The organism is Vibrio sp. Vb2131, assembly GCF_033338535.1.
GTDB lineage: Bacteria > Pseudomonadota > Gammaproteobacteria > Enterobacterales > Vibrionaceae > Vibrio > Vibrio alginolyticus.
This window is the reverse complement of record NZ_JAWOSW010000022.1, coordinates 1-57,671: the sequence shown is the minus strand read 5'-3', so window position 1 is coordinate 57,671 and position 57,671 is coordinate 1. Positions and strand designations below refer to the sequence as shown.

Annotated in this window: 55 protein-coding genes and 1 pseudogene (1 of these 56 running past the window's edge); 29 read left to right on the top strand and 27 right to left on the bottom strand. The window is 42.6% G+C overall.

From position 1 onward, the window contains the following. From waaF to R7E38_RS19735, 8 genes are all read right to left on the bottom strand, one after another. Window positions 1–955 carry the 5' portion of a lipopolysaccharide heptosyltransferase II gene (waaF, locus tag R7E38_RS19770; RefSeq protein ID WP_318082029.1) on the bottom strand. Its footprint begins 101 nt before the window's first position, so only the first 955 of its 1,056 coding nucleotides appear in the window; its start codon is at window positions 953–955; its stop codon lies off the left edge, out of view. After that, window positions 952–1,674 carry a glycosyltransferase family 25 protein gene (locus tag R7E38_RS19765; protein WP_186584527.1) on the bottom strand — a complete coding sequence of 241 codons (723 nt, stop codon included), beginning with the start codon at window positions 1,672–1,674 and terminating at the stop codon, window positions 952–954. The genes waaF and R7E38_RS19765 overlap by 4 nt, the downstream gene beginning before the upstream one ends. After that, on the bottom strand, window positions 1,671–2,657 hold the full coding sequence (lpxM, locus tag R7E38_RS19760) for a lauroyl-Kdo(2)-lipid IV(A) myristoyltransferase (RefSeq protein ID WP_318082027.1): 987 nt from the start codon (window positions 2,655–2,657) through the stop codon (window positions 1,671–1,673). Before lpxM ends, R7E38_RS19765 begins: the two co-directional genes overlap by 4 nt. A gap of 126 nt (window positions 2,658–2,783) precedes the next feature. Beyond that, complete coding sequence (gene rfaD, locus R7E38_RS19755; protein WP_318082025.1) at window positions 2,784–3,725, bottom strand: ADP-glyceromanno-heptose 6-epimerase; 942 nt, start codon at window positions 3,723–3,725, stop codon at window positions 2,784–2,786. Between the two features lie 136 nt (window positions 3,726–3,861). Next, complete coding sequence (locus tag R7E38_RS19750; protein WP_318082024.1) at window positions 3,862–6,069, bottom strand: YjbH domain-containing protein; 2,208 nt, start codon at window positions 6,067–6,069, stop codon at window positions 3,862–3,864. 2 nt (window positions 6,070–6,071) lie between these two features. After that, on the bottom strand, window positions 6,072–6,833 hold the full coding sequence (locus R7E38_RS19745) for a YjbG polysaccharide synthesis-related protein (protein ID WP_318070309.1): 762 nt from the start codon (window positions 6,831–6,833) through the stop codon (window positions 6,072–6,074). After that, a complete protein-coding gene (locus R7E38_RS19740; RefSeq protein WP_318082040.1) occupies window positions 6,830–7,504 on the bottom strand; it encodes a YjbF family lipoprotein in 675 nt (224 codons plus the stop codon). Before R7E38_RS19740 ends, R7E38_RS19745 begins: the two co-directional genes overlap by 4 nt. A gap of 67 nt (window positions 7,505–7,571) precedes the next feature. After that, complete coding sequence (locus tag R7E38_RS19735) at window positions 7,572–7,781, bottom strand: hypothetical protein (protein ID WP_140094649.1); 210 nt, start codon at window positions 7,779–7,781, stop codon at window positions 7,572–7,574. A 641-nt stretch (window positions 7,782–8,422) separates the two neighbouring features. On the opposite strand from R7E38_RS19735, the gene R7E38_RS19730 reads away from it, so the two are divergent. The 22 genes from R7E38_RS19730 (at window position 8,423) to galU (ending at window position 33,425) form a co-directional block, all read left to right on the top strand. Beyond that, window positions 8,423–8,938 carry a porin family protein gene (locus R7E38_RS19730; protein WP_318082023.1) on the top strand — a complete coding sequence of 172 codons (516 nt, stop codon included), beginning with the start codon at window positions 8,423–8,425 and terminating at the stop codon, window positions 8,936–8,938. A 66-nt stretch (window positions 8,939–9,004) separates the two neighbouring features. After that, window positions 9,005–11,689 (top strand): SLBB domain-containing protein, encoded by a 2,685-nt coding sequence (locus tag R7E38_RS19725; RefSeq protein WP_318082022.1) that lies wholly within the window; start codon window positions 9,005–9,007, stop codon window positions 11,687–11,689. A gap of 57 nt (window positions 11,690–11,746) precedes the next feature. After that, window positions 11,747–12,127 carry a four helix bundle protein gene (locus R7E38_RS19720; RefSeq protein ID WP_282150363.1) on the top strand — a complete coding sequence of 127 codons (381 nt, stop codon included), beginning with the start codon at window positions 11,747–11,749 and terminating at the stop codon, window positions 12,125–12,127. Window positions 12,128–12,251: 124 nt separating this feature from the next. Then, the gene (locus R7E38_RS19715) at window positions 12,252–13,250 is read left to right on the top strand and encodes a Wzz/FepE/Etk N-terminal domain-containing protein (RefSeq protein ID WP_282150318.1); all 999 of its coding nucleotides are present in this window, start codon (window positions 12,252–12,254) and stop codon (window positions 13,248–13,250) included. A 183-nt stretch (window positions 13,251–13,433) separates the two neighbouring features. Next, the gene (rfbB, locus tag R7E38_RS19710; RefSeq protein WP_318082020.1) at window positions 13,434–14,525 is read left to right on the top strand and encodes a dTDP-glucose 4,6-dehydratase; all 1,092 of its coding nucleotides are present in this window, start codon (window positions 13,434–13,436) and stop codon (window positions 14,523–14,525) included. After that, on the top strand, window positions 14,522–15,391 hold the full coding sequence (gene rfbA, locus R7E38_RS19705; RefSeq protein ID WP_318082019.1) for a glucose-1-phosphate thymidylyltransferase RfbA: 870 nt from the start codon (window positions 14,522–14,524) through the stop codon (window positions 15,389–15,391). The genes rfbB and rfbA overlap by 4 nt, the downstream gene beginning before the upstream one ends. Next, window positions 15,391–16,464, top strand: coding sequence for a DegT/DnrJ/EryC1/StrS family aminotransferase (locus R7E38_RS19700; protein WP_318082018.1), 1,074 nt, complete (start codon window positions 15,391–15,393; stop codon window positions 16,462–16,464). Before rfbA ends, R7E38_RS19700 begins: the two co-directional genes overlap by 1 nt. After that, the gene (locus tag R7E38_RS19695) at window positions 16,461–17,177 is read left to right on the top strand and encodes a dTDP-4-amino-4,6-dideoxyglucose formyltransferase (RefSeq protein WP_318082016.1); all 717 of its coding nucleotides are present in this window, start codon (window positions 16,461–16,463) and stop codon (window positions 17,175–17,177) included. Before R7E38_RS19700 ends, R7E38_RS19695 begins: the two co-directional genes overlap by 4 nt. Then, window positions 17,177–18,274 (top strand): TDP-N-acetylfucosamine:lipid II N-acetylfucosaminyltransferase, encoded by a 1,098-nt coding sequence (locus R7E38_RS19690; RefSeq protein ID WP_318082014.1) that lies wholly within the window; start codon window positions 17,177–17,179, stop codon window positions 18,272–18,274. The genes R7E38_RS19695 and R7E38_RS19690 overlap by 1 nt, the downstream gene beginning before the upstream one ends. Next, entirely contained in the window at window positions 18,240–19,664 is a 1,425-nt protein-coding gene (locus R7E38_RS19685) for an oligosaccharide flippase family protein (protein ID WP_318082013.1), read from the top strand. The genes R7E38_RS19690 and R7E38_RS19685 overlap by 35 nt, the downstream gene beginning before the upstream one ends. Before the next feature lie 6 nt (window positions 19,665–19,670). Then, window positions 19,671–21,251, top strand: a complete 1,581-nt coding sequence (locus tag R7E38_RS19680; RefSeq protein ID WP_318082012.1) for an asparagine synthase-related protein — start codon at window positions 19,671–19,673, stop codon at window positions 21,249–21,251. Next, on the top strand, window positions 21,251–22,123 hold the full coding sequence (locus R7E38_RS19675; RefSeq protein WP_318082010.1) for a glycosyltransferase family 2 protein: 873 nt from the start codon (window positions 21,251–21,253) through the stop codon (window positions 22,121–22,123). Before R7E38_RS19680 ends, R7E38_RS19675 begins: the two co-directional genes overlap by 1 nt. Next, the gene (locus R7E38_RS19670) at window positions 22,123–23,280 is read left to right on the top strand and encodes an O-antigen polymerase (RefSeq protein WP_318082009.1); all 1,158 of its coding nucleotides are present in this window, start codon (window positions 22,123–22,125) and stop codon (window positions 23,278–23,280) included. Before R7E38_RS19675 ends, R7E38_RS19670 begins: the two co-directional genes overlap by 1 nt. Window positions 23,281–23,286: 6 nt before the next feature. Further along, window positions 23,287–24,231, top strand: coding sequence for a glycosyltransferase family A protein (locus tag R7E38_RS19665; protein WP_318082007.1), 945 nt, complete (start codon window positions 23,287–23,289; stop codon window positions 24,229–24,231). A gap of 97 nt (window positions 24,232–24,328) precedes the next feature. Next, window positions 24,329–25,594 carry a glycosyl transferase gene (locus R7E38_RS19660; protein ID WP_318082006.1) on the top strand — a complete coding sequence of 422 codons (1,266 nt, stop codon included), beginning with the start codon at window positions 24,329–24,331 and terminating at the stop codon, window positions 25,592–25,594. Between the two features lie 66 nt (window positions 25,595–25,660). Next, window positions 25,661–26,476, top strand: a complete 816-nt coding sequence (locus tag R7E38_RS19655; protein WP_318082005.1) for a glycosyltransferase — start codon at window positions 25,661–25,663, stop codon at window positions 26,474–26,476. A gap of 47 nt (window positions 26,477–26,523) precedes the next feature. Then, a complete protein-coding gene (locus tag R7E38_RS19650; protein ID WP_318082004.1) occupies window positions 26,524–27,531 on the top strand; it encodes an NAD-dependent epimerase in 1,008 nt (335 codons plus the stop codon). 39 nt (window positions 27,532–27,570) lie between these two features. Continuing rightward, entirely contained in the window at window positions 27,571–28,488 is a 918-nt protein-coding gene (locus tag R7E38_RS19645; protein WP_318082002.1) for an NAD-dependent epimerase/dehydratase family protein, read from the top strand. Further along, entirely contained in the window at window positions 28,485–29,033 is a 549-nt protein-coding gene (locus tag R7E38_RS19640) for a sugar transferase (protein WP_318082001.1), read from the top strand. Before R7E38_RS19645 ends, R7E38_RS19640 begins: the two co-directional genes overlap by 4 nt. A gap of 230 nt (window positions 29,034–29,263) precedes the next feature. Next, window positions 29,264–31,222 carry a nucleoside-diphosphate sugar epimerase/dehydratase gene (locus R7E38_RS19635; RefSeq protein WP_318082000.1) on the top strand — a complete coding sequence of 653 codons (1,959 nt, stop codon included), beginning with the start codon at window positions 29,264–29,266 and terminating at the stop codon, window positions 31,220–31,222. Window positions 31,223–31,326: 104 nt separating this feature from the next. Then, window positions 31,327–32,493 (top strand): nucleotide sugar dehydrogenase, encoded by a 1,167-nt coding sequence (locus tag R7E38_RS19630; protein WP_318081999.1) that lies wholly within the window; start codon window positions 31,327–31,329, stop codon window positions 32,491–32,493. 62 nt (window positions 32,494–32,555) lie between these two features. Then, window positions 32,556–33,425 (top strand): UTP--glucose-1-phosphate uridylyltransferase GalU, encoded by an 870-nt coding sequence (gene galU / locus R7E38_RS19625; protein WP_318081998.1) that lies wholly within the window; start codon window positions 32,556–32,558, stop codon window positions 33,423–33,425. A gap of 49 nt (window positions 33,426–33,474) precedes the next feature. Here the strand turns inward: galU and R7E38_RS19620 are convergent, their stop codons facing one another. From R7E38_RS19620 to istA, 3 genes and pseudogenes are all read right to left on the bottom strand, one after another. Further along, complete coding sequence (locus tag R7E38_RS19620; protein WP_318081997.1) at window positions 33,475–34,824, bottom strand: MBL fold metallo-hydrolase; 1,350 nt, start codon at window positions 34,822–34,824, stop codon at window positions 33,475–33,477. 555 nt (window positions 34,825–35,379) lie between these two features. Further along, window positions 35,380–36,162: an IS21-like element helper ATPase IstB gene (gene istB / locus R7E38_RS19615; RefSeq protein WP_318081996.1), complete on the bottom strand. Its 783-nt coding sequence runs from the start codon at window positions 36,160–36,162 to the stop codon at window positions 35,380–35,382. Continuing rightward, window positions 36,159–37,178 (bottom strand): annotated as a pseudogene (gene istA / locus R7E38_RS19610) (IS21 family transposase). The gene istB and the pseudogene istA overlap by 4 nt, the downstream one beginning before the upstream one ends. A 266-nt stretch (window positions 37,179–37,444) precedes the next feature. On the opposite strand from istA, the gene R7E38_RS19605 reads away from it, so the two are divergent. Beyond that, entirely contained in the window at window positions 37,445–37,831 is a 387-nt protein-coding gene (locus tag R7E38_RS19605; protein ID WP_318081995.1) for a YrbL family protein, read from the top strand. Window positions 37,832–37,987: 156 nt separating this feature from the next. Here the strand turns inward: R7E38_RS19605 and tpiA are convergent, their stop codons facing one another. Further along, on the bottom strand, window positions 37,988–38,758 hold the full coding sequence (tpiA, locus tag R7E38_RS19600; RefSeq protein ID WP_014230647.1) for a triose-phosphate isomerase: 771 nt from the start codon (window positions 38,756–38,758) through the stop codon (window positions 37,988–37,990). Between the two features lie 273 nt (window positions 38,759–39,031). On the opposite strand from tpiA, the gene R7E38_RS19595 reads away from it, so the two are divergent. After that, window positions 39,032–39,379 (top strand): 5-carboxymethyl-2-hydroxymuconate isomerase, encoded by a 348-nt coding sequence (locus tag R7E38_RS19595; protein WP_318081994.1) that lies wholly within the window; start codon window positions 39,032–39,034, stop codon window positions 39,377–39,379. A gap of 101 nt (window positions 39,380–39,480) precedes the next feature. Beyond that, window positions 39,481–39,906 carry a DUF805 domain-containing protein gene (locus R7E38_RS19590; protein ID WP_318081993.1) on the top strand — a complete coding sequence of 142 codons (426 nt, stop codon included), beginning with the start codon at window positions 39,481–39,483 and terminating at the stop codon, window positions 39,904–39,906. 74 nt (window positions 39,907–39,980) lie between these two features. Here the strand turns inward: R7E38_RS19590 and R7E38_RS19585 are convergent, their stop codons facing one another. The 3 genes from R7E38_RS19585 to glpX form a co-directional block, all read right to left on the bottom strand. After that, entirely contained in the window at window positions 39,981–40,331 is a 351-nt protein-coding gene (locus tag R7E38_RS19585; RefSeq protein ID WP_318081992.1) for a DUF3135 domain-containing protein, read from the bottom strand. A 157-nt stretch (window positions 40,332–40,488) separates the two neighbouring features. Further along, complete coding sequence (locus R7E38_RS19580; protein WP_318081991.1) at window positions 40,489–41,103, bottom strand: metalloregulator ArsR/SmtB family transcription factor; 615 nt, start codon at window positions 41,101–41,103, stop codon at window positions 40,489–40,491. Window positions 41,104–41,318: 215 nt separating this feature from the next. Next, entirely contained in the window at window positions 41,319–42,326 is a 1,008-nt protein-coding gene (gene glpX, locus R7E38_RS19575; RefSeq protein ID WP_265571231.1) for a class II fructose-bisphosphatase, read from the bottom strand. Window positions 42,327–42,674: 348 nt separating this feature from the next. On the opposite strand from glpX, the gene zapB reads away from it, so the two are divergent. Then, on the top strand, window positions 42,675–42,917 hold the full coding sequence (gene zapB / locus R7E38_RS19570) for a cell division protein ZapB (protein WP_005379536.1): 243 nt from the start codon (window positions 42,675–42,677) through the stop codon (window positions 42,915–42,917). Between the two features lie 135 nt (window positions 42,918–43,052). On the opposite strand, the gene rraA is transcribed toward zapB, so the two are convergent. From rraA to R7E38_RS19555, 3 genes are all read right to left on the bottom strand, one after another. Then, entirely contained in the window at window positions 43,053–43,559 is a 507-nt protein-coding gene (gene rraA / locus R7E38_RS19565; protein ID WP_318081990.1) for a ribonuclease E activity regulator RraA, read from the bottom strand. Window positions 43,560–43,635: 76 nt separating this feature from the next. Next, window positions 43,636–44,553: a 1,4-dihydroxy-2-naphthoate polyprenyltransferase gene (locus R7E38_RS19560; protein ID WP_213869763.1), complete on the bottom strand. Its 918-nt coding sequence runs from the start codon at window positions 44,551–44,553 to the stop codon at window positions 43,636–43,638. A 128-nt stretch (window positions 44,554–44,681) separates the two neighbouring features. Further along, window positions 44,682–45,485, bottom strand: coding sequence for a hypothetical protein (locus R7E38_RS19555; protein ID WP_318081989.1), 804 nt, complete (start codon window positions 45,483–45,485; stop codon window positions 44,682–44,684). A gap of 398 nt (window positions 45,486–45,883) precedes the next feature. On the opposite strand from R7E38_RS19555, the gene R7E38_RS19550 reads away from it, so the two are divergent. After that, entirely contained in the window at window positions 45,884–46,540 is a 657-nt protein-coding gene (locus tag R7E38_RS19550) for an inovirus Gp2 family protein (protein WP_198039096.1), read from the top strand. Between the two features lie 375 nt (window positions 46,541–46,915). Here the strand turns inward: R7E38_RS19550 and R7E38_RS19545 are convergent, their stop codons facing one another. The 4 genes from R7E38_RS19545 to radC form a co-directional block, all read right to left on the bottom strand. Beyond that, the gene (locus R7E38_RS19545) at window positions 46,916–48,073 is read right to left on the bottom strand and encodes a hypothetical protein (protein ID WP_140367213.1); all 1,158 of its coding nucleotides are present in this window, start codon (window positions 48,071–48,073) and stop codon (window positions 46,916–46,918) included. Continuing rightward, window positions 48,070–48,894: a helix-turn-helix transcriptional regulator gene (locus R7E38_RS19540; protein WP_025998521.1), complete on the bottom strand. Its 825-nt coding sequence runs from the start codon at window positions 48,892–48,894 to the stop codon at window positions 48,070–48,072. The genes R7E38_RS19545 and R7E38_RS19540 overlap by 4 nt, the downstream gene beginning before the upstream one ends. Before the next feature lie 114 nt (window positions 48,895–49,008). Beyond that, a complete protein-coding gene (locus R7E38_RS19535) occupies window positions 49,009–49,440 on the bottom strand; it encodes a DUF2787 family protein (protein ID WP_024703421.1) in 432 nt (143 codons plus the stop codon). Then, complete coding sequence (gene radC / locus R7E38_RS19530; protein ID WP_064353570.1) at window positions 49,437–49,910, bottom strand: RadC family protein; 474 nt, start codon at window positions 49,908–49,910, stop codon at window positions 49,437–49,439. Before radC ends, R7E38_RS19535 begins: the two co-directional genes overlap by 4 nt. Before the next feature lie 403 nt (window positions 49,911–50,313). On the opposite strand from radC, the gene R7E38_RS19525 reads away from it, so the two are divergent. Next, window positions 50,314–50,538: a hypothetical protein gene (locus tag R7E38_RS19525; protein WP_064353571.1), complete on the top strand. Its 225-nt coding sequence runs from the start codon at window positions 50,314–50,316 to the stop codon at window positions 50,536–50,538. Window positions 50,539–50,701: 163 nt separating this feature from the next. Here the strand turns inward: R7E38_RS19525 and hslU are convergent, their stop codons facing one another. The 5 genes from hslU to priA all read right to left on the bottom strand — a co-directional run bounded on the left by hslU (window position 50,702) and on the right by priA (window position 57,030). Continuing rightward, on the bottom strand, window positions 50,702–52,033 hold the full coding sequence (hslU, locus tag R7E38_RS19520) for an HslU--HslV peptidase ATPase subunit (RefSeq protein ID WP_017633435.1): 1,332 nt from the start codon (window positions 52,031–52,033) through the stop codon (window positions 50,702–50,704). Between the two features lie 23 nt (window positions 52,034–52,056). Continuing rightward, window positions 52,057–52,608, bottom strand: a complete 552-nt coding sequence (gene hslV / locus R7E38_RS19515; protein WP_005383176.1) for an ATP-dependent protease subunit HslV — start codon at window positions 52,606–52,608, stop codon at window positions 52,057–52,059. A gap of 115 nt (window positions 52,609–52,723) precedes the next feature. Further along, window positions 52,724–53,272, bottom strand: coding sequence for a cell division protein FtsN (ftsN, locus tag R7E38_RS19510; protein WP_025998522.1), 549 nt, complete (start codon window positions 53,270–53,272; stop codon window positions 52,724–52,726). Between the two features lie 222 nt (window positions 53,273–53,494). Further along, window positions 53,495–54,523 carry a DNA-binding transcriptional regulator CytR gene (cytR, locus tag R7E38_RS19505; RefSeq protein ID WP_257978021.1) on the bottom strand — a complete coding sequence of 343 codons (1,029 nt, stop codon included), beginning with the start codon at window positions 54,521–54,523 and terminating at the stop codon, window positions 53,495–53,497. Window positions 54,524–54,825: 302 nt separating this feature from the next. Further along, window positions 54,826–57,030: a primosomal protein N' gene (priA, locus tag R7E38_RS19500; protein WP_140362776.1), complete on the bottom strand. Its 2,205-nt coding sequence runs from the start codon at window positions 57,028–57,030 to the stop codon at window positions 54,826–54,828. Between the two features lie 296 nt (window positions 57,031–57,326). On the opposite strand from priA, the gene rpmE reads away from it, so the two are divergent. Then, window positions 57,327–57,548, top strand: coding sequence for a 50S ribosomal protein L31 (gene rpmE / locus R7E38_RS19495; protein WP_005379546.1), 222 nt, complete (start codon window positions 57,327–57,329; stop codon window positions 57,546–57,548). Window positions 57,549–57,671 lie beyond the last annotated feature (123 nt).

Below are 57,671 nucleotides of genomic sequence, written 5' to 3'. Positions count from 1 at the left end.
CACGCTGGAAACAAGGGCGACAATCAATATCGGTATGAACAATCTCCACTTTTTCTGCGAGTGGGGGGGTGTACTTCGGTGAAGTTGAGCCATAAACGGCAACAACATTACGACCAACCGCAGCTGCCACATGCATTAAGCCTGAGTCATTCGCGACAACAGTCTTACATGCAGCAAGGAGATCGACTGCTTCAATTAAGCTGGTTTGGCCTGCCAGAACATGAATGTGCTCATGGAATTGCGTCGGAACAAGTGCGCGAATATTGTTACAAGTCTCTAAGTCCTTTTGAGAACCAAACAACCAGATTTGATGTCCAGAATGAGCCATTTGCGTCGCAACTTCAGCGTAGTGTGTTTCGGGCCATTTTTTGGCAGGACCAAACTCTGCTCCTGGGCACAGTCCAATAATTGGTTGGTCTTGGGCTAAGTTGAACTTTTTGATCGTGGCTTGTTGCTCTGCTTCGTTGATTGCAAGGCGTGGGCGAGGTAAAGTTTCAAGCCCGCCAAGAGAGTTAGAATCCACCATTTCTGCTTTTGGATAAGCTAACGCTACATAGCGCTCTACCATGTACTGAAAAGACTTCATGTTAGGGCGTAAGTCGTTCAATAAACCATAGCGCATTTCTCCCTTCCAGCCAGTACGAAGAGGAATGTTGGCAAACCATGGGATCAGTGCCGATTTCGCTGATTTAGGCAAGATATAGGCGTGGTCATATTGCTTTTCACGTAACGATTTGCCAATTTCCCTGCGGCCTAATAAGTTAAACTCACCATGACCGATAGGCATTTCAATCGCTTGATGGATTTCTGGCATACGCTCAAGAATCGGTTTACACCATCCTGGAGCGATAACGTCAATTTGGCTATCTGGATGGCGTTGCTTTAATACGATATATAACGATTGCGACATTACCATATCGCCGACCCATGCAGGGCCAATGACTAAAATCTTCATGCTTTGTTTTTCCAGTATAGGAATTTCAAAATTGACTCATAAGTTCTAAAAAGTTCAGCGTATATTTTATTCGCAAGAGTCATTTTGGATTTATCTTTTCTTTTACCACCAATCGTCGAAGCAATCTCTGCTCTAGTAAAGAGATCTGGAGACACGCTGTAAACTTGAACACCATGTCTCCATGGTTTTTCCATGTAGTCATCGACTGGTTCAATAAACTTTTGAGCATGCATAACAAACTTTGATGCTGCTTTAGGTGTGACGATATAAGCGGTGGTACCACAAGTGCCTGCTGAGTATCCCCCTAGCATATGATTATCATCAATAGGTACGATTGGGGTGAATACACGCTTCTGAGTGGCAGACAATTTGATGTAGTCATAATTAGAAGTCAATGGAAGGGTATGTTCGAGTACTTGCTTCAGCCCTTCTACGGGGTCGACGTTGTCTTCTAAGATGACGATCGGTTCATCAAGCTCAACACATCGAACCCACAACTCGTAATGGCTTGCAAAACAGGCGACTTCACTGGTTTTTAATTGATACCCTTTGCGGCGCAGAGTAATGGTTGGACGACTTTTTTCTGAATGAAGAAAACGGTCAACAGAGCCATCTACTGCATCAAAAAATTCAAACGTAATGCCTTGTTGTTTTAACTTTTCTTCAATACGTTCTCGGCGATCTAGTGATCGAGCCAAGCTTACGACAAATACTTTCACTGCACTTTCCAGTCGCTGTTATATCTTGGTTTAAACAAATTGTAATAGTTATTGCCGTCTTCTTGAGAGTGCAGCAACTGCAGTACCCACATATATTGTTCGGGTTTATCACCGACAAAATATTCAATTGCTTCATTACAGGTACGAGCGTCTTGCTCTTCGCCTTTATCCAGCTCAAACGCCGGTAAAATCTCAATATCAAACGTACCATCTTCAGTGTTCATCGACGCAAATAGAGGCAGTACTTTTGAGCGTGATAGTTTCGCAATTTTGCCTAAACCAGGTAGCGTTGCTTTACGTGTTGCAAAAAAATCTACAAACACACTATGCTCTGGGCCGTGATCTTGATCGGGTAGATAATACCCTACATAGCCATCTCGAATGGATTTCAGAAAAGGCTTAATGCCACCTGAGCGTTCATAAACACGGCCACTGTATTGGACTCTTTGCTTGTGCATTAGCCAGTCAGCAACATCATTCTTTTGTTTCTTCGCCATTGCAGAAACTGGCATTCCCATTGACGCGAGCAAGATAGCAGGCACATCAATGGCCCAAGAATGGGGAACCATTAAAATCACATTTTCGTTGTTATCAATGTGCTGTCGTAAAATGTCTAGGCCGCGAATTTGGCAACGGTTCTGAAGCCACTTTGGTGAGCGTAAACTTAGTAACCCGAAGCGAAAAAAGAACATGGCTGCTGTGTAGAGTGTTTTTTCTATCAAAGTTTCACGTTCTTGGAACGACTTTTCCGGAAAACACAGCTCAAAGTTAACCCTCGCTCGGTGAGCTGGACCTTTGTGGGATTTACACAGTTTTTTGGCTATGGTTTTCGCTAACCACTTTTGTAAACCCAGAGGCATTAATGATAACGGTAAAAATAAGATAACACCTAACCACGTGCCCCAGTACTTAGGCGACAGAAAGTGGCGCTTAAACTCAGGGTTATATGCTTTAGGGTCGAAGTCATCACGTTTTATGGTCATGGCGTGTCTAGTTACCTATTCGTGTACGGGCGAAGTGGTTTAAATGAGAAAAAGATAGTTAGGAATGATACAGGCTATTGCACTTGAGTAAAGGTGGCAGGTTATGGTTCTACCACCTTGTGGTGCTTAACTGTTTTGGATAGTCAAGTATTCGGCAACGCCTTCTGCAACCGTCTTGAATTCAACATCACAGCCTGCGGTGCGCAGTTTGGTCAGATCCGCTTGTGTGAATTCTTGGTAAGCGCCTTTTAGGTGCTCAGGGAATGGGATGGTTTCAATTTGGCCTTTGCCATGATGCTTGATAACTGCTTTTGCTACCTCTTCAAAAGATTCAGCACGGCCAGTACCACAGTTAAAAATGCCTGATACGCCGTTTTCTAAGAACCACAGGTTAACTTTACATACATCACCAACGTAAACGAAGTCGCGTTTGAATGATTCGCTGCCCGCGAACAATTTAGGATTTTCACCTGCGTTAAGTTGGTTGTTTAGGTGGAACGCAACTGAAGCCATGTTACCTTTGTGGTCTTCACGTGGGCCATATACATTGAAGTAGCGGAAGCCGGTGATTTGAGAAAGGGTCTCACCATGTTCTTCAGCATCTTGCCATAGGCGACGAACGTAGTTATCAAACTGCTGTTTCGAGTAACCGTATACATTCAGTGCGCCTTCGTATTCGCGTTCTTCAACGAAAGTCTCTGTATCGCCGTAAGTGGCTGCGGAAGAAGCGTATAGGAATGGAATCTCGCGATCTAAACAGTAATGCAGCAGCTCTTTAGAGTACTCGTAATTGTTTAGCATCATGTACTTACCATCCCACTCGGTCGTTGCAGAGCAAGCACCTTCGTGGAAAATTGCCTCAATCGGCCCAAAATCATCGCCCGCCATAATTTGGGTCAGAAAGTCGTCACGATCCATGTAATCTGTGATGTCCAGATCAACTAAGTTCTTAAACTTTTTACCATTTTTTAGGTTGTCGACAACCAGGATATCGTTAATACCAGTTTCGTTTAGTGCTTTAACAATGTTGCTGCCGATCATGCCAGCACCACCAGTTACGATGATCATAAGACTTCCACCATAGATTAAAATTTTCTCAGGAATTCTAGCAAGAAACAGAAATTAGCGCTATTGGAAGGAAAAGAAAGGTAAAAAGCGCTTGGGCATAAGTAAAAGGGAGCTGAAGCTCCCTTAAATAGTGTTGTTATTCAGCGTTTGACGCGTTTGACGCGTTTGGTCTCTGGTACCAAGGGTTGCGCTCGTCTGTTAATTGAATAAGTTCGTATTTTCTATTTAGCTTCTGACCACCATCACGAGTGATTGGTTGCCAAGAGAAGTTTGCTCTATTGTTACTTGGTTTCACTGTCATGATATCGTATGGAATCGAAATGTAGAAACCTTTAGTAAAACTGCCTTCACCAAACTCTTCTGCAGTTAAATTCGTAAACGAAGCGTAAGCACCGGCGATTACGCCACTGTCAAACTGCTTAGCTATGTTTATTTGAGTACCGACGTCACCACCGAGGAACTGCCCCACATCTACTTGTACCATCAAATTGGATAGAAAATCCCATTGGGGGTAGTAATACGCAGAAACGAAACCTGTGAAGCCTTTATCAATAACTTGGAAAGGATCTCCGTATTCTGGAACATACTGCCACTTTTCATCGTACACACCGAAGTAACTTTGCGGGTCACGTTGAGAGATCAAGTTTACATCTGCACCGATCGCCCAGTTTGCGCCTTTCGGTCGATATAAGAATTCGGTACCCACACCCGCAAACATGCTCTCTAGATAACCGGCGTAGAACTGTTGGTCCATGGTATCTGAGTACTCTTTGAACCAAGTTAATTGAAGATTCTGCATAGTTACAGGATATTCATCTCTATAGGCCCTAAACATCGTGCGTACACGAGGTATCGTCGTGCCATCCGGCGGAGTGACGTAGTTAAACTTGTCGTAGTTGTTGTACCAATCCCAATAAAGAGCACCGCCTACTTCTAAGTCATCTGTCAGCCAATAAGAGGCTTCACCTTTAAGTCCCACACTAAAGAAGTAAAATGTTTCAGCAGCACCCAGTGTTTGAACCAGTTGCGGGGAAAAACCATAATCGAAACGCTCAAAACCGTCGTAGATAAGATTACCTTGTGGTTTTTCATTTCCTTTTGAAGTTGCGTCTTCAATGCTAGGAGTGATGTAGTTAACTTCTGCAAAGTCACGGTATTTCTCTTTCGAGATAGCCGTTTGATCACCGATTAATCCACCACTACGTTCATTAATAGTAAAGGTATCAATGTTGTTTGGCATTTCGTTGTAAAGGATTGCCGCTGCTTTTTCATGAGCTTCGTTGCGATCACGATACTTTTTCTGTTCGCCAACAATCGAGACGGTATTGTCTTCAACATAGAGTTGGGTATTTTGGTAGCCAGCAATCTTATCCAGCTCCTCGGTAACACGTTCCCAATCTACATCAGATAACTGCTCTGGTTGTTTGTCTTCAACTTCTGGAGTTGGAGCATCACGCCAGAAAGACGGCATATCATTGAAGTTTGTGTAAAGGCTTACGCCTGCAACTAACGTATCACCGCGCTCGTAGCTCAAACGCAAATCGGCCATATGCCCTAAACGATACAGAACACCAAAGTTCCAAGGCGTATGAGGTGTCATGTCTATACTACCACGTACCACAGGATAGTCTTCACTGTAGTCGTTGCTGTCGTATTCAAGCTTAAAGCGTAGCGGTGCGTGCAAAGTTTGATACTCGACACCACCAAAGAGTGCAGCAGGACCTTTGAACCAACGTTCAAAATCCACGCTTCCGCCATTATTTTTGAAATCTGAAGGGCGTTCACAGAAACTATCGGACAGCTTACAAGCCGGGTTGCTGATGTTGTCGCGCGTGCCTAAGTAGCCCCAACCCATACCTAAAGTGAAATCAAAGGTACCAAGGCTTGGGTTAGAGTAACGTTTTGTTGCGGCAATAAACTCACCATCAAAAAGACCAGTGCCCGCAAAGTCACGCACCCCAATAGAAAGTTCCGGTAGGTAACTTGATTCTTGTAAAAGTCTAACTTTAAAGTCGATACCTTTATCCGTAAATTTTGTATCACCAGAAAACGTTGGGTCTTCACTATAAAGAACATCATTGACTCTAGTATAGCGAATAGTCGTTTCTAACCAGGGCATCACTTGTAGTGTGACATTGTAAAAAAGGTACTCATCGCTGCCGGTAACAGCAAAGTTAAACTCGCCTTCAGGTGCCATACGACCTGTTGGCATCTGCATTAAGCCGACACCACCAAAGTCCATTTGTGATGGTTGCAATGGTGGTGCTTCGAAAGGCATGTCTTGAGCCCACACCAACGCTGGACCCATTAAAGAAAGGGATAAACTGGTTCTGATCAGGTTCATGTCTAGTTCTTCGATGAGGTTGGTTTACGTTGTGCAAGCAGAGCGACAATGTCTTTATCCATTTGTGATTTTTCGAACTCATCAAATGGGATATACACAATGGTAAGTGGCGGCAAGTAATATTGAGTGGTTAACCAACTGCCATGGTGAGGATGAATAACCTTGCCATCCGGATAAATTAGGATTGGCGGATAGGAAAGCTCATCAATATCACTTGAACGTAGGTTATCGATCTGTTCATGCAGAGCGACACCCGTTTGGTTTTCTACCGCGTAGACTTTTTCCAAGTTACCCACATACAACACTTTTTCTTCACGTTTTGGTGCACTTAACGCAAGTTGACCTTGTAAAAGAGGGTTATCAAATTTATCTAGACGGATGCGATCAACATCAATGGCCGATAGCACGCGAGGTGCAAACTGGCTTCGTTGGATAAACTTGTAAAATGGGTGCGCAACTAAATTATGTTGAATCATTTGGTTTAACACCGAATTCTTTAAGGCAGTACTTTCTTGCACTGCGGTTTCGGTGTTATCAAATAGAGTCACAGCTAAAGGGTATTGCAGGGCGATTTGTTGTTCTTGTGCATGCTTAAGTACGCTCTCTAAACGTGCCGCTTGTTGGAATTGCAATGCTTTGCCCGTTCCGACAAGTTCTATATTGAGCGGTGGTGAGGTGTGATTTTGAGCTTGAACGGTAGTCGGTGTCGCCAGAATCGTTGCCGTTAAACTTAGGCTTAATAAAGATAGCAGTCGCTTATTCATGATTTGCTGTACCCTTTCAGAATCGTCAATTCAACAGGCACCATGTTTGGACCTAAGTGTTGACGTGTTTTCACTACTTCTCCTTTACCGTTTACCCAGTATTGGTTTTCTACAGTTTTTTCTAAGCTGGTAAACGTTACAACCTCGGTATAAACATCAGTAGAGGTAGATGAAATAGGGGTTATGACGGTTTCTTTACCTTGGCGAGAACGTTGGACTTTAGCCGGGAACCCATAACGGTATTTGTCAGCCCAATCGTAAGAAAGAGAATACTGCACAGAGGGTGCTGAGTAGGCAGGAACGTTGCCATAAATGCCTGCTAGATTGGTGGTTTGCAAACCAATAGTTTTAACAATATGACCGTTCTCTGTTACCACCATTGCCTTGTCTGCACTTACCCACTTTAATTGGGTATTGCCAGTTAATGGGTTTTGCTCAGCAAAGGCCAACACTACGAAGACCTGTTTTTGGTCACCAATTTTTAAGTAAGCACTAGCATAAGGAACTGCTTCAATTTCTTCTGGCGTTAGCTCGACATCGATGTAGTTGCCATAAGCTTCTTGGATTGTTGCGGATACGTCATTAAATTTTTGTGTACAGCCGAAGATTGAGTTCAGTAAAGGTAGGGCAACAAGTAAGCGCATCCATTTTAGCGATAGAAAGGTGTTCATCATTCCCTCATTACAAATAAAATCGCCCTGAGAAATCAGGGCGATATATAAGTCAAGCTAGGCTTGCTTATTTTTTAACACTAGTAGTCGTAGTTGTAGTTGAGTCACTATCTGACGCTGCAACCGCTACTACAGTTACTGCTGCTGCTGCACCTACCGCTACTGCAGTTGTACCAGTGGCAGACGCAGATGCGGCACCAGCAGAACCTGCTTCTTCAGCTGCAAATGCAGTTGATGCGCTTAGAGCCATAAGAATAGCTAGAGCTGTGTTCTTCATTATTAATCCTTGTATTTCAGATTTTAAAACATCGATGTTTGGTCTGTTTAGAACATACCCTCGTCCATTTTAGTTAAAAAACAATCAGCATGTAAACAGTTTCCTATGTGAATTTGCCTAACGTTAAAGAAAAATTGTTGCAAGACTGAGAATAGATAATTGCTTAGGTTTGATAGTTGTATTTAATCAAAATGCTTATTTTTACTGTGTTACTTCAAGCCACCTCTGAGTTTACGCAGACGTTCACATTTTTTACTCAATGCATCCGTAGTTGTGTTCTGTTTTAAGAGGCTGGCAGCCAGTGTTTTTCTCATTCGTGAGAATTTACGAACCATAAACGGAAATCTGAGACGTTTTTGCCCCCTTGCCGTTTTGCGCTAATACATGCATAATTTGCCAGCTTTTGTGTTGTGTTTATAAAAGATTGTTTTTTGAACGGTTAGTCGCAAAAGTGAGGCTTAAAAAGAATATTTATATCAATAAACCGAGTGGATCGGGAATCAGCGAACAGTGGCTAACGCGTAATGCCGCCGGGCGGTAGCGTGTAAACGCACAAGCGAAATTGACAAAAGTTAACAGACATTCACTGCGCGCGTCGTTCATAATGTGCAGCGGTCAGTCGACACCCAAGGAACACTTACGTGATTAATAAACGACCATGGCTAGGGGCGTTGAGTGCAATCAGCTTAGGCTTGTGCTCATTTTTTGCCTCAGCAGATTTTTATGCTGGTGCGTTAGTAAGTTACTCTAACGCTGAATTTCATCATTCCTCTTCTCCAGTAACCGAGGGAAACCCTTTCCTTCTTCAAGCGCAAGCTGGTTACTTCTTCAATGATTACCTCGCTTTTGAAGCTCGTTACGGAACTTCTGTACAACGAGATAGCGGACTTGCACTAGATAGTCTTGCGAGTGGTTTTATTAAGTTGAATATGCCTGTCTCCGAGCGTGTAGCACTTTACGGACTTGCCGGTTATTCTAGTGTCCAGATCGACCAACAAAATGTAGGCTCTAATAAAGATCAAGGTTTTAGCTTTGGCTTGGGTATGCATTATGCTTTGGACAAGCAGAATGCAGTTGTCTTTGAGTTTGTTGATAGCACATCTGAGGACCAGGCACGCTTGAACGCACTTACTCTTGGCTTTCAACACCGATTTTAATTAAAGACCTAGCGCCTAGTTTTGTGGCTAGGATTTTTAACTCCTGACTTTAAATAGCGAATTATCATGCTCAAAGGATATTTCTCGATAGGTGCTTGCATTCTGGCAAGCCTATTTGCGCCGCTTACTAATGCGCAGACTCCAACCCCAGAACAAATTCAGATGTTTCAGAACTTACCTGCTGACCAGCAACAAGCATTGGCGAGTAAGTATGGTATCTCTATTCCTTCCGGCGTTTCTTCTCAGCCAAGTAGTTATCAAAACCCTCAAGTGATTGAGCAACGCTCGGCTGCTAGTAGTACTGTTGAGGCAAAAGCTAGCGACTCAGAAGACTCAGAAAAAGGTGAACAAGGTTTAAAGCGTTTTGGTCTAGATTTGTTTGCGGGTTCACCGACGACGTTTGCACCAATTAGTGATGTACCTGTGCCTGCAGACTACACGGTAGGAGCTGGTGATGAAATCGTTATCCAACTTTTTGGTAAAGAGAACACAACGCATCGTCTTCGTGTTAATCGTGCAGGCATCATCAACTTCCCTTCCCTTGGTCCTGTTCAAGTGGCCGGCATGACATTCTCTGATGTGCGTGATTCTCTAAACCAACGAGTAAAAGAGCAAATGATTGGTGTGCGCAGCGACATTTCGCTAGGTGAAATGCGCACCATGCAAGTTTTTGTTATGGGTGATGCGTACAAACCAGGTGCTTACACAGTTAGTGCACTAACCACAATCTCTCAAGCGATTTACTACAGTGGTGGCTTTAATGAGAGTGGTGCCCTGCGTAACGTGCAACTTAAGCGTAATGGTCAGGTAATTCGTAAACTGGATATGTACGACTTATTACTAAAAGGCGACGCTCGTAACGATGTACGCTTAATGCCGGGAGACGTAGTATTTATTGGCTCGGTGGCACAAACCGTTTCAGTTGATGGTGAAGTTAACCGCCCTGCGATTTATGAAGTCAAACCGGGTGAAACTTACAAACAATTAATTCAAATGGCGGGTGGTTTTACTGCCAACGCCTTCTTTGAACAAATCAACATAAAACGCTACGGCACTGAAGGTAGCCGAGAAGCATTAACGCTGAACTTTATTAATTCCCAAGGCCAACAAGCGAAAGTTAAAGTGGGTGATGAAGTCAACGTATTGAAGAAAAGCGAAGAGCTGACTCGCTATGTTCAAATAGAAGGTGACGTGCGCCATCCTGGTTTTGTTGAATGGAATAATGGGTTACGTATCGCAGACCTTTTTAACTCCGTTGACTCTTCTTTTAACTCAACAGCAGACGTTAATTACGCCGTAATCGTACGGGAAATTAATCCTCAACGAGATATTGAAGTTCATCAAGTTAACCTTGCCAAAGCAATTTTATCGCCAGGCAGTAAAGACAACCTGCAATTAAAATCTCGTGACCGAGTGCTGGTCTTTAACCGTTTTAATAATGAAGACTTAGATAATTTTGCTGAAGAAGATGTTGTTGCAAAAGCCAAAACACTTGAGGAAGCCCAAGCTCAAGCACAACAAGATCTACAACAAGAGCAAGAAGTCTTGAACTCTCCAGTTGCTGTGGCTTCGGTGGATAGCAAATCAAAAGCGAATGCTAATAAAACCAAGATGATTTTCCGTGGTAAAGAAATCACGCGAGAAGATTTTGAAGCACTTAAGCAAAACACTCGTCGTACTTTGCTAGCACCAGTGCTGTTACAACTGCAACAACAGTCTCGTTTGGGCCTAGCACCACAAATCGCAGAGATATTCGGCGAAGTAAAACACCCTGGCCGTTACCCAATTACACCAAGAATGACGGTTTCTACGCTGGTTGAAGCAGCAGGTGGACTGACTTACAACGCCTTTACCATCAATGCCGAACTGGCGCGAACTGTTATCAATAACGTCGATGAGCGCGCTTATGTTGATGTGGAACGTATCGATCTACGTAAAGCGGTTCAGGGTAGTACTACGGACGACGCGATTATTGCAGGTCGTGACCGTTTAAACATTTTAGAAAAGCCAAATGTTAAGTTGCAAAGCACAGTAACACTACAAGGTGAAGTTCGCTTCCCTGGTACTTACACAGTGAGTCAGGGTGAGACACTAGGACAACTACTGGAAAGAGCTGGTGGTTTGACTGAGTTTGCACATCCGCAAGGTGCAATATTTACACGTGAAGCACTACGCCTACAAGAGCAGAAGCTACTCAACGAGTACGCTGCTGATATGCGTGCAGAAACTGCGAAGAAAACCTTCCGCGCCGACAGCAACTTAGGTTCAGTTATTTCTGACCCAGAGAAAACCCTGAAGTTTGTTGAAGAAGCAAGCCGCAGTAAAGCACTTGGCCGTATGGTGGTTCAGTTAGATCGTATCACCAAAGGTGAGCGTTCTACCGACTTTATGCTAGAAGATGGCGACTTCTTATTCGTTCCAACCTTCCGCAATACCGTATCCATCATGGGCGAAGTTCAGGTTCCTATTACCTATCTGCTAGATAGTAAGCTGGATGTGGATGATTACCTAAACAAAGCGGGCGGCGCGAAAAAACAAGCGGACGAAGACCGCATCTTCGTTGTACGTGCAGATGGCTCTGTGTACAAACCAACATCAGGCTACTGGTTTGGTAATAATAATGAAGAACTCAGTGCAGGCGATACCATTGTTGTACCAATAGATACCGATTACCGCGATGCTCTAAGCACCTGGACCGCCGCAACGCAAATCCTGTATCAAACAGGTGTAGCGATAAATGCGCTTAAGTAAAGGTTATAGGGCCTAGAATCCTAGGTCCTAGGAAACCCAAAGATTTGGAAGTGGATGATGCGACAGCTTGCTTTTGAAAAACTCGAAGTTTGGAAACGTAGTTGTCGCTTGTCTTGTGAGTTATATAAAGAACTAGATAGTTGTAAGAACTACGGCTTTAAAGATCAACTGACCAGAAGTGCACTTTCAATCGCATCTAACATTGCTGAAGGGGAAGAGCGAGAAACAGCAAACGAGTCCGCAAGGTTTCTTTATATTGCAAAAGGCTCCGCTGGCGAAGCAATAACCCAACTTTACATCGGCATAGAAGCAGGCTTTATAGAAAAACAAAAAGGCCTAGCCCTAATCAACGAAACCAAAGAAATATCAGCAATGCTAGCCGCCCTTATAAGACGCAGAAAAGGCTCAGTCCGCGAACCTTCAGCACTATACGAATAAATGAACTCAGGGTGTTTTCTAGAATTCTAGGCTCCTGACTCTAACATTTTTAACCAATCCTACCCCTAGCCCCTAGCTTAACCCCTAGGATCTAGGACCTAGGACCCTAGGACCTAAACAATCCATGGAACAAAATAAACCTCAACATCACGAGTACTTACCATATCCCCCGAAAACCTCCGCGATCGCTGATGATGAAATCGATCTGCGCGAACTGTTTAAAGCGATTTGGAAAGGCAAGTGGGTCATCATCGCCACAACATTTGTATTTGCCGTGGCTTCAGTTCTTTATGCCCTAAGCCTTCCAAATATTTACAAAGCCGATGCTTTATTAGCACCTGCAGAAAGCTCAAGCGGAGGCGGCTTATCAAAAATGGCTGGCCAGCTTGGTGGGTTAGCAGCACTCGCTGGGGTTAATCTTGGTGGCGGCGAAACTTCGCAAACCGATCTTGCAGTCCAAGTCATGAAGTCTCGCCAGTTTGTCGACGCATACATCAATAAACATGACTTGCTAGTACCGTTAATGGCAGCAAAAGACTGGGATTTATCTAATAACCAATTAGTTTTAGATGAAGAACTATATGATCAGAATACTGGCAAGTGGTTACGCGAACCCGAAGGTCTTCGCGGTGCAAAACCAACAGCGCAAGAGGCTTTTGAACGTTTCAGTAAAGATACCTTAAGTGTAAATCAAGACAAAGAAAGTGGCTTATACACGGTATCGGTGAAGCATTACTCCCCTTATATTGCTCAGCAATGGGTTAACTGGCTGATTGAAGATATCAACAAAGTCATGCGTGAGCGTACGATCGCGGAAACGTCTCAAAACTTAGCTTATTTGAATACTCAGCTACAGAAAACGGCCGTAGCTGATATGCAAAGCACGTTTTACAAGCTTATAGAAGAACAAACCAAAAGCTTAATGTTGGCAGAAGTTCAAGAAGAGTTTGTGTTTAAGACAGTCGATCCAGCTGTGGTTCCAGAATTTAAGGATGGGCCTAAACGCGCACTGATCTGTGTACTAGGTACATTACTGGGTGGAATGCTAGGTGTCGCAGTTGTGTTAGTACGATTTGCGTTTCGAAAGGATGAAGATATAGAGGACCTAGCATCCAGAGCCTAGGCTCTACAGAAGCCATTGGGGCGGGTTTAGGAAGCTAGGCTAAAACAAGCAATTACAATGAGATAGTGAAAATAGACTGTCTCAAAATGAATAAAAAGTGTCTCAGATAGTTTGAATGTCTGAGATGAAAAAGTGAAAATCAGCAGCGCCTTACAAGGCTCTGCTTTAACGTTGGTAGATAAAATGAAAATACTTGTGACTGGTGGCGCGGGCTTTATTGGTTCTGCGGTGGTGCGATACATCATAGAGAATACAGCTGACAGTGTCGTTAATGTAGACTGCTTAACCTATGCAGGTAATCTCGAATCACTGACAAGTGTTGACTCAAACTCTCGTTACACGTTTGAGCAAGTGAACATTTGTGATCGCGCAGAGCTTGACCGAGTATTTGCAACCCATAAGCCTGATGCGGTGATGCACCTCGCAGCAGAGTCGCACGTCGATCGTTCTATCACAGGCCCTGCTGCATTTATCGCAACCAACGTAGTTGGCACCTATACACTGTTAGAAGCAACTCGTGAATATTGGAATACACTCGATGAAAGCGAAAAGTCATCGTTTCGTTTCCATCACATCTCGACCGATGAGGTCTACGGCGATCTGCCGCATCCAGACGAAGTGCCTGAAGGCACAGAGCTTCCGATGTTTCTTGAAACCACATCGTACGAGCCATCGAGCCCATACTCTGCCTCAAAAGCCTCCAGTGACCATTTAGTGAGAGCATGGCTTCGTACCTACGGTTTACCAACCATGGTGACCAACTGCTCAAACAATTATGGTCCCTACCATTTCCCAGAGAAATTAATCCCGCTAGTTATTCTCAATGCCCTTGAAGGTAAAGATCTTCCTATCTACGGCAAAGGCGATCAAATCCGTGATTGGCTGTTTGTCGAAGACCATGCTCGCGCGCTGTATAAAGTTGTGACGCAAGGGCAAGTGGGTGAGACCTATAACATAGGCGGTCACAATGAGAAGAAAAACATCGAAGTGGTGCACACGATTTGTGAAATTTTGGACACGCTCGTGCCAAAAGAAACGCCATATGCCGAGCAAATTACTTACGTTCAAGACCGTCCAGGCCACGATCGCCGATATGCGATTGACTCAAGTAAGATGCAAGAAGAGCTAGGCTGGACACCTGAAGAGACGTTTGATACAGGTCTTAGAAAAACCGTGCAATGGTATTTGGATAATTCAGCTTGGTGTCAGAATGTGCAAGATGGCAGCTATAAACGTGAGCGTCTAGGTGTAGTTATAGGTGAGGAAAAAAAATGAAAGGTATTGTATTAGCGGGTGGTTCGGGTACACGTCTTTACCCTTTGACTCGTGGGACATCTAAGCAACTACTTCCAGTTTATGACAAACCAATGATTTATTACCCGATATCGACTCTAATGCTCGCGGGAATCAGAGATATTCTTATTATTACAACCCCTGAGGACAATGAATGCTTTAAACGTTTATTAGGTGACGGTTCTGATTTCGGTATTAACCTTGAATATGCTATTCAGCCAAGCCCAGATGGGCTAGCCCAAGCCTTTATTATTGGCGAAGAATTTATTGGCAATGACTCAGTATGCTTAGTACTTGGGGATAACATTTTTTATGGGCAATCATTTAGTCCTAAACTCAAAGCGGCCGCTAATAGGAATGATGGTGCAACGGTCTTTGGGTATCAAGTGAAAGATCCAGAGCGTTTTGGTGTCGTTGAATTTGATGAAAACCTAAAAGCAATATCAATCGAAGAAAAACCTACCATACCTAGGTCAAATTACGCGGTCACAGGCCTATATTTTTACGATAACAACGTAATCAAGCTTGCGAAACAGGTCAAGCCTTCTGAGCGTGGGGAGCTTGAGATAACTTGTCTCAATGAAGTATATCTAAAACAAGGCAATCTAAATGTCGAGATGTTAGGTCGAGGCTTTGCTTGGCTGGATACGGGCACACATGAAAGCTTATTGGAAGCTGCCCAATTCATTGAAACCGTAGAAAAAAGGCAGGGGTTCAAAATTGCGTGTTTAGAGGAAATTGCTTTTAATAATGGCTGGTTGAAAGCCACTGCTTTAGAGCGTGTAGCGTTGAAAATGAAAAATAATGAATATGGCAAATACCTGTTTAGCTTGTTGGAGAATTCATAATGTTGCCAGTAAATAAACCGTATTTACCTGAAATTGAAAAATATAAGTCTTATATAGATAGAATTTTTAAATCAAATCACTTAACTAATAGTGGCCCACTAGTTCAAGAGTTAGAATCCAAACTTTCGGATAGATTTGGCGTGAAACATGCAATTTGTGTTGCTAATGGCAGTTTAGCTCTCCAAATCTTGTATAAAGCAATGAATTTAGAAGGGGATGTGATCACTACTCCTTTCAGTTTTGCTGCCACTACTAGCACAATGACCTGGGAAGGATTGAAGCCTGTGTTTTGTGATATCGATAGTGAGTCGTTAAACATAAATGCGGATAAGATCGAGGAATTAATAACTGAACGTACTTCAGCAATAGTCCCTGTGCATGTATTTGGAAATCCATGTGATGTTGAAAAAATTGCTCAACTGTCAGCAAAGCACAATATTAAAGTCATTTACGATGCAGCGCATGCTTTTGACATTGAATATGATGGAAAAAGCATACTGAATTATGGCGATGCAAGCACTATCAGTTTTCATGCAACCAAAATATTTCACACTATTGAAGGAGGTGCAGTCTTTACTAATTGCGATAGATTGGCAAAAGACGTTAGGAACTTAATAAATTTTGGTATAGTTGAAGGTGGTGAACTTTTAGGTGTAGGTACCAATGCAAAAATGAATGAGTTCGAGGCAGCGATGGGGTTGTGTATACTCGATGATATCGGAGAAATTATCGAGAAAAGAAAAGAACTAGTTACTTTCTATCATAGCAAGCTTGAGGGGCTGTCAAACATATCACTCCAAAAGAGTTCACAATCGCTCTTTTCATATATGCCAGTAATACTAGATTCGGAGGAGGTTCTGCTCCGAACAATGAGCTTACTAAAAGAAAATGATATATTCGCACGTAGGTATTTTTATCCATCGTTGAATCAAGCTCTATTTGGCATGTCGAAGGACAAAGTGCCCAATGCTGAATCCATATCATGCAGAATAATGTGTTTACCCTTATTTTTTTCACTAAATAAAAATGAAATAACTATGGTTACGAATATTATTGAGGAAGCATTGAAATGAAGGTTGCCGTAATTACTGACAATCCGGGGATTTACCAAAGCTTTGCGGAAATAGCACAAAAGCATGATTTAAAGGGCGTAGTGTACTCTTATTATTGCAACGAACAATCAAAAAAACTATTTTCTGATGATGTTCAAATTCTGGATGTTAAGTCAAATTATACTTTTCTTATTTATAATTATGATTTGGTCGTTTCGTGCCATTGTAAAAAAATATTTCCTAAGCAACTAGTGAATTCTGTCAGGTGTATCAATATTCATCCGGGATTAAATCCATTTAATAGAGGTTGGTTCCCACAGGTTTTCGCAATCAATAACGGCATGCCACATGGCGCTACTATCCATGAAATGGATGAAGAAATAGATCATGGAAAGATTATAGCTCAAAAAGAAGTAACAATTTATGAGTCAGATACATCCAAAAGTGTATATGATAGGGTTGTTACAGCAGAGGTCGAACTTCTAGATTTACATTTTGAAGAAATTATTAAAAATAACTATGTAGCGAGACCTATGTTGAATGAAGGAAACTACAATTCTATGGAAGACTTTCGAAATCTTTGTAAGATAGATATGCAAAGAGTTGGTACATTCAAGGAGTTTTACAATTTGTTAAGATCTTTGACGCACCCTCCATACTCTAACGCTTACTTTATCAATGATGAAGGTCACAGGGTGAAAATTTCAATAGAGACATCAGAGGAAGATAAATAGTGCTTTTACATGTGTCTTATGATGATAAATTCGTTGATATGTCAATAAGGCAATTTAGTGAAGTATCAAGTATTCCACAGCTCCTAGTAGTTATATCTGGTTCGGCACAATTAAAATATGTTAAATCTCCAGCAGATGTGATAAGTGTTAATCAACTAAATAACTACATAAGAAAATCAATGGGGAAGCATGAGATAACAGCCGTGATCTTTCACTCCTTGAGACCATATAAATTAAAATTACCTTCCAGTTTAGTTAAGGTATGGATTGGTATGGGGTTCGATTATTACGACTATATCAACATACCGCTATACTCAAATCGCACGAAAAAGCTGCTTAGAGACAAAGTGAGTGGGAGTAAAATAAAGAGCTTTATTCTTAATAGAAGAAAAAAAAGGCTTGCAAAGGATATGGACATATTTTGTCCAGTTATCCAGGAAGAGTACGAGTTGTTAAAAGATAAGGTTGATATAAATAAAACTATAGATTGGAATTACGGTTATCTATCTGACTGGATTGGTAGTGATAATATTGATAACCCAATTAACATTGGGGATGAAAATTTATTGTTGGTAGGGAATAGTGCAGACCCATCTAACAATCATATAGATGTTATAGAAGATGTCGCTAACAGTTTATATAAAGACCAACAGTTGATAGTTCCTGTAAGCTACGGCTCTCAGGAGTACCTTTGTCGACTGGAAAAAGAAATTAGCAACTACCATATAGTTAATAGAGTTAAGTTAATAAAGACCTTTATGAGCATAGACAGATATACAGAAATGCTAATGGATTGCAAGTATGCGATAATGAATCATTATCGTCAGCAAGCTCTAGGGAATATTATAACTCTTCTTTACTTTGGCAAAACAGTATATTTGCGTTCTGATAATCCTTTATATGCTTATCTGAGAAGGTTAGGAGTAATCATAAAGGATGTTGAGGATGTTGCGAATAAAGGTTTTGCTTCTATAAGCCTAGATAATGCTATTTCTAATAGAGCTATAATTTCAAGATTATACAGCAAAGACTATGTTGATAATAAGTCAAGAAATCTCCTGAATGAAATCAAGAAAATTAGTGCTACAAAACGGTGAATGTATTTTTGCTGTCAACCTTGTTATTAAGGCATTTGTGCAAGTAGCACAATTAGTCATACTTGCAAGGTTTCTAACCCCAGAAGAATTAGGTATTATTGCTATATTGGTGATGGTGTCTGGGTTAGCTCAAACATTATCCGACAGCGGACTATCGTCAGCTATTATCTATGACAAGCATGATAGTTGTAGGTCGAGCGTTTTGAACTTCTCTGTGATTCTCGGTGTTATACTAGTATTTGCAACGCTGTTGTTGGTTGAGTTGTTTAGTATAAATAATATTAATTCGAAATATATTGACCCGTTTAGACTCTTTTCCCTTATTTTTTTATTTAGGAGTGTGTCTGGTGTCATTCTGTCTTACCTGCAGAAAGATTTAAAATTTAAACTACTTGCTAAAGTAGAACTAATTTCTAGCTTATTGTACATTTCTTGCGTGCTGCTTTTTATATTGTCTGGTTATGGTGTCTCGGGTTATATATATTCGCAGTATGTATTGGCTTTAACTACTCTTCTAATTTCACTTATCTACTCTAAAGGTTGGTTAAAATTCTATAAGATGGAAGTGAATCTGATAAAGATGAGAACAATGATAAGTTATGGTAGTTATCAGCTTTTAGATAGTTTAGTTAACTATGTTAGTTCTCAGATAGACCAATTTATTATAGCTTCGAATTATGGTGTCAAAAGTTTAGGTATATATTCAAACGTAAGGAATTTGGTATTCAGACCATCTATGCTCATAGTGAATCCGATTATTAACAAGGTAGTATTCCCTAAATTGTGTGTGTCTGACGAGGATAAGAGCCGGAGTGAGCAGTTTATAAGTATATTTTCATTTCTCGCGGTGACAAATGTTTTAATTTACATGAACTTCGCACTCAATTCAGAGTTTGTGATTTCAATTGTATTTGGCGAAAGTTGGAGATCTTATTCTTCATTGCTTACACTATTAGCTATATATATGTTTATTATATCTGTTGGTGTACCCTCCGGTTTGATGCTTAAAGTTTTGGGTAAAGTCAATATATCGTTATATTGGAATATTTTTGTTACCATTGTGAGGCTGGTTAGTCTGTTTATTTTGTCCGAGTTTGAAATTGAAGTTATGATTGCTGGGATGATTGCGGTACAAATTATTGTTTTCGTGTTGAATACGAAATTTGTTTTGAATAACTATTTGTCTTTTAGTTTTAGTTTTGTTATCTACAAGTTTATTAAGCCAATGCTTGTGTTTAGTGTTTGTTGGGTTATTGTTCGAACTGTTATTGATTCAATACCTATTGGACAGTTTTTTTCGAACTGTCTAGTGGTGGTAATTTCTTCACTTATTTATATCTATTGCAATAGATATATGTTGAAAAGCCTTTTGGTCTCTGAAGTAAGTTAGGTCTATATGAATTTTATTGAGGTTGGTAGTGTTTCAAAAGAAGACGAGTTTGTCGAGTTTAATGGATATGCTACATACGAAGGTCAGGTCGTCGATCATGTTCTAATTTCTGAGGTGATGAAATCCAAAACTTCCATTTGTGATTTTGCTCGAAATTTGAATGGTGTTTATAGTTTAGTTTATAAGAAGTCAATGTCTGACAGTTTATACGTGTTTACTGACAGATTAGGCATTAGCCCATTTTATATTGCAACTTTACCTAACGGAATAATGCTCGCAAGAAAAGTGAGTGCCTTTAGAGGTTTTGATTGCTTAACAATAGATAAAGACGCTATTTTGGAATATATAAGGACCGGGCATTATGTTGAGAACAAAACAATGTTTTCGGAAGTTAAAAGATGCTATCCAGCTACTATATATGAGTGTGATATTGAGAGTAAGACGGTATTGAAAGAAACGAGTTACTGGTCCTGGAGGGAGATTAAAAAAAAGCCTGTTCGTTTCGAGGAAGCAGTAGATAGAGTATATGAATTGTTTACCGAATCAGTAGCACGATGTATAAGTCAACTATCTGATAGTGACAGTTTATCTATCATGTTAAGTGGAGGGCTCGATTCGCGAGTGATTTATGCTGAATCGAGGAAACAACACAAAAAACCGATTGCTACTTACACTTTCGGAAAGAAAGGTTGTTCAGATTTTGGCTGTATTGACAAGTTAAGTAGTAAATTTGATATTGATACGAACTATGTATATATCGACTCTCATAACTGGCAGGATGGAAGAGATGATTGCATCCTATCTAGTGACGGTATGTTTAATTATTATCATATGCATGCGGCTTGCATTATAGAAAAAATGTCCAATAAATCCACACATGTTATGAACGGATTTATTGGTGATGTCATCATGGGCGGAAGTTATTTAAACAATACGCTTAATGAAAACGTTGATATTGAATATGTTCACGATAAGTTTGGTGATTGTAATAAATACAACTTTTTAGAGGACGATTTTTTTTCCTTTGAGTGTGTTGACCCATATCAGATATATTTGCGGGGTACTAGGTTTGTCGCGTCTGGTTCGGAAATACTCGAAGAAAAAATCATAAATCTCAAACCTTTCGTCGATTATGAGTTAATGGATTTCATTTACTCTTTACCAGATGAGTTTCGATACAGGTCGAGTTTGTACTCTGTAATGTTGAGAAAGTACTACCCAGAGTACTTTGATAGTGTTGAATGGGTTAATACTGGTAAAGTTGTTTCAAACTCAAGGTTGAAATATCCCAAGGCCAAGAGCTTTGTTTTAAAGAAAATTTCTCCATTAAAGTCACGAATAAAAAAAATCTTATCTAAGTCTAAAGGTGAATCATATCAGGGATATAGCCAATGGATGAGAAATGGTGATTTTGTAGACAAAGTAGAACGTCTAGTAGACAAAGGAATATCATTTTACGGTGTTTGGATTTTCACTTCTGATGAGCTAAGGTCTACTCTCTCTAGTTATTCTGACAGTAAATACCTCGAAATGCTAGGTTGTATTTATACTACAGAAAGATTTTTGAATTACTGCGAGGCTAACTAATGAAAACAGTGGCAATTATTATACCTACTTACAGAGACTGGGACAGGCTTAGACTTTGTTTGAATTCTATTGATAGAATGAGTTATCCAAAAGAAAATATTAGTGTTTTTGTTGTTAATAATGATGTGGATAGTAATTGTCCCTTTCCTTTGCCAAATAATGTAGTGCTTTTGGAAGAGCCTAAACCTGGGTCTTACAGTGCAAGAAATAAGGCTTTAGAGCAGGTTAAAAATAATTTTAATTATATAGCTTTTACGGATTCAGATTGTATAGTAGATGAGAATTGGCTGACAAATGCCATTGAATTATTTGATTCCAACAGTCATGTGTCAAGAATTGGTGGCCGAATTGATATTTTTCCCCAAGGGGAGAAGGTTAATACATTTCTTTTGATTTATGAAAAAGCATTTGCATTTGATCAGCGCTACTATACCACACGTCAAAACATGGCCGCGACGGCAAATTTGGTTGTTCGCTCAGAAGTTTTCGATTCTGTTGGGGGTTTTAATGAAAAGCTACTTTCCGGAGGTGACTCTGAATGGGGGCAAAGAGCTGCAGCATGTGGCTTTAATATCATGTATGCTGACAATGTTGTTATACATCATCCTTCACGAGGAAGTTTCAGTGAGATAATAGTAAAAACAAGGCGAGAATCTGCGGGTCACTTGAGGAAAAATGGAAAAAAAGAGTTTTTTAACACACTTTTGGGTTTTGCTCCTCCCATAAAATCTGGTGTGAGATTATGTGGAAATTCTAGTTTAACTTGTTTTGAGAAATGTATAGCTTTCTTCATTCGTTATTATTTGCGATTGATTTCAACTTTTGAGAAGATTTTTGTTGGCCTATTTAATAAAAGCGAAGAAAGAAGATAATGGCTAAGAAAAGTATTTCATCTGGTCTTGTTGTCTTGTCAGTAATACCTCTTGGCCTATATTTAGGAAGAATGATTGTCTTTCATCTTTATGGGTTGTCTGATTTGGTTTCCACCAATGTACTTTGGGTCTCATTCTTTGATGCATTGTTGAGTAGTTTGGTCTTTTTGGTTTTTTTTTCTCGTAATGATGTTAATTTCCTACAAAAATCATGGCGGACAAAATTAGGCTCATTCTACAGATCTAGTATTTTACTTTGTGTTCAGTTGCTCTTCTTGGTTGTTACGTTATCTCAATCAGGCTCATTCATTTCTTTGATTATTGCCGGGTTTTCACGTCAAGAATTGGTTGATACTCTCGGGCAAACCCCTTTAATTCTGAGTGTAGCGGCAAAGTTCTTTGTCGCTACTGTTGTTTTAGTATGTATTTCATCAACCAATAAATTGGTTAGGTTTTTAGCTGTAATCGGTTTTGTGCTCGTAACTATTGTTTTTACCTCTAGAGCTAATATTTTAACTGTTCTTATTTTTGTATTGATTATCACATTCGTTGATTTTAACAGAAGACAATTTTTTAGGCTATTTATCTTCTCGGTTGTAATGGTTTCAATAGCACTTTTTGTCACTATTTTTGTACAGAATCGGGCTCTCGAATCAAACTTCATGGGTCCGATGAAGCCTTTGGAAGATTATTTTTTATATGGTGGTTATTCTTTCTACTTGGCAGAGTTTGCAATTAACTTCGCCTATGATAATGACAAATATTTGTTTCCTTTTTTTGGTTATGTTGGAGAGTTCTTTGGTAGAGAGTTTTTATTGATTGACAAAAGCTCTTTAGTAGATAGTGAGTTTGTTCTAAAATTTCGAGTGTTTTATAGTGATTATCGCCAACATTTCGCTAATGTAATATATCCATGGTGGGCATGGTTTTATGGGGCTTATGGTTTTTTAGGTTTGATTTTTAAATCTATTTTTGTTTATTCTTTGTTAGCCATCTCCTTCTGGTTGAAAAGTTTCCCTCTTGTTTTTGTTATGATTTATTGGGGTTTATTCACCACCGCTCTTTCGTTTCCTATAATAAGTTTGGATGGATTTTTTACTTTATTTTTTGTTGTTTTTATAGACTTGGTTGCTAGAGTTAAGATTACTAAAGGTTGATGTTGTATGAATATTAAAGTTGAAGGTGGCCACGAAAAGGCTGATGTGGCGGTTGTTATTCCAACACATGAACGTCCAGAGCTACTGAAAAGGTCTATGATGTCTGTTCTCAATCAAACATTGCTGCCATCAGAAATCATAGTAGCTGATGATACAGGTAGTTTGTTGACGCAAGATGTTGTAGAAACTTTTAGTCAGGATTATCCAAGTGTTGATATAATTTTTCTATCAAATTCTTCCTCTGGTGCTTCCAGTTCTAGAAATCTTGGAGCTCAATTTGCGCGGAGTTCGTATGTTGCATTTCTCGATGACGATGATATTTGGCTACCTAATAAACTTGAAGAGCAAATGTCAATGCTTGAAAAGCAAAATTTAGACGCTGTATTCTCACAACTAATAGTTAGATATGAGGGGCTTGGCATAGAATATGTTACAAAAACAAGCAATGTCGAAAACCCGCTGAAGTCGATTTGTACCGAAAACTATCTTGGTGCAACAATCTCATGTTTAGTTTGTAAACGTCTCTTTCTTGAGCTTGGGGGGTTTGATGTCAGCTTTCAGGCGAGGGAAGAGTATGATTTGTGGATTAGGATTATATGCTTCAATGCCAAAATAGGTGTTGTGGAGAAGCCATTAGCGATTTCTCATCGTTCTTTTGAAAGAAAGAGAATTTCTTCGGAATTGGTTCGTTATGAGCAGGGTGTTGATTTGCTGAACCGCAAACATAGAGACCTAGTAGACCGGTGCCTAACAAAAAAAGAACGCAGCCAACGCTCTTCAAAGCAATTTGATTTTTTAGCAGCGCAAGCGGTGTCTATTGGTAAACGATTGGGGTCTGCGAAATACTATTATAGTTCTTTTATTACTACACCTAAGTTTAGGACATTAGTCTTGATGCTCTTGAGTGTTTCCTCTCCCTTGTTTCTCATAAAATTACGTAGTCGAATGTGAAATTAGAACTAATCGCAGGCACTTTTGTCGAACAGAGAGCTCCTTCACTGCTGTGTCAAAGTTTCATTGTTTTAAATTTTTTATTGTAGGTGTTAGTTTGAGTAACTCATACAACCCGTTTGAACGCACTATTGCGCGTTTATTAGCAAGGGCGCCCTTTTTTAAGAATTTTGCTAAGGCCGCTTACTCTAGACTTGTTTATTTTCGTTCAAAAAAGGATTATGAATACGATTCAGATTTTGAAGTTATACCTCTTAACCGAGATAGAGATCGCGAAAGTTTCTTTGGCTACTTTGACAAATCTCCTGTTACAGACAACAACCACACGCTGGTTCACAGAAGCGGCTCTAGAACGGAGGAGTTGCCACAAGGAAATCAATCGATAGCAATTGTTATTATTGACTCCAATGGTAATGAACTCTTTGAGGTAAAAACTAGAGCGTTTAACTGGCAACAGGGCTCAAGGGCACATTGGCTTGATTCGGAACACTTCATCTTTAATGACTTTGATGATGAGATCCAGAAGTACATTAGTCGCGTTTTCTCAATTAAGACTCATAAAGAAGTCAAACGATTTGAACATGCTGTGCAAGACTCATTTAAGAGTGATTACTTCTTGTCCTTGAATTACCGTCGATTGATGGCGATGAGACCCGACTATGGGTATCGAAACCTTCCCCCCCTGAAGGAAGAGGAACTGCAGCAAACTGATAAAGATGGTATTTGGAAGGTTTCAATCGAATCGGGTCAAAGTGAACTATTACTATCTATTGATGATGTAAAGGCAATTGATCATCAGTCGAGCTTTAATAATGCCACCCATAAAGTAAACCATGTTAGCATTTCTCGCTCTGGTGAGCATTTTATATTCCTTCATCGTTATTTTGTAGGCAAGCGTCGTGTTGACCGATTAATGCTGTCTACGACTGATGGTAAAGAGGTCAAGACACTCGCTGCCCACGGGATGGTGAGTCACTGTTTTTGGGCGGATGATTCAACAATTTTGGGTTACCTGAGAGGGCCAGGCGAAAAAGATGCATATTGGCTGATCGATATTCATACTGGCAATATGACCCACTTTGCTAACGGTGTCTTAGATTCGTATGGCGATGGACACCCACATGTAGTTGGAGACTGGTTTATTACCGACACGTATCCAGATAAAGCCCGCATGCAGTATTTGATGCTGTGCAATTGGAAAACAGGTGAGGTTAAGCGTCTTGGCGAATTTTTCCATGGGTTTAATTTTAATGGCGAAACGCGTTGCGACTTGCACCCAAGAATGTCACCTGATGGCAACAGTGTGTTCTTCGACTCTGTGTTTTCGGGCAAGCGACAGCTTTATCACATCAGCTTAAATTAGGAGTAGTCTGCTAAGTATCACTCATCTGCAGATCGGCAGGTGGTGAACATAAGCTGATTAAGAAAGATGAATAAGATTTCAATATTGATGTCTCTCTATGATAAGGAGAGTCCTAATTTTTTGGCCCAGAGTTTGGAAAGTCTAGCCAAACAGACAAGACAACCAGACGAAGTCGTGATTGTTTTCGACGGTCCGGTAAATGATGCGCTGACTGAAGTTGTTGATGAGTTCTGCATCTTGTTGTCAATCATTAAGGTACAGTTGGCGACGAACTCAGGTCTGGCTATTGCGCTGAATGAAGGGTTGAAGTACTGCTCGGGGGATTTAGTCGCCCGAATGGATACTGATGACGTCTGTGCTGCTGAAAGGCTGGAAAAGCAAGAGCGTTATATTATATCAAATCAACTTGATATTGTTGGTACAGCAGCTTCAGTCATCGATTTTACTGGTGAAACAACGGGTGTAAGAGTTAACCCAGAGAGTCATGCTGATATTGTTAGGAAACTCTGGTGTAACCCCTTCATTCATCCGAGTGTTATGTTCGTCAAAGCAAGATTAGATGAGATAGGTGCCTATGACAACTCGTTGAGAAGGCGTCAAGACTATGAGCTTTGGTTTCGAGCAGCTAAGCATGGTTTAAGGTTTGGTAACCTTCAAGAGAAATTGATGGAGTACCGTTTTGATCAGCACACACTGCAGAAACAGTCACCGAAACTGGCTTGGAAGCAAGGCAAGATTGGATTTAAAGGGAGTATGTCTTGTAAATTGGGCTTGGTGAAGTCCTTAGTTTGCTTCGTCCCTTTTGTTCGCTCTTTGCTACCAATTGAGCTTCAAGTGAGACTGACCCAATTGATGAAGTCTTTTGACTCTCGCACAAAATAATAGCTTGAATATAGCTCTGACGTGTTCAGTAAAAATTGGAATTAAATATGAAATACTTGGTTACCGGCACAGCCGGGTTTATTGGCAGCGCCGTAGCTGAAAAGCTCCTCTCTTTTGGACATGGCGTCATCGGTATCGATAACATCAACGATTACTATGATGTCAAGTTAAAGCATGCAAGACTGAGAAGAATTCAAGCACCTGCATTTGAGTTTGTACAAATGGACATCGCTGATGGTGTCGCGCTGGAAGCTCTTTTTTCAGAGCACAAGTTTGACCGAGTTATTCATCTAGCAGCTCAAGCGGGCGTTCGTTATTCAATAGATAATCCACAAGCGTATGCAAGCTCTAATTTGGTTGGTCACTTGAATATCCTTGAAGCCTGCCGAAATCATAAGGTAGGCCATTTGGTTTACGCTTCCTCAAGTTCAGTTTATGGCCTGAATGAAAAAGTTCCATTCTCTACATCTGACTCTGTAGATCACCCAGTCTCACTTTATGCAGCGACGAAAAAATCTAATGAGTTGATGTCTCACAGTTATTCCCATCTGTACGACATTCCAACCACAGGGCTGCGCTTTTTCACGGTTTATGGTTCTTGGGGGCGTCCTGATATGGCTCCTTTTATCTTCGCTAAGAAGATATTTGACGGTGAAACAATCGACATTAATAACAATGGTGATATGTGGCGCGATTTCACGCATGTTTATGACATTGTTGAGGGTGTTGTGCGAATTGCAGATGCGGTTCCACAGCGAACTGATGACTGGAAAGTCGAAACGGGTGCGCCTGCATCGAGTTCTGCACCATACGCCGTTTATAACATTGGTCACGGCTCACCGGTGAACTTGATGGACTTTATTAAAGCACTTGAAGCTGAAATTGGCATTGAAGCTAAGAAAAACTTCAGAGAAATGCAGCCTGGAGACGTGTACCGAACTTATGCAGACACAACTGATTTATTCAAAGCGACAGGCTACAAGCCTCAGATTAACTTGGAAAATGGTGTTGCTGAGTTTATTGCATGGTACCGCGCTCACTATTCAGTTAAGTAGCTGTCCAATAAAAATGTTAATCAAAAATAGTTTTAACTGATGAATATATTACTGACCGGTAGTAGTGGCTTCGTGGGAAGTCACTTTTGTGGCGACACTAACATAAAACGTATTGTTGTACGTGAAAATGACAACTGTGACCATTGGGGGTGCGAGCAATATACGGTTGCTGCCCTTAATGGACAAACGGATTGGTCTGATGCTTTTAGTGGTATTGATGCGGTAATCCATCTTGCCGCGCTTGCTCATTCACGAACATTCACCAGGGATGATTATCAGCAGGTAAATGTAGATGGTGCGCTACATTTAGCGCAAAAAGCTGCATTGGCTGGAGTCAAAAGGTTTGTATTTGTGAGCTCGATTGGTGTGCATGGCGCGAATACTTATGAAGCTCCATTGACACCAGATAGCCCACTTCTACCCGATAATGATTATACGTACTCTAAGCTCTCCGCCGAACAAGGTTTGAAACAAATTGCAAACGAGACTGGGCTTGAACTCGTTATAGTCAGGCCAACTCTGGTGTATGGGGTAGATGCCCCGGGTAATTTCGGGTTGTTGAGTAAGCTCATAGCACGAGTTCCTGTTCTTCCATTTGGCACGATTAGTAATAAACGTGACTTTATCGCAGCACAGAACTTAGCTGACCTTCTTTTACGTTGTGCTACGCACCCAAACGCTAGTGATCAGGTGTTTTTAGCGAGTGAAGGCGAAACAGTATCGATAGGTGAGTTTACTAACCAAATTGCGCGAGGGTTGAATCGAAAAATCATTCAACTTCCAATTCCTGCCTGTTTGTTTCGGCTTGCTGGGCGATTGACTGGAAAAACACAACTTGTCGAACAGCTAGTTGGTAACCTACACGTAGATAATTCCAATTTGAAACAACTGTTGGACTGGACTCCTCCACTCTCGATGGAAGAGGCTATGTCGCAACTGAATAAAGGACGAAAATGATTCGTACAATAGACTTTTTGGCAGCATTTTTGGGTTTGCTGTTTCTATGGCCAGTTCTTCTGATTGTTGTCGTGTTGGGTATGTTTGATACTGGCTCACCGATATTTGTGCAGGAGCGAGTGGGGCGTAATAAGAAACCATTCAAGTTAATCAAATTTCGAACTATGTCAGTGGAAACGAAATCCGTGGCGAGTCACTTAGCCAATACTGCCTCGATTACAAAACTCGGAGCTTTTTTACGAAAAACCAAGATTGATGAGCTTCCACAATTGATTAATGTGGTTAAAGGGGAAATGAGCCTAGTCGGTCCGCGCCCAAACTTGTTTAATCAAGAAGAGTTAATTAACGAGCGTGATGCTTTAGGTGTTTACGATGCTTTGCCGGGTATTACCGGTTTGGCGCAGGTACAAAACATTGATATGTCGACACCGGAGCTGCTTGCCAAAACCGATAAACAAATGATTGATACTTTGACGCTCACGCATTACTTTAAGTATATCATTATGACCGCGACGGGCAGTGGTGCAGGGGATGCAGTCAAGTAACCGTTTCCTAATGGTACGTAGCCTTGGTGAAGGTGGCTGGTTGTGTGCTCTTTGCCATGGGGGGCAGCACGTTAGTGGGATGAATGTCTCACGGTGAGACACCAAAGGTCGTTTCATATGACTTTTTATCTACATTCTAATATCCCAATAGTAGGAACAACCTATACTCATTGAGGATCTCATCACCAGTTTGGTGAGCGAATATTTCATAAACTCAAATAATAAATACTATGCAACGTCTACAATTTCTTTGGCAGTTATCCCGCACCAATAAGCGCATTGTGAGTGTGTTGATTGATGTGGGTCTTATCTCGATTGCGTTTCACCTCTCTTTGCTGGTACGCATGGGCAATATTGAACACTTTACCAACCCGGTGGTATGGGGCATTTTTGTCGCGGTTGCCGTAGTGACTGTTGCGGTGTTTGCACGCCTTGGCTTGTATCGTGCAGTACTGCGTTATCTCACGTTTCAGGCCTTGTTTGTGGTCACTATGGGGGCGGTAGTCTCAGCGCTCTTGCTTGCTGCACTCAGTTTTTACACCAGCGATCCGTTTCCACGTACCGTGCCCATTATCTATGGGGCGTTTTTAGCGTTATTGTGTGGCGGCGCTCGCGTGATTGTTCGCTCTCTCGTGGCGCAAAGTTATGCGCACAAAAGTAAAGAAGTGTTGATTTACGGAGCAGGTTCGGGGGGGAGACAGCTCGCCATGGCGCTGCGTGGTTCGGGAGAGTATCGGGTTCGCGCTTTTATTGATGGCGATCCAACATTAACGAACACGGTCATTTTGGGGCTTCCCGTGCTTTCAATGTGCGATGTGATGACCACAGTCAATAAGCACGATATTTCCCAAGTCTTGCTCGCGGTGCCTGGAGCCAAGCGCTCCCGTCGAAAAGCTATCTTGGATGAGCTGGCTAAGCTGCCTGTTGAGGTGCGTACGGTGCCGGAGATGACCGATATTGTGTCCGGAAAGGCCAAAATTGATGAGCTCAAAGACGTCCCAATTGAAGATTTATTAGGCCGTGATCCGGTTGCGCCCCAGCAAGTGTTATTGGAAGCGAACATAAAAGACAAAGTGGTCATGGTGACTGGAGCCGGAGGCTCGATTGGATCTGAGTTATGTCGCCAAATTGTGATGCAGCAGCCAACGGCGATTGTGTTGTTTGAACTGTCGGAATTCGGTTTATACCAAATTGATAGAGAGTTGGGTCAGCTCAAAGAAGAGCATGGCTTACGTTGTGATATCATCCCGCTCTTAGGTTCTGTCCAGCGCGGGCATCGCCTGGAAACGGCAATGAAATCGTTCAAGGTACAAACGGTCTACCATGCGGCGGCTTATAAACACGTTCCTTTAGTGGAATATAACGTTGTGGAAGGCGTTCGCAATAACATCTACGGAACGTACCTTACGGCCTGCGCAGCAATTGAGGCGGGGGTGGAGTCTTTTGTACTCGTCTCGACGGATAAAGCTGTGCGTCCAACCAATGTGATGGGGACAACCAAGCGAATGGCTGAACTTGGACTTCAGGCTCTGGCGGAGCGTGAGAATAAAAAGTCCAATGGGACACGGTTTTGCATGGTTCGCTTTGGTAACGTATTAGGCTCATCCGGATCGGTGATCCCTTTGTTTAAAAAGCAAATCGCGAACGGTGGGCCTGTTACAGTAACTCATCCGGAGATCACGCGTTTCTTTATGACGATCCCCGAAGCAGCTCAGCTGGTCATTCAAGCTGGAGCCATGGGTAAGGGGGGCGACGTGTTCGTTTTAGACATGGGAGACTCGGTGAAGATTACCGATCTTGCAACCAATCTGATCCACCTTTCCGGTCTCGAAGTGAAGTCCAAGTCCAATCCTCATGGTGACATTGAAATTCTGTTTGCAGGTCTAAGACCTGGTGAGAAATTATACGAAGAACTGTTGATTGGCGACAACGTTAAGAACACCGCCCACGAGCGGATCATGACTGCCCATGAAGTTCACCTGCCGCTTGAAGACTATGAATCTTTGCTCGATAAACTGGACTTGGCTTGTCACGGGGTGGATCACGAGCGTATCCGTGAGCTTCTCCTGGAGGCACCTACTGGCTTCAATCCTACTGATGGGATTGGTGATTTAGTTTGGAACCAAAGCCAGAAGAGTCAGTTAAAGTTGGTGGCTCCAGCTGACACGAACAATATTGTCAATGCGTAGACTTGCATCAGTGGACTGTTTTTCGGAGTAACAGCAAGGGTGTAAGTTGATTATAGAGACATTGGTTTTCAGTAATTGATAGAGATGTAAGAGAAAATAATAGAATGAAAATTGCAGTTGCAGGTACGGGCTACGTGGGTCTTTCAAACGCCATGCTTTTGGCTCAGCATCACGAAGTGGTGGCGGTCGATATCATCCCAGACAAAGTGGCATTACTAAACAACAGACAGTCGCCTATCGCCGATGTTGAAATTGAAGATTTTCTGGCAAACAAAACACTTAATTTTGTTGCGACCACAGATAAAGCGCAGGCTTACGACGGCGCTAAGTACGTGGTTATTGCGACGCCGACGGATTATGATCCGGCCACCAACTACTTTAATACCTCTTCAGTTGAATCGGTGATCAAAGACGTGATGGCGATAAACCCTGAAGCGGTGATGGTCATCAAGTCGACGGTTCCGGTAGGTTATACGGCTCGCATTAAACAAGAGCTGGGTTGTGAAAATATCCTCTTTTCTCCAGAGTTTTTACGCGAGGGTAAAGCGCTTTACGACAACCTACACCCATCTCGTATTATTGTCGGTGAGCGAAGTGAACGTGCCGAGACTTTCGCAAGTTTATTGGTCGAGGGTGCGGTAAAAGAAGACATTCAAGTACTGTTTACGGATTCAACAGAAGCAGAAGCGGTTAAGCTGTTTTCAAACACTTATTTAGCGATGCGTGTTGCGTATTTCAATGAGCTGGATTCTTATGCAGAAGCGCATGGCTTAGACGCACGCCAAATTATTGAAGGTGTCGGTTTAGATCCTCGTATTGGCAATCATTACAATAATCCATCGTTTGGTTACGGTGGCTACTGTCTGCCAAAAGACACTAAGCAGCTTCTTGCAAACTATCAAGATGTACCAAATAACATCATTGGTGCAATTGTAGATGCAAACCGCACGCGCAAGGACTTTATTGCCGAGTCGATCATCAAACGCCAGCCTAAAGTCGTCGGTATTTACCGCCTAATAATGAAGGCAGGTTCTGATAACTTCCGCGCTTCTTCTATTCAGGGGATCATGAAGCGCATCAAAGCAAAAGGCATTGACGTCGTGGTATATGAGCCTGTTCTGCAAGAAGAGGAGTTCTTCAACTCTCGTGTCGTAAAAGACTTGAATGAGTTCAAACAGACTGCTGATGTGATTGTTTCAAACCGTATGGTAGAAGAACTGGCTGACGTCGCTGATAAAGTCTATACACGTGACCTGTTTGGTAGCGATTAATTTCAATTTTCTTAAAGCTAAAGGCTCCTTCCGTGGAGCTTTTTTTCAGTTGGTAATTAAAAATGATAAAAAAATGTCTATTCCCTGCAGCGGGTTACGGTACGCGTTTCTTGCCTGCGACTAAATCCATGCCAAAAGAAATGATGCCAGTGGTCAACAAACCACTCATCGAGTATGGCGTCGAAGAAGCTATTGAAGCAGGCATGGATGGCATGTGTATTGTGACGGGTCGTGGCAAGCATTCACTGATGGATCATTTCGATAAAAACTACGAGTTAGAGCATCAAATTAGCGGTAGTAGTAAAGAAGTACTATTAGATGATATCCGTATTTTGATTGATTCAGCGAGCTATACCTATATTCGTCAGCGTGAAATGAAAGGCTTGGGTCATGCTATTCTGACCGGGCGTGAGCTAGTGGGTGACGAACCGTTCGCTGTGGTATTGGCCGATGACCTGTGTGTTAACGAAGACAAAGGTGTGCTGGCGCAGATGGTTGAGTTGTACAAGCAGTTCCGCTGTTCGATTGTCGCCGTACAAGAAGTCCCAGAAACAGAGACGCATAAATACGGTGTGATTGCGGGTGAGATGATCAAAGATGACATCTTCCGCATCGACAATATGGTTGAAAAGCCAGAGCCGGGCACCGCACCAAGTAATCTGGCGATCATTGGTCGCTATATTTTGACTCCGGATATATTCGAATTAATTGAAAATACTGAGCCGGGCAAAGGTGGCGAAATTCAAATCACGGATGCGCTGATGCAGCAGGCACAAAACGGCTGCGTATTGGCGTACAAGTTTAAAGGTCAGCGCTTCGACTGTGGTAGCGTAGAAGGTTACATTGAAGCGACAAACTACTGCTTTGAGAATATTTACAACAAACCTTCGAAAAATCAGGTTAAAGAAGTGCCTGCCGAGCAGGTTGCTTAATTACGTTAGGGCCCAGGTACTTAAGTCCTAGGCCCTATAACCTCATACATCAATAAACCACCGAAAATCCTTTCTTTTCTAACGCTTTCCCCAATACTTGTTGGGCTTCATCTTCCCCATGAATCAAATGAATGGCTTTTGGTTGTGTGGGAATGCCAGTAATAAATTTGAGTAAATCACTTTTGTCTGTATGGGCGGAATAACCAGATATAGTATGAATCTGGGTACTAACTTGGATTTCTTGAGCATCTATCTCAACCTCTGAATTGCCTGATAGTATCGCCTCACCTAACGTACCTTGAGCTTGATAACCTGCGAATAGCACATCGTTTCTTTCATCGGGAAGAAGGCCTTTCAAATAGTTGACGATTCTGCCGCCTTCACACATTCCGGAAGCGGCTACAACAAGGGCGGTTTCATCAGTTGAAGCGAGTCGGCTTACTAAGGCTGTATGCTCGGTGTGACTTTCAACTGTAATACACTGTTCGAAAGCAAGTGGATGGCGTTGATTGTCTAATCTTTGTTTTGCTTCCTGACTCCATAAGGTTTTAAAACGTCGATACGTTTTTGTCACTTCTTTTGCTAGAGGGGAGTCTAGGATGATCGGTAATGACGATGCCAATTCATGCTGGTTAATCAATTGCTCAATATCAAATAGCAGCTCTTGTGTTCGGCCGACACTAAAAGCAGGGATCAGAATCACACCACCATCTTTTAACGCATGATCAATGATGTCGTTTAAACGCTTTGTACGTGTCGCAATGTCTTCATGCTGTCTATCGCCGTAGGTGGATTCTATAAATAGGTAGTTCGCGCGCTCTGGCGATTGTGGATCAGGCAAAAGTGGCGTATTCGATGGCCCTAAGTCACCGGAGAAAACGACAACTTCATTATTTGACAGTTTAAATTCGACATACGCAGAGCCCAATATATGCCCTGCAGGTTGGAAGCGGACATGTGCGAGAGCAGGGATTTCTACCCACTGCTGATAATCACAAGGTTTGAGTTGCTTCTTGATGATATTGAGGACTTGTTGTCGCTGGCGGTAGTTTAAACCGAGTTGCAGTTTCAAGCCGTCTTCAAGCATTAAGGGAACGAGTTCCGCCGTTGCTTGCGTGCAATATATTGGCCCTTTAAATCCAGCAGCTAGTAACCATGGCAATCTGCCAATGTGATCTATATGAGCATGAGTGAGAACGAGCGCTCTTATCTGTTCGATAGGAAACTCAATGTTCAGAGAGGAGTTGCGACCATTAAAGCTGAGATCCTTGCCTTGAAAGAGCCCGCAATCAATCAAAATACTGCCATTGTCGAGCTTAAGTTCATGACAGGAACCCGTAACGGTATGCTTTCCGCCATGATGGATAACGCTGGCGATGTCTGAGATTGGTGTCGTCATGGCTTAAGTTCTCCTTCTATCTTCAGCATAGGTGAGTAGGTAAGAAAAGAGTAAGGCTTATGACCTAGTGGATTGGATGTAATTCGTTGGAAAATTAACGAAATGCGATGAGGTTAGCACCGAAAAACATTGCCATCTTAAAGGGTTAATAAGGAGAATTTAGAATATACGGAAATAGTTAGCTGTTGTTTAGTGTATTTGCATTGGTTTATTTGCTGTTTGGATATTCCTGATGTCGCAGGAGCTTCTCGGAATGACGGGGTTGAGGAAATGAGTTAGGACGAGGCTTATCTTACCAATAGGCGAGCGACTCGTCACAGTTTTCCAAGTTCGTGGTACAATTAGCATTAAGTTCAAAGAGTTCCTCTCGTAAATACAACGTAAGCGCTTTCCTGCTGTCGATTACAAGAGAAAACATGTAAAGGTTAAAGATGCAATCAGATCATGAATTCCAAAACTGGACGGTTATCGGTGTCAACGCCAGTTTAAAACTGACCCACTTATCGACGTTATCGCCGAAGTAAAATTGACCCACCCACGTAATTAACCTTTACCTTAAGATAGATTTTCTAGAACCGCTGGTATCGTTCCAGCCGCCTTCTTTCCTTTTAATCGATAGCTTTCACCGCTGATCTGTACGATGTGTGAGTGATGAAGAAGCCTATCGAGTAATGCGGCCGTTAATGTAGTATCATCGGCGAATGCATTTGACCATTGAGAGAACGGCAAGTTACTGGTCACGATAATACTGCCTTTCTCATAACGTTTGGCGATGACGTTGAAAAACAAGTTCGCCTCTTCTCTGCCGAACGGTAGATACCCGATTTCATCGACGACAAGCAGTTTGGGAGCAAGTACACTGCGTCTCAAGTAACTTTCTAGTTTACCTTGAGCTTTCGCAGTAGAGAGTTGAAGCATCAAGTCTGCTGCCGTGATGAACCGCGTTTTAAAACCTTTTTGGACTGCAAGTTGACCAAGACTCACTGCAAGGTGGCTCTTACCAACGCCACTTGGCCCAAGTAACACCACGTTTTCCTTTCGCTCTATGAACGCCAGCCCTGTTAGTTCCTTGAGCTGTTTTCTCGGGGCACCCGTTGCGAACTTGAAGTCATAATCATCGAACGTTTTTTCCATCGGGAAGCTGGCGAACTTAGTCAGCGTGACTCTCGTGCGTTCTGCTCTCACTTCCAGCTCTGCGCTCAGAAGTGACTCTAAGTAATCGGCTAGGCTCAGTTCACGACTGTGGGCGACTTCTGCCAGTCTTGACCATTCCTGACCGATAGCTTGTAACTTCAGCGCAGCACAAGCAGCTTCAATGCGATTCATTTGAAGGTTCATACTCGCACCTCCAACAGAGCGTCATAGGTTGAGAGAGGGTGCTGGAAGCTCTCAAGTGGCATCACACTATCGCTGATTGTTAGTGGTTTGGCTGGACGTGTCGGCGATGGTAGAGACTGAAGTGTAAAGCGCTCTTCATCTAAGAGAACTTGAGGCTTGGCACCTGTCGTACCATGAGTTCGTTGATGAGCGACGGTTTCTAGCCATGCGCCGATATGTCCATTAAGAACATCGGCGGTGATTTTAAGTCCATGCTGCTTGAGTGCTGCCGCAAGCGGAGTGACGAAGCTGTTCTTCAAGTAGGCGTTAAATCGCTCCACTTTTCCCTTAGTCTTTGCGCGATATGGACGACAGGCTCTTGGTTTAAAGTTGTATCTCTTGGCGGCGGTGAGCAACGCAGGGTTCCAGCGGTGCTCACCTTCACCATATGCATCTCGCTCTATCATGATGGCTTTCGCATTATCGAACAGCACTTCTTTGGGGACGCCACCGAAATATTCAAACGCTTCTTCAAGCCCTTCTATCCAGTCTTCTTGTCGCTCTCGTTCACTAAAGCGAACGAACGTCGCTCTGCTATAACCCAGCGTTGCCACGAAGGCTTTAACACGCACACCTTAATGAGTGATAGTCGTGAAGTCGACTTGCATCTGCTCACCTGGCAATGTCTCGAATCGAACCACAGGCTCGACAGGCGTACTAGGTTTGTACTGTTTGATGTACTCCTTGAGCATCGTTATACCGCCTTCATAACCGAGAGATTTTAGCTCACGTAGTAAGACAGTTGCGGGTATCCAATAAGGCTTTGCGGCTTCAATCCGAGTACGCAAGTAGTCATGGTAAGGCTGTAGCTTGGTTGGTCGAGATATACGCTCGGGATACACAGGCGCTTTGTCTTTATTTCGAAGATAAGTGCGAACGGTATTCCTTGATATACCCATATCCTTTGCGATGCGGCGGATGCTTCGCCCTTGCTGATGTAAAACGTGTATTTCCACTAGTTGCTCCTGATTGATCATAATCCGCCGCTTTGTCCATGTTACGAACGGATAGTTTGACTCAGGTGGGTCAATTTTAAATCGGCGTTAGTGGGTCAGTTTTACATCGGCGATGACATCGGTAAAGGTGCAGAGCGAGTTTGTTTTCAAAACCCTTCCAATCCTGCTCAATGTGTGAAGTTGAGCCAGAAAGACGCTGCGAAGAAACCTATCGAGAAATTGAGTTTTTTGAGTGACTAAAAAAGAAAAGCGTTCAGTTCACACATATTCCAGAATTTTTGGGGAAGGTGATAACAGAGACTCAAGTTGGCTTTAAGCAGCAAGTGGTTTTGGACGAGGACCTGTTAGTTTCATTAAACCTTGCACAATATATTGTGCAGCAAGGGAATGAACTCGATATCGACCATTTGCTGTTGGAGATTCGAATTCTAAAAGATTACTTGATCGAGAACCGAGTTATACCAAGTGATTTAGTGTTGACGAACTTGCTGGTGAGGCAGGCTGAAGGGGCTATTACACTCTATTTGGTTGATGGATTTGGTAATACAGAATTTATTCCGGTATCGGACTTTATCCCTTACCTAATGCATAAAAAGATTAATCGTAAGTTTAAGAAATTTCTAAGGAAAAACTTGCACGTTTTCATCAAGAAGAAAAAACAGTTGAAGAGTTAGAGGCTTACGGCAAAAAAATCGATAAGTTTGAAGACCTGTACCTTTGAAGGTGTTTTATTTGGTGGTTTGATGTTGGTGGGTGACGGTTTTGAACCGAGATAGAGAAAGGGATGCATGATGCATCCCTTTGTTATTTTTATTTGTTTAAAAACAAAATTAAGCTTTTGCTGCTGCCGCTGCTTTAGCGATTGCTGCGAAGCTCTTCGCGTCTAGAGAAGCACCACCAACTAGAGCACCATCGATGTCTGGTTGTGAGAAGTATGCTTCTGCGTTTTCTGGTTTAACAGAACCGCCGTATTGGATGATTACTTGCTCAGCAACTGCTTCGTCTTTTGCTGCGATTAGTGCACGGATAGAAGCGTGGATGCGTTGTGCATCTTCAGCTGTCGCTGCTTTACCAGTACCGATTGCCCAGATTGGTTCGTAAGCAATGATTGCGCCGTTTAGAGCTTCAACGCCGTAAGCGTCGATAACTGCGTTGATTTGACGAGCACATACTGCTTCAGTTTCGCCTGCTTCGTTTTGTGCTTCAGATTCACCGATACAGAAAACTGGTGTTAGGCCGTTTTCTTTAAGGAAGTTAAATTTCTTCGCGATGAACTCGTCTGATTCGTTGTGGTAATCACGACGCTCAGAGTGGCCGATGATGATGTGAGTAGCACCGAAATCTTTCAACATTTCTGGAGACATGTCGCCAGTGAAAGCACCGCTGTTGTTTAGGTCAGTGTTTTGCGCACCTAGAATGATCTTGTTACCGCCTTCTGCGATTACGCGCTCAGCTAGATCGATGTAAAGTGCTGGTGGAGCTACTGCTACGTCAACACCTTCAACGCCTTCAAGCTCAGCGTTAAGACCAGTTAGCAGCTCAGTTACCATCGCTTTGCTGCCGTTTAGTTTCCAGTTACCCATAACTACAGGACGACGCATAGGAATATCTCCGTATTATCTATTAATGATTAATGTAAAAAATCTACGAAAGAATATAACAGAATAATTTGAACAGATCATGATTGGTATCATGTCTTGTTCGGCTTTGTACATCTGGTCAGCGTAGCACTTGTTTCTGTCAGTTCTATCAAAAGTAATCAAAAGCAATCGATTGGTGATCACGTAGACAGAATGATAGTTCATTCCTCGGAAATTGCAGCTTGGATTGGTATTACTACGCACTGGATTTTAATGTTGTAGAAAGGAATCAAAATGCCAAATTTGGTTTTAGAGTACTCGAACTCAGTGGAAGAGCGCGTCAACGTTCAAGGTTTACTGGAAGATTTACATAGAGCAGCCTTGGATTGCGGCCTTTTTGAATTGGCATCAGTGAAGTCAAGAACACTCCGCTGCCATAACTGGCTAATAGGTGAAGAAGGCGACAGTCTGGATTTTATCCATGTAAACTTTGAGTTACTGGAAGGAAGAACGTCAGAACAAAAACGCGCGTTATCCCGAGACTTAATGGTTGTACTTCAAGAACAAGCCAGCCATGTTCACAGCCTAACGGTGAACATTCGCGATATGGATGTGGAGAGTTTTCAGAAAGTAGTGAATTGATAGTAACAGCTTGTTTCTCGTGTCTTTAGTTTTACGTTGCTCCTTCCTAAAGTGAACGGGCTCGGCTAATCTAGAGTTATTTATTTTTGGGATAATTGTGAATGTTGACTAAAGAGCTACTGTTTTCTTTTCGAGGGCGCATCGGGCGTAAAACATTTTGGATATGGAACATTGTCTATTACGTTTCTATCTTAGGTTTTGGTGTGGGTATCAATCAGCTGTTTCCCGCGTTTTCTTACCTTCTGCTGCCTATTTTTCTCTTGGTCATGCTTATTCCTGATCTCGCGATTACCACAAAGCGCTGGCACGATCGTGATAAATCGATTTATTGGTTAGCGCTTAATATTCCTTTGGTTTTAGGTCGGCTCGCTACACCAATGACGAGTCCAGTTTCACAAGAGTCGGCTACGCCGCAATTGTTCATTGCTTCTATATCTTTAATTTGTGGCGTATGGATCTTGGTTGAATGTGGTTTATTAAAAGGAACGAAAGGCCCCAATCAGTACGGTCCTGATCCGGTTGGATAAATGATGCCGCTCGCTAGGGCAACAGTGAGCGGATTGATAAGTTTAAGGGCGATTATTACAGGATCCGAGAGTCATCAACAATAATCGTCATTGTCCCTCAGCGAGCTGAACTGAACCACATTATGTGTCTTTTCAGGTTGCGGTGTTCCTTGCAACGCTTCTCTGAACTTCATCACTTGTTTCTGTAGTTCATTCATCAATACCACGTTGACATGGTTTGGGTTTTTACAGTTGTTGATCACTCTGTCTATATGGCTCTGCTGCGCCCAAAGTCGTGGCTGCATGCTTTCTGATGCGCCTTCTATCATTTCGCGGGCTTTATCTTGTCGGAATTGCTCAAAAGCTTCCGGGTCATCTTGTGCCATTTTCATCAGCTCGTCGAAAGAGGGCAGAGTTTGCGGTTTGTGGTTACGCAGATTGGCCATCGTTTGTCTCCCAATCTATACGGATAGTTACACTTCGATACTAAAAGCGTATATCACGGAGAAGGCCGGAACGTCGAAATGACTCTGTAGTCTCAGATATAAGAGAGCGGTTTTATAGATGAGTTCTAGGTAGGAACTGCGTGTTTTTAATCATTGCCTACGCTTGAATACGGTATACGCAACGTCGCTGGCCGCTAATGATATGCTCAGTGCGTTCCACACGAGTTTCATCGCCAAGTAGTGCTTGGAACACACTTAGTTCTGACTGGCAGAGACTAGGACAACGTGTAGCAGCTTTACAAATAGGGCAGTGGTTCTCAATTAAGATAAAACTGTGCTCATCTTGCTCAAGCTCTGCCATGTAGCCTTCTTGTTCTCGTAATGAGACCAGCGTTTTCAATTTGCTTTCCAGCGTGTCACATTGATCAAGATGTTGACGATAGTTTTGTAACGTTAGCTTTTCGCGTTCAGAGGTCACTTTCTCGAGGCCATCTTTACCAAATATGTGTTCGACGGCTTCGATGAATTGTACGGTGAGTTCACCATGGCGGTCGGCAAATTGCTCATGGCCTTTTTGAGTAAGAGCCCAGTGTCTGGTCGGGCGACCGACTTTGACTTTGACGTCGTAGATAGACAGGATGCCATCATCTTCTAAACCTTGCAGGTGCTGACGAGCCCCCATGGTTGTCATACCTAGCTCAGAGGAGAGTTGTTTTGCAGTGACGGAACCATCACGCTTAACGATTTGCAATATCCTATCTACGGTCTTCATATACCCACCATTTATACGTCAGTAGATATTATGCGCGATAGGGTTAGTAAAGAAAAGTGTTGACTTAATTTGAGTGTGGCTTTGTAGGTGCTATCTCTATGCGAACCAATATATACACTCTGAACAGTGAGAAACGAGTGTGATTCAGAATCTATTGCCCGGTTGTTCGGAAAGAAAGGCTCAAGCTCAGACTGAGCGAGAGCCTCGAGAAATGCTTAAAGAATAATATCGCGCACTTCTGGATCTTTACGATCTAAGTAGTGAGTCGACTTAATGCGACGAATAGTACGGCATCGACCACGCACGAGCAGCGTTTCTGTGGTTGCGATATTGCCTTGGCGAGAGATGCCTTCTAGCAAGTCACCTTTAGTAATGCCTGTTGCTGAAAATACCACATTGTCGCTACGAGCCATGTCTTCCATTTTGAGGACAACATTCGCTTTTACGCCCATTTCATCGCAGCGTTTTAGTTCATCTGCACCGTAAATGCGGTTTTCTTCAGTATCGCCTTTTACTTCGTGACGAGGAAGCAGACGACCATGCATGTCACCATCTAGCGCTCGAATTACCGCTGCTGATACTACCCCTTCTGGCGCGCCGCCAATACAGTACATCATGTCCACTTCACTGTCTGGCATACAAGTCAGAATAGAGGCAGCCACGTCTCCATCAGGCACCGCAAAGACACGTACACCCATTGCTTGCATTGCTGCAATAATGTCATCGTGGCGAGGTTTCGCAAGGGTAATAACGACTAGGGTATCAAGTGGCTTGTTCAGGGCTTTTGCTACGTTCTCTAGGTTTTCTTTTAACGGCTTCTCTAAGTCAATTACGCCTTTTGCGCCAGGGCCAACAACCAGTTTTTCCATGTACATATCTGGCGCTTTAAGAAAGCTGCCTTTCTCACCTGCGGCAAGTACGGCTAGTGCGTTCGATTGTCCCATTGCCGTCATACGCGTCCCTTCAATCGGGTCGACTGCAATATCCACTTCATCACCACCAATACCAACTTGCTCACCAATGTATAGCATTGGCGCATCATCGATTTCACCTTCACCAATGACAATTTCACCACTGATATCTGTTTTGTTCAGTAGCGTGCGCATAACTTCAACAGCTGCGCCATCGGCTGCGTTTTTATCGCCACGGCCAAGCCATTTGTAACCAGCCAGAGCTGCACCTTCAGTCACACGGGAAAATGCCATTGCTAAATCGCGTTTCATGATGTCTCCAAGTAAGCAAGAGGGAAGAAGAATTTGCGCGGCGATTCTATCACAAGGTCGAGTAAACGTTTGCCTTTTTGCGAGGCTTTTACTTTATCTAACTTGAATTTGATCAATACTTAGGGCGATTTTCAGCGTAGCGGGACGCAAAATCCTTGCTCAAAAATGCTTCGGTGACAAGAAAAGTCAGCGTTTAGTGAGATTGCGCTGATTTTTTGACCGAATGATGCAAAATATCGAATATAGTGAGTGTTTCTCATCGCGACGCTGAGTAGAATGAACCTTATATAGGTTAGGTGTGCATCAATCTCGCACATCGTCCCAACGGAATAACATAGGTAGGCCAAGATGTCTTTTGAAGTACTAGAACAACTAGAATCTAAAATTCAAACTGCAGTTGACACAATCACTCTTCTTCAGATGGAAGTCGAAGAGCTGAAAGAAGATAAAGCTAAACTTGCGGAAGAAGCGAACGAGCTTCGCTCTCAACGTGAAGAGCTAGAGCAAAAAGCACAACAAGCACAGCAAGAGCACGCACAATGGCAAGAGCGCATTCGTGCACTACTTGGCAAAATGGACGAAGTGGAATAATTCAGCTTCTTCATTCCAAATTAAAAACACCCGCGTTAAGCGGGTGTTTGTGTTTTAGGGAAGTAGAAAATGTTAAGACAAGGCTAGGCGCTAATAGCTAAGAGAAAACCCTATAACTTAGACACCTAAGACTCGCTATGCTTCCTCGTCCAACTCTAAATCAATATTCAATGGTTCAGACGACAGGATAACTCCGGTGCTATCGGCATAAATATAATCTTCAGGTAAGAAGCTGACGCCGCCAAAGTTGACTGGTACATCCAATTCGCCAATACCCTGGCTGGTCGCTCCAACAGGAATAGAAGCGAGGGCTTGAATGCCTAAATTCATATCTTCAAGTTCATCGACTTCACGAACACAGCCGTAAACGACAATGCCTTCCCACTCGTTTTCTTCCGCAATGGTTGCGATTTCTGCATCGATAAGGGCTTTACGTAGGGAACCGCCACCGTCAATTAACAAAACGCGACCAAGTCCATCTTGCTCTAATGTCTCGCGGATCAACGAATTATCTTCAAAACACTTGATGGTGGTGATTTGCCCGGCAAATGAAGCGCGGCCGCCAAAGTTACTGAACATTGGTTCAACCACATCTACCTGATCGAGGTAAATATCACAGAGTGCTGAGGTATTGTATTCCATAGCGTACCTTTCTAAACAGAAATTGGTTGTCTTTGAGTATATCTAGGCATTAAGTCAATGCAATGACAATCCTTTTTTAACTTACTAGAGTTTGAGCTACCACAATTGTTGCAAACAAAACGTTGGTGACTAGAGAGCATTTCACGATGACTGGCATCATTGGTGCTATCTGAGCGGGCTTTTGTGTATGCCAAACTGCTTTACCATGATCGGCCACGAAATAAATACTAAGTAAAAATGGCAAGCTAATCCAAACGGGTTTGTCTTGAATTAACAAGTAAGCTGCAAAGGCAAGGATAGCTCCGCCAAGTAAAATAAAGTGGTACTGTTTGGCTTTACGTTGACCTAAGCGTACCGCCACCGTGCGTTTACCACACTCTCGGTCGTTCTCTATATCACGCATATTGTTGATATTGAGTACTGCAACGGCGAGTAAACCGCAGCCTAAAGCAGGTAAGAATAGCGTGGTGTCTACGTGACCAGTATGCAAGAAGTAGGTACCGGATACGCCGAGTAGACCAAAAAACAAGAACACTGATATATCGCCAAGCCCCACGTAACCGTATGGTTTGCTACCCATGGTATAAGCAATGGCTGCGAGAATGGCCAAAATTCCCAGCCCGATAAAAGTGACAATGCTTTCCAATGAACTTAGTGAATAGAAAACTAACACCAAGCCTGAGATAGCGGTCAGAACGATGTTAAAGATAATTGCTTGTTTCATTTGTTTCGCACTTACCGCGCCAGACTGCATCGCTCGTAATGGGCCGAGGCGTTTGTCGTTATCTGTGCCTTGAACGGTATCGCCATAGTCGTTTGCCAGGTTGGACAGAATTTGCAGCAATGTCGCGGTTACGAAAGCCATGATGGCAATCGTCAGTGAGAAATGACCCGCCGAGTACGCGAGCACGCTACCTGTTAAGATAGAGACCAATGCCAGAGGTAATGTTTTTGGACGAGCGGCTTCAAGCCAGATCTGTAGAGATTGTTTCATGGAAATTTCGTGCTAGTAACCAATGTGCCCAGTATAGACATAAATTTTTATGTACACTATTAACTTAAATCAAATAGGAGACGATTAAGTAAACTAATATGAGTATTAAAAGCAATACAGCGAGGTTCCTATAGCCTTAAGTATTCATTATTTATGAGTGATTCTATAACTTTATTTCTTTTCATGTTTTTTGAAATTGATATAGCTTTAAGTTTTTCATTGCTGCTTTCAGATAAGTTTATACAATATTGCTTTTTAGATTGAACTTTATCTCTAAACTTCTTTTGATCCCATGCCTTTTTTATCCTCTTAATAGTGATTTCTCTTTTGTTCTCTTCAATTGCATCAAAAAAAGCGATAATGAAATCTTTCAGGTCTTGCGTTGAGCTTTTATTATTCCAAATGTGTTTAATAACCAAAGGCTCATGTTTAAGTATGTAGCTCCATGCCCACTTTATTTTTTCCTCATCATCTTTCAACCATGAAATGATCTCAGTTTTATCAAGTGATAAATACCACTTTCTCACAATCCCCCTCTCTAGTTCAATATGGCTATGCTTGCTTCTATTTACCTTTCTTATATATGATAGTACCCAGTCTACTCTTTCTTTAAAACTGCTTCCATTTGGATTTAATGATAGTTTTCCGGATAGTTTTTTTTGAATGTAAAACCATGAAAAATTACAAAACCTTTCATTTTTTCGTATTTCATTTTTTATGTATAAAATTGAATTGTATTTTTCTTCTATTTTCCCGACAATCCTTTTGCAATCTTCAAATGAGTATGATTTAAGAGTAGTATTTATTATGTTTTCATTTTCTTTAATACTTAATGATTCGTCCCATACTGCTCTAATACCATGTGTTGATAGCTGATTAGTATAGAACTTTCCCATGTTTTCATCTTTAATCATTACATCGTAATCTTCCATAATTAAACCCTCTTAAATAGTAATTTTTATCAGCCAGTATCTTACATTTACTACAATGTAGTTTCAATCTGCTCAGCCTTTATCTTTCAAAACTACAATGTAGTTTTTCAGTGATGTAAGTTAAAAGTTGATTGTCACTAATCATTCATGGTTGTAGCTAACTTCAGAGTCGCTCTTTCGCATGTGTTGTTCAGGGGCTTAGAATTAACGCTTACTAGATATGTTGGTATGGTTAATATACATACATAATTAAATATATAGTTAACCGTATATACTCACTTAACTAAGTACTTATATCCTACACACTCTACCTTAGTAGAATTGGTATGCTCTCCTTAAATACCATGTATTAAATAACACAGTAATTCATATCTTTGGATGAATACCAAAGAGAATGAATGATGACTTATACTTACAAAGGTTTAGAGGTTCTTTATCCGGTCGATCAACTCAATAAACACTATCTAGATCGTATTATATTAACCATGTCTAAAGTATTAAAAGACTATAAGAGAGTTCATGCGTTAAGACTGGATCTGAGACTTCCTGTTTCTGACAGTGAAAAAGACATACTTTTCAGAGATGAGATTTTGAACAATACATTTAATCAAAAAAATATCATTAAACGATTCTTTGAATCCTTGAAGGCAAAAATAAAAGCGCAAGAAAAAAGAATGAAAGCGAGTGGTAAAAGGGTATATCCATGTCACCTACGGTATGTTTGGTGTAGGGAAAGGAATAAATCTACAAATGACCACTATCACCTTGTCCTGTTTTTTAATAAAGATAGATATTGGAGTAGCGGTTATAGAGATAATGAAGAAAGTTTAGCAAGACTCATTATGGATGCATGGAATAGCGCACTAGGAGAGTGTGTTGATAATGCAGATAGGTTGGTTCAACTTGTTTATAAAGGTACGCATTATTTAGAACAAAATAAATACGACTTCGAGAATAAATACCAGGCCCTCTTTACAAGACTCAGTTACTTTGCCAAAAATAGAACGAAGCATTATGGTGAAGGAAAACGTTGCTTTGGAACTAGTCAGGGATGATAGCTAATATTAATCTGCTCATCTGTTTAGTATTTCGAAACGTGATTGCTCTATAGATTGATTATAAGTGTAGAGATAACTGGAGAAGCATATGGTCTCTTAGGTTCAACTTGCCATTCGGGGTATGCTAAATAAGCACGCAGCATTCGGTGGTACGGTCATGCACTGTTGGTAGATTGGCCTCGATAACATCAGTAGTGTTAATGGTATCCGTTCTCAGGCCCCTACGTCTGTGTCAGTGTAAATGCCGTCTCACGTACTTAGTTATTCATGTATTATTTCCGAGTACGCTTCGTTGTGCTCTATAATGACATTGGGAGTCTGACAAAAAAATAGGAAGCTAGGCCTCCTATTTTTTCGATCTGCTGAAGATTACTATTTGGTTAGAGTTACACATGCCTTCCATGGAAAGTTAGCAGGTGCAGGTTTTACTGTATTAACCGTAACGCAGTCTTCGAATGACTGACCTTCAAAGTCTACATCCGTTAGACGATACCAAATACTAACGCCAGTATCAGTGTATTCAATTGATGCGATTTCACCGTGCTGGAATTCACCAATAACTTCGAATGTCATAGGACGACCTTGGTAGTCGATAGCCCATGCACCAGCTGGACGTAGTCCTCCGATTTCATCAGAGCCGATATTAACACCGCCAGTGTAAGCAAACACAGGCAAGTCTTTGTTAGGTAGCACGCCGTCACCATCGATGTCGATGAAGTAATCTACGTGTGGAATATCAAAGTCTAGACCGTTGTCTGCGTAGTACTTCTGAGTGTTCTCGTAAGCTGCTGTTTTGTACAGTGCTAGGCTGTACTTGGTCAGAGCTTGTTTCATTTCTTCAAACTGAACGGAGTTAGGCTCTAACAATACCTGACCAATTTTCTCGATTTGTTGCTCTAACGTGAGTCCGTTTTCGGTTGCCATAGTTAAAGTACTTGCAGAGATCACGAGTAGCACAGTGCTGGTATCGCCAGCGTTAGAAAGGTTGACGTTATAGAAGTTAATGCCATCTGCCCATTGCTCAGGATCATAACTATAAAGGCTTAGCAGCTCAGTGGTCGCCTCATGCACCGCCTCCTCAAAGGTCTGCCCGGCTTGTACCTTTGCCATGATACTTGCTTTCATGGCCGCTGTAGCGACATTGAAGTTCACTTGTGTCGTTGCGTTCATATCGACAAAAGCGCTCATGCGCATCTGCTCATCACTTTTTCCTGTCAGCTCATTAAAGTAATTCCCCTGTGCAACGAGCTCGACATAAGGCGTATTGAATCGCTCATTCATGTTGTAATTACCTTCATAGTCCTCTATTTGAGTGGTGTAAGAGATGTCGGTCTTTTCTAAGTCTTGGTTAAGTTCATATGTGGTGACGACTGAACCAGGCTGTAGAGGACCTTTCTGTACTGCACCACCAAATTGATATGATTGCCCTGAGTCGTTATTGTCACGCCCGCCAGAAGAGCCGCCACATCCGATTAAGGCTAAAGGAATAGTAAAGAGAGCGATGGTAAGTAGGGGTTTAGATAGGTTCATTCTATTTCTCCATAATAAGTTTTAGAGGGTACTATTTTGTTTAATTCAAGATGAGAGTCAGCGATATCAAACAGCTCTTTAACTTCAGACGAGAGCAGAGTCGCATCTGTTTGAAGCTCAAAGCGAAAGCTCGACATCGTGGCCTCCTGGATGTTGCAAAGAGGTAAGGTGTTCAACTTGGTATGCGTGTGTGTACGCCAAACGAGATAAGGGCTGCCGTGATGGAGTACGAGACTTATTGGTTGAACGTTAGTTAGGCGTAGAGTGCCGTCTCCTTTGTTTATCTTTAATGAGATAAGACGTTGTTGAAGTGTCGCTAGACATACAATCTGAAAAATTTGGATATCGACTTGAGCGTGTTTACTCAATGGGGTTGGGGCTGTGATAGGAACTTTGGATGACCAATGATTTTGAATGTTATTGATGTCTTCAGGAGTTATGTTCGAAAGGAGGTCATCTAAGAGTGGAGCAAGGCTGCTAGGCAGATGATGCTTGGTTGACTCGATGAGCCAATAGATCAATACCGCTTCGTGAGCCGTCGTGCTCATCTTCAGAGTTTCGGTTTTTTGGTAACCAAAGGGTTTGTCTCTATCATCCACCATTACATTGGGAAACATGGCACAGATAGCGGACAGATTACGTTGGATAGTACGCAAGGAGCGCTCTAAACCAAGCGGGGAAAGTTGAGCTTGAATTTGCCTGGCGGTGACTTTCTTATTGTAAGGAATAAGGTTGTAAATCGCCAAGATAAGCTCAAGGTGATACTGAGTTTGGTTAGGTGGCGTCATGGTCAGTTCAACAAGGTTCGTTTTGTTGGGTATGACAATATCAAAAAGGCGCGACAAAGCTTGTCGTATCAATGCCTTAAGCAAAAATGATACGACGAAATTTGTCACACCTACGTCATGAAGTGTCGTGATTAAGGGGGCAGAGGCTTACTTTCCAACGATGGATAAATCGATTTCGTCAAAATCCATGCTTGAAAGATGCCGAGCGAACGTTTTCATCCATACCTGAAGAAGGTCGATTACTTCTGGATGTTCAAGGTTTACCGCCCCTGTATCGGGCTGATAACACCATCCCTTGACAAGATGAAAGTACAGTTCAGGCTGAACGTTGAGCGCGCTCTCAAATGGGTAAGAAAAGCTGATAAAGAAGACAATTTGCCAGGGCTCTGAATTTGCAGTGCGTTGGAACTGCACTTCAACAGGGTGAATGCCTCGGCCATGGCGGTAGTAGCTTAATTGGCGGCAAGTCAAGAGCAACTGTTTGGCATTGTCAGGTAAAGAGTACCCCTTCAATAGCTTCTCCAACTGCTGACGCAATTGTGGCGCTAAAGAAACACCACCATAAATAGTGTTGATCATATCCACCCCTTTTCTGCAAACGAGACACTACTTTCTCCCACAACGATATGGTCAAGCACCCTTACATCCACTAACGCTAAAGCGTCGATAAGCTTGCGTGTGATACGCCTATCCGCTTGAGATGGGGAAGGGTCACCAGAAGGGTGGTTATGCGCCAGAATGACTGCCGCTGCATTCACTTCCAAGACGCTTTTGACGACCTCGCGCGGATAAACGCTGGCGGAGTCAATGGTGCCTTTAAAGAGTGATTTAAACTCGATGACACGGTGCTGGTTATCAAGTAGTAGCAGAGCGAAAACCTCGTGCTCCGCGCTGGCTAGTTTGAATCGAACATACTCTTTGGTTGCTTCAGGGTTACAAAGGGCATTACCTCGAACGTAGCGGTTAGCTAGGATTTCAGCAGCATGCTCTAGGATTTCATTTTCTTGGTGTTTCTTTTGTTTATGGTAGTGAAGGTTATCGGTCGGCATAGGTCCTCCAAGAGTGAAACGATAGGAACTTCACTAAGAGGACATATATCTGAAAATAATTGATTCCAAGGGAAGTTGGAAAGAATTCTAAATGTTTAACAACTAAGTAAGTTTTCAGAGAACATTTAATTTTGAGCTTAGACTATTTAGTTCTGGCTATGTTGAAATTGCTGTTACCTACTTTGACTTAGGAGACTGTTCAATAATGGAGAGATAAAAGTTGTGAAGTGAACGATAGAATTAAGTTCACCTAATAAGAGTACGGATGTTGGAAATTTATAAATATATATCATTTGATGCATACGGTGCTCTTGTTAGATAACGAGACGTTGCAAAGTTTGTTTTTCCATAAAAAGGGTTGCCGACGGCAACCCTTTTTCTACTTATTAATAATGGAGTTTTTATGTCTTTGTATCAAACGCTTGGTAGGGCTATTACTGGAACAGCGAGTGTTGCAGGTGTGATCGCTTCTGCGCCAGTATTTGGTCCGAAAGGAACTATTACATCTAGTGGTGTTGTTGTGTCTGTTTTGGTTGGAACATCAGCAGCATTGCTTGACCAAACAGTGCAATCCACATCTTTGCAAGACCTTACTGTCAAACCTAACGAGCATTGTGACGAACTATAAGCTACAAAATCTTAGGTAGATAAAGAAAGCCATTACACAGTGTCATCCCTATTAAAAGTGGCGTGACGGTAATGGCTTAAATGAACTTACATTAACCAAATGAAAGTTTCCAAGTGTGCACATTTACACAATGTAATTCACTAGGCTAATTGAATCTTACTATTTATAGGATAAATCGGCTTAGATCTTCATCTTCAATCGTATCGCCTAGTCGCGCTTTCACGTAAGCGGAATCAATAACGAATTTAGCGCCAGATTGCTCCGCTGCGTCGTAAGAGATTTCATCCATCAAGCGTTCCATTACGGTGTGTAAGCGACGAGCACCGATGTTTTCTGTGCTTTCGTTGACCGTCCATGCCGCTTCCGCGATTTGCGTGATGCCGTCTTCTGTGAACTCGATGTCCACATCTTCCGTTTTCATCAACGCAACGTACTGCTCTGTTAGAGAGGCTTTCGGCTCTGTTAGAATACGTTTGAAGTCGTTGCTGCTTAGTGCTTCTAGCTCAACACGAATTGGTAGACGACCTTGCAACTCTGGGATCAAGTCAGACGGTTTTGCCACTTGGAATGCACCAGATGCAACGAACAGAATGTGGTCTGTTTTTACCATGCCGTGCTTGGTTGATACTGTGCTGCCTTCAATTAATGGAAGTAGGTCGCGCTGAACACCTTCGCGTGAAACGTCTGGGCCTGAGCTCTCACCGCGTTTACAGATCTTGTCGATCTCATCGATAAATACGATGCCGTTGTTTTCAACGTTGAAAATCGCTGCTTCTTTTAGCTCTTCTTGGTTTACCAGTTTTGCCGCTTCTTCTTCCGCTAACGCTTTCATTGCGTCTTTGATTTTCAGCTTACGTTTTTTCTTTGTGTCGCCAGCGAGGTTTTGGAACATGCCTTGCAGCTGGTTAGTCATCTCTTCCATACCAGGAGGCGCCATGATCTCTACGCCCATTTGTGGTGCGGCTACGTCGAGTTCAATTTCTTTATCGTCTAGTTGGCCCTCACGCAGTTTCTTACGGAAGATCTGGCGAGTGTTAGAAGACTCTTCCGTTTGCTCTGCTTGACCCCAGCTATCACGTGCCGGTGGCAGTAGCGCATCAAGAATACGTTCTTCCGCTTGCTCTTCTGCGCGGAACTTCACTTTTTCCATCGCTTGTTGATGCGTCATTTTTACCGCGACATCTGTTAGATCACGGATGATGGTTTCAACTTCTTTACCAACGTAACCCACTTCGGTGAATTTTGTCGCTTCAACTTTGATGAAAGGGGCATTTGCCAGTTTTGCGAGGCGTCGTGCGATTTCGGTCTTACCAACACCAGTAGGACCAATCATCAAGATGTTTTTGGGCGTCACTTCGGCACGCAAGTTTTCTTCAAGCTGCATGCGGCGCCAGCGGTTACGAAGTGCAATCGCAACCGAACGCTTGGCTTTTTCTTGACCGATAATGTGGCGGTTCAATTCATGAACGATTTCGCGAGGCGTCATTTCAGACATATTCTTTCCTTACTTCGTTACGATTACGCGGTTGGTTTTTCAGGCTCTACTGTTGAGTCTAGCTCTTCTACCGTGTGGTGATGGTTAGTGAAGACACAAATATCACCCGCGATATTGAGAGCTTTTTCCGCGATCTCACGAGCATCTAGATCTGTGTTTTCTAGTAGGGCGGTTGCTGCTGCTTGTGCGTAAGCACCACCAGAGCCAATCGCAATCAGGTCGTGTTCTGGCTGTACGACATCACCATTACCGGTAATGATTAACGATGCGGTTTCGTCGGCAACGGCAAGTAAGGCTTCGAGCTTGCGCAGAGCACGATCGCTACGCCAGTCTTTGGCTAGCTCAACTGCTGCTTTGGTTAGGTGACCTTGGTGCATTTGCAGTTTGCTTTCGAAGCGCTCAAAAAGGGTGAAGGCATCCGCAGTACCGCCGGCAAAGCCCGCTAGTACTTGGTTGTTGTATAGGCGGCGAACTTTGCGCGCATTACCTTTCATTACGGTATTGCCTAGAGATACTTGGCCATCACCCGCGATGACGACTTTATTATTTCGACGTACAGATACAATGGTAGTCACAGTCGACCTCTTGATTATTTCTCTTTGGATTTAATTCAGTATATGGGGGAGGAGAAATGGGGATTCAAGGGGGCAAAAAGAAAGGCCCTAGGATCTTAGCTCCTAGGGCCTGAGTTTAAAGATTTTCTTTCCAAATCGCGCACGGCTCGATTTTCGCGCGTTGCAGTTTATGACGGTCACGTTCTGCATCACGTTTGAACTTATACGGACCTAGTACCACGCGATACCATGAACTGCCTTCTTTCTTACGAATCTTGCTCGACATCCCTTGGAATGCGATTGCAAGCTTGCGCTCTTCTGCTTGTGCCTGGGTTTTGTACGCGCCACACTGCATGATGTAAGGAATTTTAGAAACTTCAATTTCTTTGGCCACAACTTCAACTTCACGTTTCGGTAGTGACTCAACATATTCCCATTTTTCTTCTGGTGGTGGCGGCAAATCTTTTTTCGGTTTTGGTTTACTTACAGTGGTTGTTGGCTGTTTCACTACAGGCTGTTTAGGTTCTGGATCGCTACTCAAAAGGTAAAGACCATAGCCAAAACTACCCACTAGCAAGATAGCGAGCAGACCACTACGCCAAGGCTTTTTTCTTATCGGCGGCTGTTTTTTTGTCGACTTTTTTGGGGCGCCTCGCCCCCGTCTTACATAATCTCTATTTGCCACGGTTATTTCTGGTCATCAAGGATTCTTGCAAATATGTTAATCCAGAACGAGTTGAGAAAACACCCTATTGATAGAATCTTGATAGCTAAAGCGCGACAACGCCCGAGTATAGGGGGGTGTTTCAGTTCTCGCTTATATTTATTCAGGGATACACAAAAAGCAGGAGGGTAAATAAAAAGCGGCGCCTTAGCACCGCTTTAGGGATGAATACTAATCTTTAGGTTAAGGGCGCTGTGGTGGCGCTGCACTTCCGCGAATGACGAGATTAGTTTCAAGCAGACGCGAGCCTGAATGCACGTCGTGGCCTTTTAACATCTCGAGCATCATTAGCATTGCTTGTCGACCAATCTCATAGCGAGGCTGAGAGATAGTGGTCAACGGTGGATCGCAGTACTGAGCGAAGTTAATGTCATCAAAGCCCACAACAGAGAGATCTTGCGGGACTCGTAAGCCAAGCTTTTTCGCTTCTTGAATTGCGCCGATGGCCATTGTGTCACAGTGACAGAAAATAGCCGTTGGTGGCTCTGGCAATTCGAGCAGTTTACGAACGGCTTTTGCTCCGCCATCAAAAGAGAATTCAGTAATGACACTATATTGTGGATCTTTATTGATGCCGGCACGGCGCAGGGCTTGTTGGTAGCCTTGTTGGCGGAACTGACACAATATTGCTGTATCTGGTCCAGAGATTTGAGCAATGCTTTTATGACCTAATTGGGTCAGGTAATTCACCGCTTCAAATGCTGAGGTCAGGTTGTCAATATGTACTGTCGGAAGCTCGAGTTCAGGCGCAAATTCACACGCCATTACCATCGGAGGTAAGTTCTTTTGTTCTGGCTTACTGACATCGAATGGTAGATCTGTACCAAGCAGTAGCATTCCATCTGCCTGCTTAGTAAATACGAGATTAACGAAAGAGCTTTCGCGTTTCTTCTGTTGTCCGCTATCGCCCAGAAGGACTAGATAGCCATGTTCCATGGCTGCATCTTCAATACCGCGAATAATTTCAGAAAAATAAGGATCACAGATGTCGGGAACGATAGTAACAATGGTTTTTGATTCGTTTCTACGTAAGTTACGCGCTAATGAGTTTGGAGAATAACCCGCTTCAAGTACGGCTTCTTCTACTCTCTTTCTTGTAGAAGAAGAGACCTTCTCTGGATTCATTAAGGCTCGAGATACCGTAGCCGTAGACACTCCCGCAAGCTGGGCAACATCCTTCATTGTCGCCATAGTTTTTAACCTCTCATTTATTTTTTGCCAAGGTGACGTTATTCCGGTTTGAAATCAGAGTAATCGACCGAGTTAGAGCTGTGTTTGCTCTTCGCTCAGTTCGTGTTAATGAGTGGGAAAATGGATTCTTCACCGCGATATCAATTTATGGGAATAGTCATTGTTTTAATTTAAGCCTGTGCAAACAAGTCACTTTAGACTTTTCTAATTTGGATAGTCTATTCATTTCTAAAGTGAAAGTTACGGTCTGTTTAACAAAAATTGCAATCTTGGTGTGATTTTGGTCACATTAAATGGTAATTCATTACATAGTTAAACGTTTGCTAGCTGAGATCTTGTGGTTCTATGTCTAAATTCCAGCGTACTTTCTTAGCATTTGGCAACAACTCAATAGCAGGTTTGGCACTGGTTAATAACTTTTGCATCAATGAACGATGTTGAGTTTGTAGTAATAGTTGCCAGCGGTATTTACCAGCCCGCTTAGCCAAAGGTGAAGGAGTTGGGCCTAATACCATACAAGAACTATCGAACAGAGGGTGTGACTCTAACGTAAAACGAACCTGACGCAGGAAGTCTTCAACTACCTCACTTTGGTTTGCCTCTGCTTTGAACAGAGTCAAGAAACTATAAGGCGGAAGCTGAGCCAGTTTGCGTTCTTCCAGAGCAGTCATAGCAAAGTGGCGATAGTCTTTTTGAAGCAGGGCCTGCAGCAAGCTGTGCTCAGGATGGTGGGTTTGTAGGATAACCTCGCCAGGTTTACTTGCGCGGCCGGCACGACCTGCGACTTGAATAAACAACTGCGCTAGTCTCTCGGAAGCGCGGAAGTCGCTACTATAGAGAGAGCCATCAACATCCAAAAGAGCAACGAGCGTTACATTTGGAAAATGGTGCCCCTTAGCCAGCATTTGGGTGCCAATCAGAATTTGATGTTCACCTTTACGAATTGATTCAAGGGCATCTTCCAAACTACCTTTGCGACGTGTGCTGTCTCTGTCGATGCGAATAGCGTTGTATTCTGGAAATAACTGAGCCAATTGTTGTTCGAGTTGTTCCGTTCCTACGCCGACGGTAACCAGTTGAGTTGAACCACACCCCTGACACTGATGAATTACCGGTTGTTGTGAGCCGCAGTGATGGCAGCGTATTTCGTTGCTGTAATGGTGGAACGTATAGTACGCATCACAGCGTTTACATTCTGCAATCCAACCGCATTCATGGCACATCAAAGCGGGCGAAAAGCCTCGGCGGTTAAGAAACAACATTACTTGATTGCCAGCTTTTAAATGCTTGCGCATTTCGGCAATCAGTTGGGCAGATAAGCCACTTTCTAAATACTGACCTTTTACATCTAACACTTTATTGGTGGTTGGTACGGCAGAGCCAGCTCGTTGGGTTAGTGTTAAATGGTGATACTTGCCTGACAAGGCATTGTGCAATGTCTCCAGTGCAGGTGTGGCTGAGCCCAGAACAATAGGCACTTGCTCCTTGTGCGCACGCATGACCGCGACATCACGAGCGTGGTAGCGCAAGCTGTCTTGTTGCTTATATGAGGAGTCGTGTTCTTCATCGACAATAATGATGCCCAGATCCGCAAAGGGAGTGAGTAGGGCAGAGCGTGTGCCGATAATGATTCCGGCCGCTTTGTCGCGTGCAGAAAGCCACGCATTCAGACGCTCCGTCTCGTTTAACCCGGAGTGGATGACGTCAACTGGCACATTAAAACGGCGTTTAAAGCGGTTGATGGTTTGGGGCGTTAAGCCAATCTCTGGTACTAAAACCAAGGCTTGTTTACCTTTCTCTAAGACCGGCTTGATCAGGTTGAGGTACACTTCTGTCTTACCTGAGCCCGTGACGCCTTCTAATAAATAGGAGGCAAAACCTGTTTGGCTATTTACACTCGCAATAGCCAGCGCTTGTTCGTGGTTGATCTTTGGCTTCTCGACGTCGCATTCAACGTGCTGTCCCCACTGGGTGATTACAGGCCTCTTCTCGATACGTTCAATCCAGCCTTTCTCTTCTAAAGACTTTAGTACTGTTGAGGCTATCTCTTGGTCGACAAATTCCTGGTGAGGCAAAGCGCCGTTAACCAACATTTGCAAGACCTTCTGTTGTTTGACCGCTCGACGATCAAGCCCTTGCATCAGCTTGTCTTTACCGGATTCGGTAATTTGCCACTCTTGTAGCGTCGCAAAATCTGCAGGCTTTCCTTTACGTAGAGCTGCTGGCATCGCATTGTGTAGCGTATCTCCAAGTGGGTATTGGTAGAACTGGCTGCACCAAGTCAGCAACGAATAAAGCTTTTCAGACCATATCGGCTGAGAATCAAGAACTGCTTTGATTGGCTTGAGTTGATCTTTGGGAAAGTCCGAGTGATTAACCATCGCGGTGACGATGCCAACTAACGTTTGGCGTCCAAAAGGTACGGAAACGCGTCCACCAATGATCGGAAACAGGTGCCCCGGAATGGCGTAATCAAATTGTTTGTCGAGCGGAACGGGTAATGCCACTCTAGCAATGGTTGGACGCATAAATTCTTAGCTATTAAAAAAGAGGGAAAGGAAATGAGAGTCTATTAAAATCGGTATGGAAATTCGAGTAAAGCAATGCGATTCAGCGTGAATCGTGCCTCTATGATTAGTCTGGCTAAAAAAGTGGCGAAAAAGTTGCCAAATGTGTTGATCCGAGCAATGTGATTCTTTACTATATCGCGCCTTGAGATATGGCTTCGGCAATTAGTTGATGCGGTATCCCATTTTATTATTAATTGCGTGTGGTGTGCGGCTTAGATTCGTATAGCGACACGGCCTACTATTGAGGTTATCCCATGAAAGCTGGTATCCACCCAGAATACAAAGCAGTAAAAGCGACTTGTTCTTGCGGCAACTCTTTTGAGTTCAACTCTACTCTAGGTAAAGAGTCTATCCACCTAGACGTATGTGACAAGTGTCACCCATTCTACACTGGTAAGCAACGTATCGTTGATACAGGCGGCCGTGTTGATCGCTTCAACAAGCGTTTCGGTGCACTATCAAGCGGTAAGAAATAATAGCAGCCGCTATTACGATTACAGTTTAGAAAAGGACGCTTCGGCGTCCTTTTTGTTTTCAGCCCTAAACCACCTACTTCAGTAGGTGGTTATCATCCGTTTCGGCTTTGCCTGTAAAACTAC

Excerpts from the sequence above, each read along its gene's own strand:
- R7E38_RS19655 (WP_318082005.1), top strand. The coding sequence starts at position 25,661 with ATGAATAAGATTTCAATATTGATGTCTCTCTATGATAAGGAGAGTCCT.
- galU (WP_318081998.1), top strand. The coding sequence starts at position 32,556 with ATGATAAAAAAATGTCTATTCCCTGCAGCGGGTTACGGTACGCGTTTC.
- R7E38_RS19640 (WP_318082001.1), top strand. The coding sequence starts at position 28,485 with ATGATTCGTACAATAGACTTTTTGGCAGCATTTTTGGGTTTGCTGTTT.
- R7E38_RS19715 (WP_282150318.1), top strand. The coding sequence starts at position 12,252 with ATGGAACAAAATAAACCTCAACATCACGAGTACTTACCATATCCCCCG.
- rfbA (WP_318082019.1), top strand. The coding sequence starts at position 14,522 with ATGAAAGGTATTGTATTAGCGGGTGGTTCGGGTACACGTCTTTACCCT.
- R7E38_RS19735 (WP_140094649.1), bottom strand. The coding sequence starts at position 7,781 with ATGAAGAACACAGCTCTAGCTATTCTTATGGCTCTAAGCGCATCAACT.
- R7E38_RS19670 (WP_318082009.1), top strand. The coding sequence starts at position 22,123 with ATGGCTAAGAAAAGTATTTCATCTGGTCTTGTTGTCTTGTCAGTAATA.
- zapB (WP_005379536.1), top strand. The coding sequence starts at position 42,675 with ATGTCTTTTGAAGTACTAGAACAACTAGAATCTAAAATTCAAACTGCA.
- R7E38_RS19750 (WP_318082024.1), bottom strand. The coding sequence starts at position 6,069 with ATGAACCTGATCAGAACCAGTTTATCCCTTTCTTTAATGGGTCCAGCG.
- R7E38_RS19535 (WP_024703421.1), bottom strand. The coding sequence starts at position 49,440 with ATGATCAACACTATTTATGGTGGTGTTTCTTTAGCGCCACAATTGCGT.
- R7E38_RS19595 (WP_318081994.1), top strand. The coding sequence starts at position 39,032 with ATGCCAAATTTGGTTTTAGAGTACTCGAACTCAGTGGAAGAGCGCGTC.
- R7E38_RS19720 (WP_282150363.1), top strand. The coding sequence starts at position 11,747 with ATGCGACAGCTTGCTTTTGAAAAACTCGAAGTTTGGAAACGTAGTTGT.
- tpiA (WP_014230647.1), bottom strand. The coding sequence starts at position 38,758 with ATGCGTCGTCCTGTAGTTATGGGTAACTGGAAACTAAACGGCAGCAAA.
- R7E38_RS19695 (WP_318082016.1), top strand. The coding sequence starts at position 16,461 with ATGAAGGTTGCCGTAATTACTGACAATCCGGGGATTTACCAAAGCTTT.
- istB (WP_318081996.1), bottom strand. The coding sequence starts at position 36,162 with ATGAACCTTCAAATGAATCGCATTGAAGCTGCTTGTGCTGCGCTGAAG.
- R7E38_RS19650 (WP_318082004.1), top strand. The coding sequence starts at position 26,524 with ATGAAATACTTGGTTACCGGCACAGCCGGGTTTATTGGCAGCGCCGTA.
- R7E38_RS19635 (WP_318082000.1), top strand. The coding sequence starts at position 29,264 with ATGCAACGTCTACAATTTCTTTGGCAGTTATCCCGCACCAATAAGCGC.
- R7E38_RS19525 (WP_064353571.1), top strand. The coding sequence starts at position 50,314 with ATGTCTTTGTATCAAACGCTTGGTAGGGCTATTACTGGAACAGCGAGT.
- R7E38_RS19630 (WP_318081999.1), top strand. The coding sequence starts at position 31,327 with ATGAAAATTGCAGTTGCAGGTACGGGCTACGTGGGTCTTTCAAACGCC.
- R7E38_RS19580 (WP_318081991.1), bottom strand. The coding sequence starts at position 41,103 with ATGAAGACCGTAGATAGGATATTGCAAATCGTTAAGCGTGATGGTTCC.
- R7E38_RS19745 (WP_318070309.1), bottom strand. The coding sequence starts at position 6,833 with ATGAATAAGCGACTGCTATCTTTATTAAGCCTAAGTTTAACGGCAACG.
- R7E38_RS19620 (WP_318081997.1), bottom strand. The coding sequence starts at position 34,824 with ATGACGACACCAATCTCAGACATCGCCAGCGTTATCCATCATGGCGGA.
- rpmE (WP_005379546.1), top strand. The coding sequence starts at position 57,327 with ATGAAAGCTGGTATCCACCCAGAATACAAAGCAGTAAAAGCGACTTGT.
- rfbB (WP_318082020.1), top strand. The coding sequence starts at position 13,434 with ATGAAAATACTTGTGACTGGTGGCGCGGGCTTTATTGGTTCTGCGGTG.
- hslU (WP_017633435.1), bottom strand. The coding sequence starts at position 52,033 with ATGTCTGAAATGACGCCTCGCGAAATCGTTCATGAATTGAACCGCCAC.
- rfaD (WP_318082025.1), bottom strand. The coding sequence starts at position 3,725 with ATGATCATCGTAACTGGTGGTGCTGGCATGATCGGCAGCAACATTGTT.
- R7E38_RS19725 (WP_318082022.1), top strand. The coding sequence starts at position 9,005 with ATGCTCAAAGGATATTTCTCGATAGGTGCTTGCATTCTGGCAAGCCTA.
- R7E38_RS19665 (WP_318082007.1), top strand. The coding sequence starts at position 23,287 with ATGAATATTAAAGTTGAAGGTGGCCACGAAAAGGCTGATGTGGCGGTT.
- R7E38_RS19555 (WP_318081989.1), bottom strand. The coding sequence starts at position 45,485 with ATGGAAGATTACGATGTAATGATTAAAGATGAAAACATGGGAAAGTTC.
- R7E38_RS19585 (WP_318081992.1), bottom strand. The coding sequence starts at position 40,331 with ATGGCCAATCTGCGTAACCACAAACCGCAAACTCTGCCCTCTTTCGAC.
- R7E38_RS19560 (WP_213869763.1), bottom strand. The coding sequence starts at position 44,553 with ATGAAACAATCTCTACAGATCTGGCTTGAAGCCGCTCGTCCAAAAACA.
- rraA (WP_318081990.1), bottom strand. The coding sequence starts at position 43,559 with ATGGAATACAATACCTCAGCACTCTGTGATATTTACCTCGATCAGGTA.
- R7E38_RS19590 (WP_318081993.1), top strand. The coding sequence starts at position 39,481 with ATGTTGACTAAAGAGCTACTGTTTTCTTTTCGAGGGCGCATCGGGCGT.
- R7E38_RS19545 (WP_140367213.1), bottom strand. The coding sequence starts at position 48,073 with ATGAACCTATCTAAACCCCTACTTACCATCGCTCTCTTTACTATTCCT.
- R7E38_RS19685 (WP_318082013.1), top strand. The coding sequence starts at position 18,240 with ATGAAATCAAGAAAATTAGTGCTACAAAACGGTGAATGTATTTTTGCT.
- radC (WP_064353570.1), bottom strand. The coding sequence starts at position 49,910 with ATGCCGACCGATAACCTTCACTACCATAAACAAAAGAAACACCAAGAA.
- R7E38_RS19675 (WP_318082010.1), top strand. The coding sequence starts at position 21,251 with ATGAAAACAGTGGCAATTATTATACCTACTTACAGAGACTGGGACAGG.
- glpX (WP_265571231.1), bottom strand. The coding sequence starts at position 42,326 with ATGAAACGCGATTTAGCAATGGCATTTTCCCGTGTGACTGAAGGTGCA.
- lpxM (WP_318082027.1), bottom strand. The coding sequence starts at position 2,657 with ATGACCATAAAACGTGATGACTTCGACCCTAAAGCATATAACCCTGAG.
- priA (WP_140362776.1), bottom strand. The coding sequence starts at position 57,030 with ATGCGTCCAACCATTGCTAGAGTGGCATTACCCGTTCCGCTCGACAAA.
- R7E38_RS19740 (WP_318082040.1), bottom strand. The coding sequence starts at position 7,504 with ATGAACACCTTTCTATCGCTAAAATGGATGCGCTTACTTGTTGCCCTA.
- R7E38_RS19700 (WP_318082018.1), top strand. The coding sequence starts at position 15,391 with ATGTTGCCAGTAAATAAACCGTATTTACCTGAAATTGAAAAATATAAG.
- R7E38_RS19550 (WP_198039096.1), top strand. The coding sequence starts at position 45,884 with ATGATGACTTATACTTACAAAGGTTTAGAGGTTCTTTATCCGGTCGAT.
- R7E38_RS19680 (WP_318082012.1), top strand. The coding sequence starts at position 19,671 with ATGAATTTTATTGAGGTTGGTAGTGTTTCAAAAGAAGACGAGTTTGTC.
- R7E38_RS19645 (WP_318082002.1), top strand. The coding sequence starts at position 27,571 with ATGAATATATTACTGACCGGTAGTAGTGGCTTCGTGGGAAGTCACTTT.